Genomic DNA, 57,671 nt, shown 5'->3' with positions numbered 1-57,671 from the left:
TTCTCTCTGGGTGATGAACGGGTAGGTGTCTGTTTGGTGGATGTATTGATCACGGGCAATGCGTATCTGCGTGCGACGACCGAGAAAGAGCGCATCGACTACATCATGAGTGCCGGGTATGCAGGTACCGCGAACTCCGCAAGGACGTTGATGGCATTGGGGCGTAACGTGGGCAAGCACTTCGGTCTGCTGGATGAACAACATTTGCCGACGACTTTGTTTGGGCAATTTTTCTGCGAATGCTTGCTCGACGCCTGACTCCCACACGACATTGAACCAGCGTGACGCGATCCAGGTCGCTTCACCGGACCGGAAGCGACCATGCAAACCCGAAACGGAATTCAGCTGTACTCCGCCTCAGATATCTGCGGTTTTCTTGAATGTCAGCACCTGACGGCGCTAGACCTTCAGAACCTTGTCTTGCCCATGGCAAAAGCGGCGGCGAGCGATCAGAACCGATTGATACAGGACAAAGGCCTGGCCCATGAGGCGGCCTTTTTCGAGCGGCTCAAAAGTGAATATGCCAACGTAGTCGACATTGCTCAGGGCAATCCGAGTTTCGCGCGTCGGGTGGAACTGACTATCCAGGCCATGAAGGCCGGTGTCGACATCATCTTCCAGGCGTCGCTTCAGGAGGGCGCATTTATTGGTCATGCCGACTTTCTGCGTAAAGTGCCGCTGGCGTCGACACTGGGCGACCACAGCTATGAGGTGATCGACACCAAGCTGGCGAAAACGGCCAAGGCCAAGTTCCTTGTGCAGGTTGCGCTTTATTCACGAATGCTGATCTCGATCCAGGGTGTGCAGCCAGCGTTTATGTATGTCGTACTCGGTGATGCTGCGCGTACCGAACAGGCCTTTCGGGTCGCCGACTACGCCGATTATCTGGAGCATGTGCTGCAGCGTTTCGATGCGTTCGTGAACAGTGCCGAACCGCCAGTCACCTATCCCGAACCGTGCGGGCATTGTGGGTTCTGCGCCTGGCGTGATCGCTGCGAAGAACAACGACAGCAGGACGATCACCTCTCGGCGGTAGCGGGTATCAGTCGTTCGCAAATCAAGAAGTTACAGAGTGCCGGTGTGACCACATTGCACCAGCTGGCGGACAGTACCGACGACCTGCGCATCCCGAAATTGCAGGCAGAGTCGTTGAGCAAGTTGCGGCATCAAGCGCGTTTGCAGTTCCAGGGGCGTTCCAGTGATGTCCCGTTGTTCGAGCTTCTGTCTGTCTCCGGTGAGCGGCGCGGCTTCCATCGGATGCCCAAGGCGGTCGAAGGTGATCTGTTCTTCGACATGGAGGGCAATCCGCTGGAAGAGGGTGGTCTGGAATACCTTTTCGGTCTGTACATCGACGAGGGTGGGCAGCAAACCTTCAAACCCTTCTGGGCGCATACCCGAGAGGAAGAAAAGGTCGCCTTCGAGCAGTTCATCGAATGGGTCATCGGCCATCTCAAGCGTTACCCGGACGCGCATATTTACCACTACGCCAGTTACGAAGAGACGGCCATCAAGCGCCTGATGAGCCAGCACGGGACGCGTGAAGCACAAGTGGACTGGTTGCTGCGCAACGGCAAACTGATCGATCTGTACAAGGTCGTGCGCGAAGCGATCCGGGTGTCCGAGCCCAGTTACTCGATCAAGAATATCGAGCACTTTTACATGGGCCAGCGCGATGGCGATGTCACCAATGCTGGCGCGAGCATTGTGTTTTACGAGCGGTGGAAAGAGACCGGCGAATCGGTGTTGCTTGAGCAGATCGAGCGCTATAACGAAGACGACGTGCTATCCACGTACCTTTTGCGCAACTGGCTGCTGAAGATCAAACCGTCAAATTCCGGCGATTTTATCGGGGCTCAGGCCGAAAGCGAGAAGTCGGTCGTGGAGCAAAAGGAAATCGAGACGCTTCTGGAGAGTTATCGCGTTCGTCTGCTCGGTGGCCTGCCAGTCGAGGCAGAGGCCATGTGTGACGAGGATCAGGTCACCTTGCTCACTTTCCAGTTACTCGACTTCCACCGCCGCGCAGATAAACCGACGTGGTGGCAGATGTTCAGCCGTCTGGACATGACGACCGAGGAGCTGCTGGAGGATATCGAGAGTCTGGCCGGATTGCAGCGTACAAAAACACCTGCGGAACCGATCAATCGGTCTTATCTGTATGAGTACAGTTTCGAGCCTCAAGAAACCAAAATGCGTACTGGCTCTCAAGGTATCATCACCGAGTCCTTGGCCAGCGCACAGTTGGTTGATCTGGACCATGACAACGGTCTGGCGACATTCAAGGCAACCGAGAGAAATGCACCGCCTGATTACTTCGACATGATCCCCGGCAAGCCAATCCCGTCCACTTCGCTGCGCAAGGCGTTGTTCCGTTATGCCGACAGCCTGCTGGCCGGCGAACAGCGCTTTCAGGCGGTTACAGACTTTCTGCATCGACGTGCTCCGCGGGTGAAAGACGTTGAGCTTGGTGCGCCACTGCTTGATCCCGGTCTGCCGTCGATTGATGCCATCAAGCAAGTGGTACGCAACCTCGATAACAGCGTGCTGTTTATTCAAGGACCGCCGGGTGCGGGTAAGACCTATACCGGTTCCCATGTCATCGTGGACTTGCTCAAGGCAGGCAAGCGCATAGGCGTGACATCCAATTCGCACCACGCCATCAATAACCTACTGGCGGCTGTCGAGTCTCGTGCGCAAGAGGAGGGATTCACTTTCAAGGGTTTGAAAAAATCCTCGGAGGGAGAGGGTACGGAATTCACTGGCCGCTGCATTCGTTCGATCGAGGACAAAACCGAATTTCTCGATGCTTGGGGGCCGAACATTGATTTGACGGCCGGCACTGCGTGGCTGTTTGCCGATCCCGCCTTCACCGAGCAACTGGACTATCTGTTCATCGACGAGGCTGGCCAGGTGAGCGTGGCGAACCTGGTCACGATGGGTATGGTTGCAAGCAACATCGTACTGATGGGCGACCAGATGCAATTGTCACAGCCGGTGCAAGGCGTGCATCCGGGCCGCTCGGGCGATTCCATCCTCGACTATCTACTGGATGGCACACCCACTATTGCACCTGATCGCGGAGTGTTCCTGGCGCAAACCTGGCGCATGCACCCCAGCGTGTGCTCGTTCATTTCGCAGGCTGTGTACGAAGGTCAGCTTTCTTCGGCGCCCGGCACCGAACAGCGGGTGTTGGTGCTGGATGGCCAGCGACCGGAAGTGCCGACTAGCGGGCTGATGTTTTGCCCTGTGGAGCACGATGGCAACAGTCAGAGTTCGGACGAAGAGGCGGCACAGGTCAAAGACCTTTACGCATACTTCTTGCGCCAGCGTTATGTGGATAACAAGGGCGTCGAGCACGAGATCTGCATCGAAAACATCCTGGTAGTAGCCCCCTATAACCTGCAAGTGCAATTGTTGAAAAAAGTGCTGCCAGCGGGCGCTCGAGTCGGTACTGTGGATAAGTTTCAGGGGCAGGAAGCAGAGATCGTCATCGTGTCGATGGCGACCTCGAATGAAGATTATCTGCCCCGAGACATTGGTTTTCTGTACTCGAAGAACCGCTTGAATGTGGCCGTCAGTCGGGCGAAGTCACTGGCATGTATTGTCGCCAGCCCTGATCTGACAGCCATTCGTTGTCTGACTCCGCACGACATGAGCCTGGTAAACGGATTGTGCATGGCTGTCAGGTATGGAGCGGTTACCAGCGCCCCTGTTCGTCGTGCATAGTAATCCCAAGGGGCTTTATATCTATCAGGCAAACCTGGCTCGAAGTGTGCTCCTGGCCTGGCCGAATGTGGACTGACCGCAATGACCGCTAGCCCACACTCGACCATGAGCGAAACACCTTGGAAAAGGGGATGCGCGCGCGTCAGTCATTCATGAGCCAGGGGCGCAACTCCTTGAGGTTGGTTGCCACGATTTGCTGTGCCTCGGGGTAAGTGGCCTGGTTCCTCGGGTCGATCTGATAGCGTTGCAATACATACTTCACCAGCGCTCTACGACTGGGCACCACCAGCTGGCCATCTGTCATACCAAAGTCGGTTTCGATGATTGACTTCTGCGCTGCGTTCAGCCGTCCATCGGCGGCAAAAATGACGGGAATCTCGGTATTCCAGTCTTCATCCAGCTCGCGAGTGTTCTGCGATTCATCGAGCAAATCCGGCTGGCCCCGCAGGCGGCTGAGTACAAAGTCGCGGTACTGGCCGTTCTTCTCGCAGTAAGCCCGCACATGCCAGCGCATACCGGTGTAGACCAGTGTGTGAGGGGCGATCAGTCGAATTTCCACGTTTGGTGTGTTGAGCGATACGTACTCGGTTTCCAGGCGCAGGCCATCGCGACAGGCCTTGAGCAATGGGCGCAGGACTTCCGGCCGGATCGGGCGATCCGGGACTTCCAGCACCTTGGTATGGGCATAAGCCAGAGCAAGCCCATCAATGTGAGGAGCGCGTTCGTTGTTCTGGTAGAGCAGGTGCAAATAGGCGCTTGCGCTGTCGTCGATGAACAGCGGCGTGAACGCCTTGCCGGGCACGTAGCCTTTTATTTTTTTGTCATATGTAAGGTTTTTAGGCGCATGTTCCGTGATGTAGGTGTTGATGTCCTTGGACGCCTGCTGGCGACTGATGCCGAAGCTCTGCATCAAGTGTCCCGTGGTTAACCGGCCCTCCCACCAGGCAACGGTCTCAATCAAACGATAGCGAAGTGCCAGGTCCCAGCGGACCTGCTCGATGGACTGCTTGCGTTTCATACCCTCTCCATCTGCGCGAATACTTTACCTGTATAAGTCTACATTATAGACCTGTCGCTTAACACTACATATCGTGTGTCTGTCTTCAAAATGAATTGAAGTCACGAAAGGAAGTGGACATGAGTATGTCGGAAGCGGTTTCGACGGGTGCATTGCTGATGATGGGAGCAATCCTACTGGTGTTACTGCATCAGTGTCTGAGATTGCGTGAGCTCTGGCAGATGGCTATGGGCTGCCAAAAAAATGCGCGCTGGGCGCGGATTTGGGAGGCAGAGAACCGCGAGTTGCGTTCGGCACTGCGCGCTGAAAAAGCACACATCGAGCAGTTGCAAAGAAAGCTGGTGATTTTGCAGGAATTGATCCCGGCTGAGGGGTAAGGGAATGGACATGAACAGACTTGAACGGATTAAAGGCTGCCTGCTGGGAGGCGCTGTTGGCGACGCGTTAGGCGCCCCAGTGGAGTTTCTCGAGTGGTCGGTAATCGAAGCCAGGTTCGGTCCACAGGGAGTCATCGATTTTGTTCCGGCGTACGGTATCACTGGCGCCATCACCGATGACACTCAGATGATGCTTTTTACCGCGGAAGGCTTGTTGCGGGCCTACGTGCGCGGTAGCTCACGAGGGGTTTGCCACGTCCCTGGCGTCATTCATCATTCATTACTGCGCTGGCTGATAACCCAGGGCCATGCTGCTGCGATACCGGTTGATCGGGACGGATGGTTGATCGACCAACCGGCGCTCTGGTCTCGCCGCGCGCCTGGTACTACCTGTCTCGCTGCACTCGAGGCCAGTCCGCGGCTGGGCGCTGTGGCCGAGAACAACAGCAAAGGCTGTGGTGCCCTGATGCGTGCCGCACCTTGCGCCTTCTTTGCAAACGCCTTTGACTACGCTGCCCAGTCAGGGCGCCTGACTCACGGAAATCCTACAGGCTATCTGGCGGCCGGGATGTTTGCCGATATTCTCCAGCGCATTGTCGATAGACAAGATAGCCTGGAACACGCGATCAATCAGAGCCTGGTCCAATACGGTCAAGTTCCCGGTATGGAAGAAACACGAGCCCTAATTGAGCGTGTTCTCTTCTTCTTTTACGAGGGCTACCAGCCTACCGCGCAACGAATAGGCGAGCTCGGTGGTGGCTGGGTCGCCGAAGAAACGCTGGCTATCGGATTGTGGTGTGCCCTGGCAGCCTCCTCGTTTGAAGAGGGCGTGATCAGAGCGGTGAATCACGGCGGTGATAGTGACAGTACCGGGCTCATCGCCGGGCACTTGTTAGGTGCTCAGTATGGTGCGGCGGCGATTCCTGCTCGCTGGTTAGAGCAACTGGAATTGCGTGAGGTGATTGTGCAGGTAGCTGAGGATCTTGAGCGCGTGCCGCGTGAGTACTGTGGGGTTGGCGGCGTGTTCGATCAGCAGATCGAATTGGCATATCCCGGGAGTTGAGCGCACGTAACGCAGGGTAGCTCAAAGGGCCGCTCGCGGAGCTACTGGCGGGGCGACGATTCTGAAGAATAGGTGGGTGATAGTGTTGCCCGTTGTATCGAGCCGCGAACAGGACGGGGCTTTGAGCCTTGAGACTTCACATCAGCTTTGTTCAGCACGATGTACAGCGACTCTGCATGGAACGGCGTGGGCTCGATGAATTCAATGTCGGAGTATCGATGATGCACAGGTTGCCGAATAGGTCCGGATCCATGGGAGCCTTGACGCTGGTGAGAGGGCAGAATGCGCTGGTCAAGTACGTGGTGCAACGCTTTCAGATCAATTCCAATGTCAACGACCCCAAGCCCGAGGCCCAACAACTGGTGCTGGCGAACCGGGTTCATTTGCGGCCGTGGCTTTGCATCGATTGAAACGCGGCAGGAGCATGCGCGTTGTGACGTTCACGCCCCTGTCTGCTGGCTACCCTGGCTACCCTTGATCAGATCGCCCGCTCGAGCAGTTGCGCCTCGGCGATTTGGCCATCTTGATAACGCAGCAACACCTGGTGTTCACCTTGATTGAATAGCGATTGGTGCAGCTGGCGGGTGTCGAATGGACCTTGTGCCAGCGAACCGGCAATGCTGTCCAATTGCGCCGTGAAGCTTTGGCTTAGCGTGCTATCGAGGCTGAAGACTCGTGAGCTGGTCAGTTCCATCTGCGAGCTGTACACACTGCGACTCTGGGTGGCGATAGCGTCGAGCTGCCCCAGACTTGCAAGTACCTTGGCTGCAGCGCTGCAGTGACGTTGCTGCGGATCAGCTATATAGCGCAAGGCGCTGCTCACAACCTGCAACTGAGTAGCTTGCAAGTATCCGCTCACCCAGCCTTCCATCTTCGCCAGGCTGCCTTTCAGCGCTTGGCGGGCACTGTCTGCCCCGAACAGCTTGTCGGCCTCGACAGCCTGGGCGACGTCCAGCTCTTCTTTCATTTTGCGGTCGAAGAATTGCCTCAGAGCCGTGATCTGGCTGTGCTGGCTTTCGAGGGTCTGCACAGCGTAGTGACTAATGCCGTCTTGCGCGTAGTGGTCGAGCAGGTCCTGGGTATAGTCGACCATTCCGGCGAGCGATTCCCAGCGGGCTTCGTCCAGTTCGCGCAGCACGCTGTCGAGCTGGCGTTTAATGGCGTTCAGCTTCTCGTTGATATCGTGCAAGTGCTTCTGGCCCACGGCTGAGGACACCGCGTTCCACACCGCACCGCTGAGTAGCACGTTCTGCAGGTCTTCAGGCAATGACAGGCTGGCCTGCTCGCTGATCTTGCCACCGGTACGGACGAAAGCTCTGACGCTGCCATCATTGTTGGCGTTTTTGGTCAGTGTCTCGAAGGGCAGGCTACACACTACATAGTTGCCCCTGGACATCTCTCCTAGCGCGGCAAGCCCCGGCACATTGGCCAGCAACGGGCTGAGCGCGCTGATCTGGTCGGTGGGTAGCGCACGATGTACGCCTGCAGGTGGTCGCTGCAGCACGTTGAGTTTCAGCAGTGTTTCGCCCTGGCCGTTCTGCACGACCAGCTCCGAAGCGCCCGGCGTGGAGGCGGGAGCGACAGTGTTCGGCGCCGGTGAGCGTGTCGCAGGCGCTTCGTGTCGCAGGCGAATCCAGCCCATCTGGGCCACAAATGGCACGGTCACCCGGTAGGCTTCGGCAATGCTGCTATGCAGGCCGAAGCCTAACGTTGCGACGGCGCCTATGGGGTTCAGGCGAAACCCCGTGGTTGCCACAGTGAACAACGCCGCGCTGCTTGCTGCCGACAGACCGACTGCAGTGCCAGAACTGACTGAGAGCGCGTCCTTGAGGTTGAACAGCCCGGCCAACACCATGGTACTGGTGGTGCGCTCAAAGCGATCTTCGGGTGCCAACTCACGCCAACCGGCACCGAACAGCGCCAAGGCGATCTGACGTTCCTTGTCGGCGACGGACCGGCTCGCTGCGTCGCTGCCATTGAGCTTCTGATAAACGTCGTTGACGATTTCGGCATAGGGCACAGCGGACTTTTTCAGGAAACGGCGCGTCAGGTTCATCGCAGAGTGCCCGCCGAATTGCTGCAGTTCGTGTCCCAGCAGCTCGAGCTGCTGTTGTTCGTAGCCGGCAGGTCGGGAGCTGTGCTTGGCTTGTACCAGCCGCTTCTTGATGTCCGCGTCCAGACCGGCGCGGCCTCTTGAGAAGTCGGTGATGATGTCCACCAACATGTCCACCTCATCGGCCTTGGCGCTGAGCAGGCTGGCGAAGAGTTCGTCGTCGCAATCGATTCCTGTAGTTGCCATCGTGTTCTTGCCTCTCGGTGTCTAAATCAGGTTCAGGGGAGCCGCCGGCCAATATGGAGCGTGGGCTGCATCGCGCTAATTTGCCGTCGGCGGCTGCGTGGCCACTACCAGTTGAACCTCCACTCGACGGTTGAGGGCACTGGCGGGGTCTACGCCCGGTTTGGGGCGTGAGTCACCGTAGCCTGCCACCACCACGCGCCGTGCCTGCTGTGGCTCAATCGCCTGAATCAGCAGCTTGCGAGCCTCGCGTGCCCGTGCGGCAGACAAGGTGTAGTTGTCGTCATACACCGTGCAAAAACGCTCATAGTCGGTGACCGGGCGGGAAACTGGCAGGTTGTCGGTATGCCCCTCTACCAGCACTTGCCCCTGGCCGTAATCCTGGATGAAGGTGGCCACCCGTGCGCTGAGCAGGGTCAGTGCGCCTTTGGCTGCGGGGGTAATGCAGGCGCTCCCTCGGGCGAAGGCATTATCGGGGAGGGTCAGGCGGCGGTTCTGAATGTCGATGTCCACCAGATCCGTTTCGCCGGTGCGCTGCAGGTCTGACTGCATAGCGGCCAGCAGCTTGCTCAAGCTTGCCCGCTGGGCCGCGTCGCCTTTGCTGCGCTCTTCTTGACGAGCGGCCTCCATCTGCTGCTTCTCAACTGCCATAGCTGCCTCGGCCGCTTTATTCTGCAGCACCGACACCACAAGCATCAGCATCACTACGGCCATTACCCCAGCCATAAGGTCGGAGATCGAGACCCATTCATTGGGTTTTTCTTTCATGGCCGTCTCACGCTGTCAGAGGCTCGTCGGAAGGCTTGCGTGCCAGCGGCTGCTGGGCTTGATCGGCCATCTGCTGGAGCAGGGCAACCGTAGAGCCCGCCGCTTGCTGCAGGGGTTGCAGGTGATTGGAGAACTGCTGCCCGACCTTTTCCGCCAGCGCTTGGGGCAGGTTGGCGACCTGCTGCGTGCCTTGCTGCGTGCTGGTTGTCAGCGTCTTGAGTTGGGAGGACAGCTGCGCCAGGTTTTTCACCGCTTCGCTGAGCAGTTGGCCGCGCTGGTGCGGGTCGCTGCGCAGCTCACCTGCCAGTTTTTCGAGCACTAGCAAGGTTTGCGTGCCTTGGGCGAGCAGTTCCTGGAAATGCCCATGCAGCTTGTCAAAGCTATCGGGCAGCTCTTTCAACTGTTCGAGCTTCTTGCCCGTGGCTCGCATGTTCCTATTACTCTCAGAGATATCAGTCAGCCCTTGAGTGATCTGTTCTCCCAGCGTTCTCATGTTTTTTTCCATCTGACTGATGGCGCCGTTGAGCTCGTCGTTGGTCGTCGTGAACATCGCGCTGGCGTTGGTCTGAGCCCTGTTGGCCCCTTCGATGTTGCGGCTCACGCTCGCCATCACCTCATTGACCTCGCCAGAGAGCCGGATTACGGCCTCGGAAATATTGTCGGTAGCCGATCGCAGGTTCTCCGACATCGTCGTGGTGTTGTGAGTGAAGTCCTGGCTCATCCGGTTGACGTTATCCATCATCCCGGTCTGCAGCTCGTTCATTACGTCACTCAGGCGTGAGATGTTGGCATCGAGACTGCCCTGCATCGTCTGCAGGTGGGCATGGAAGTCATCGTTGAGCTTGTCGATGGCCGCACCGACGCTCTTCTCCATGGTTAATACGCTGCCTTCCAAGGCACTTGCAGATTGGGCCAGCTGCTTCGCGGCTTTACCCATGGTAATGCCGGCTTGCTCGAGCGTATTGAGGTTGTTGGTACTGGTGGTGACGAACAACTCCAGGCTCTGCTGGCTGGCTTGTGTATGCGCGCCAACTGCCTGTGTCGCTTCGATACCTTTAGTCGAAAGTGTGGCCAACTCATCAAACCGCTCTTGCAGATGAGTCGCCTGCGCGCGGTCTGCGTCGAGTTGCGCGCCATGCTGCTCAGTCAGGGTCGCCAGCAAGGTTTGGCTCTGGCGCTCACGGCGCTCACTTTCATCTCGCGCGTGCTCCCATTGCAGGGTAGCGGTCTGTTGTAGGCGCTCCGTCAACTGGTGGCCGTGTTCGAGTGTCTGCCCCAGCCCGGTGAGCTGCTGGCTCGACTGTTCCAGTTGCGCCTGTAGGCGGCCGAGGCCAGCGTCGAGGCCCAGCAGGGTTTCTCCTTGGCCCTCGAGCAGGTCCAGGCGCGGCAGGTGGGCGGCGTAGCGAGCCAGTGCCGCGAGATAGCCTTCCGCTCCGCTGAGTTGTTGCAGCTGCTGCAGTTGCCCGTCCAGATTGGCGGCGGTCCGCGCGAACTGCTCATCGCAAGTTTGTCCGCGTTTCAACTCGATCAGCTTAAGCTGCTTGAGTTCATTGCCCAGCAATTGGCTCTGACCGGCAATGGCCTGCACCAGTTGCTCACCGACGGCGGCCAGGGCCTGCCGGGTGAGTTGGTCACGGAGCTCGGTTGCGTTCTTGTGCTGATCCCGGCGATTGTCGATGTCGCGCTTCATGCGGTCGACGCACCAGCCGGTCCGGCGGCTTTCAGCGGACCAGCGGGCAGAGTCCCACAGTTTCAGCGCGATAAAAGCGATGATCCCCCAGGTCGAGGTTTTGAACTTGGTACCCAAGTCTTTCATCATGCCCGTGAGCTGGCCCAACGAGTCGCTCATTGCGTTCAGAGAATCGGCGTTGCCCTGCAGGATTCCAGAGGCTTTGTCCAAGGCCATGCCCAGGCCCAGGAAGGTTCCCAGCAAGCCGACGATTAACAGCAGCCCCGGCATATTGGCTACGATGCGTTCGGGTAGAGTGGCCACTGCCTGGTTCAACTCACCGAGTGCCCCGTGCTCGATGTCCAGCGCGCCCTTGTGCGTGCCGCCTTGCCAGTTGCGCTCCCAAGCTGGAGCGCGGCCGAACACCTCGGCGGTGATCAGCGAAACCAGCATGCCACCTATGATCACCGTGCAGAATACCAACTCCAACGGGTTCCCCAACGATGGCGATAGGAACTCCAGAACTGTGCCACTCACGCTGCCACCTCAACCTGGGTGAATTGTTCGGCACGCTTGCGGCAGTCGGCTTCGAAGATGTTGGCGAAGCTGATGATCAGCGATTGTTCCTCGCGCTTGAGATTCTCCCACTTCTCGCCGTTTTGGGCGCAGCGAATCAGCAGTTCACCCACCTCAAAACCGTCGTCGATAAGGTATTCACGGTCCTGGTCGATCAGGCGCTGCTCGTCATTTTCCAGTAATTGCAGGAAGCCCTCGGCTGCATAGACATAGTTGCGCTTGGCGAGGACATCGCTGGCAAGTTTGTCCAAACGGGCCTCGTCGGTAGGCAACAATTTTTCGAGGTCGGTGAGCACCTTGGCCTCCTCGACCGGCAGTGTTTCCAGCTTCGCTAAATTGTTCAGGCGCTTGACGATCACCTGGTCGCGGGACACGCGCTTGCCCAACTCCTCCCAGGTGTCTTGATGCTGCTTTAGGTCCAAGCCCCACACGTTGATCATCTCTTCGAACACGAACGGGATCACCGGCTTGCCGAATCGAGCGGTGGTCAAGCTGTCGAGGCGCTCCATGGCATCGTCATCGAGTTCGGCGTGGCCTTCTATCAACTGGCTGGCGATCTGAATGATGAACAGCGGCTCATCCAGCACATTGTGAATTTCTTTGACGTGCTCCATCTGCTCTTCGTACAGGGGCAGCAGTTTCTGCACGGCTCGAATGCGTAGGTAGTGCTCGAAGTTGACGAACGCTTCATCCTCGACCAGTCGGCTGATCCGAGCACGAACCAGCTCGTAGCGGTTGCTCATGGCCAGGCCTTCGAGCGCTTGGCGGCCCGACTCATCAACGTGCTCCATCGCGGCTTCGAGGTCGGCGGCACGCTGTTCGGCCTCTTTGACTTCCTGATCGTTAAGCAGATGGCGCTTGATGTCGCGGGCGCGGGCGATAACCCATTTGATCGCCGCATCGACCTTGGCTACAAGCGGATGGTTATCCAGATGCTCCAAGACAGCCAGTGCCTTGTCGAGCGCCATGCTGATGCCCTGAACCCAAGGGATTGGCACATTCGCGGCGATGGTCCTCAGCACCATACGGGCTTTGGAGATATAGGGCTTGGCGGCCTTGTATAGACGCTTGACTTCACCAACGAAGGTTTCGGCCTTGTCAGCCAGCCAGTTGACCGCCTCTACGACCTTCTCCTTGACCACCTGAACCGCTTTGCTGACAAAACCTTTGATCTTGCTCAACCAGCCCATTTACCCGTCACTCCTTGAGTTCACGCCCAACAATTTGCGTGCGATATCGGTACGCCCGGTCTGTTCGCCAGGTGTGGAAACTTTTATGTCATTGCGTGCCAGGAGCAATTGCTCGATGGCGCCGAGCACATGCTCAGGCGTCAGCCGTCCACCGCCGCCTTCCAGCAAGGGTTTGGGCAACGCCAGGCGCAGGCAGGTGCGGATTTCCCGGCCAGAGAGACCGGCAGAGGGCTGCACTAGCGCCTCAATCAGATCTTCGCGCACCAGGCTCAGAGGGATGCCTTGGACCAGCAGCTTGGCCCAGATCGCTCGACGTTCGTCATCACCTGGAAGCTCGAAATGAATATGCTGAGAGATGCGGCTGACGAACGCCGAGTCGTAATTGCGAGCGAAGTTACTGGCGAAAATCACGATCCCGGGGTGTTTCTCCAACTCGATCAGCAGGGTCGAGCGCATCGCGTTGACTTCATTGTCGATGCCCTGGGTCACTGAGGATAGGCGACGACCGAGCAGCGTATCGGCCTCATCGAGAAACAGCACCGCGTCCTCGTTGCGCGCTGCGGCAAACAGGCTGACGATGTTCTTCGAGGTGTCACCCATGAACTTGCTTTCCAGGTCAGCGATGCTGGCATTGATCAGCCGCTTGCCGATACTGCCGGCGAATGCTTCGGCGGTGAGGGTCTTGCCGGTCCCTGGGGCTCCATGAAAATTGAGCAGCGTGCCTCTGCCGTTTGGGTCGACCTGCGCGAAACCCCAGGTCTCATAGATGACGTCGTGATAGCGAATCTTGACTAAAGCCTCATCCAGTTGCTGACGATTACTGGCCGAGAGCACCACGTCCCGCTCAAGGGTGAAGCGCGGTTCGCTGCTGCGTTGCGGTGCACAGGCGTCAGCTAGGGCGGGTGCGTCGGGAGCGACGAGTTCAGGACGAAGGTTTTTGTACAGGTATTCTCTGGAAGACATGCTCAGCTCTGCCTCAGGTTATGGGGCAGGCAGATGACCAGGCCGGAGGGCGAATGGCTGAGCAGAGCAAATGTGCGGCGCAGGGGAATGTTCACACGAGAATTCCATTTGTCGAGGTGATGGGTGCGAAATGAATTGTGGCCATTTGCTTGTATCGACCGGCTGCGACGGTACTTGAGGTGGATGTAAAAGAAAAGCGCGTCGGATTTATTCTCGTAAGCCGGTTGGGGCTGGGCTTGCTGCTTCCACTGCGAACTGGCATTTTGCGCGAAGATATCAATGCGGCATCATGCCGAATGAGCGTGAGCAACCCTCACGACGACCGTCCTGAAAGCGTCGCGACGACCGAAGAGGAAAAACGATGTCGATCCCGGATTTTCAAAGTGTCATGCGCCCCGTGTTGGAGGCTGTTCGGGACGGTGTTGCGATACCGCTTAGCGCACTTCGCGAGTGCATCGCTGATGTACTCCAGCTAACTGAAGATGAGCGCAAGGAGCGGCTGCCATCTGGGCATCAAACGGTGATCAACAACCGCGTGGGCTGGTCTAGGACGTATCTCAACAAAGCAGGTTTGTTGACTATCCCGAGCAAGGGCATGGTGCAAATCACCGACCGTGGTCGGCAAGCGCTGGCCAACGGCCCTGCGCGCATCACCGTGACTTGGCTGAAGCAGTTTCCTGAGTTCGCCGATTTCCACACCGCCAAACCCCAGACCACCGAGGTGCTGAGCGTGATGGGGGGTGTGGCTGTGGAGCGCGCCGAGACGACCCCGGATGAGCAACTGGCTGATGCTCACCAGGCACTTATTCAGTCGCTCGCCGAAGACCTTCTGGCACAGGTGAGGGCTGCCAGTCCGATTTTCTTTGAGCAGCTGGTGGTCGATTTGATGTTGGCCATGGGCTATGGCGGCTCGCGTAAAGAAGCCGGCAAGGCAACCCAGGCTACTAATGATGATGGCATCGACGGGATTATCAATGAGGATAAGCTCGGGCTGGACGTGATCTACCTGCAGGCCAAGCGCTGGAGCAATACGGTGCATCGGCCGGAGATTGATAAGTTTATCGGTGCGCTGACTCGGCAGCGGGCGCGTAAGGGGGTGTTTATCACCACCTCGGATTTTTCCGTGGGGGCCCGGGAGGCGGCGCTTGGGCTGGATATCAAAGTGGTGCTGATCGATGGGGTTGAGATGGCTCGGTTGATGGTTGAGAACAATTTGGGGGTTAGTGTTAAGCAGGTTTATGAAGTGAAGCAGCTGGATAGTGACTACTTTTCTGGGGAGTGAAGGTGGGGGAGGTGGGTTGATTGCTTCACCGGGGTGATTTTAATATGCTCAGTAAGCTATTGATTTATAAAACTAATATCGACTTTTGTTTTTGGTTGGAATACCAATTGGAATACAGCACTCCACTTGACTACTTGTTTGCATTCGATCTGACCAGCACGCTTCGTAACCATGATTGGCAGTGAACTGCCCATAGCTGCAGATGGCGACAGGTAGAAGTCGGTCAACGATCGGATCGGGGTGCTGAGCATCTTTCTACTCGGCCTGCGCAGTTCATGCGTTTCTGTCCTGCATCAGCATCCGATCATGTATCGTGATGTAACGCTAAAATTTGGCCATGCCTCGCGGTCAGAAAGGACTCTGGATGTATGAGTGAATCAGCAATTCCGAACGCTTTGATTTTTGATTTGGAGGTGGTACCTCCGACTGAGTTAAAGCCGGCCAAAATAATAATGGTCGGGGCGTTGCGGCCCACTACAGGCCAAGAGTTAGAGCTCAAGATTTCCAAAGATCCAACGGCGGCGCTTGCTCAGTTGGATGCACTGGGGCAGGGGGCAGACTGTGTACTTGGGCACAACCTGATCGACCACGACCTGCCATTGCTCAAGTCCCAGGCACCTCAACTGGCGCTGCATGACCTATCTGTAGTCGATACCCTGCGCTTGTCGCCGCTGGCTTTTCCAAAAAATCCGTATCACCGACTGATCAAAGATTACAAGCTCATCCGCGAAAGTTTGAATTCCCCGCTCGGAGACTGCCGCTCAACGCTTACGCTTTTCCAGGACCAGCAGGCCGCGTTTGCCGATCTGAAGTTGATGAATGTAAGAGAGCTACTGTGCTACCAAACATTGATCGCTGCAAAAGGTAGTGACCTTGAGTCCATATTCCAGTCGATTACACAGACCCCTGAGCTTTCTCTCGAAGGGCTGCGGGCGGCAATCATGCAGCTTCTGGTCGAGACTGATCCGGCGTTCAAACGGAAATACAAAGTTTGCCAGACCCGGCTCTTCAGCTTGTTGGAAAATGATCTGGAGCGGGATGAGTTGCGCTGGCCACATGCCTATGCGCTTGCCTGGCTTCGCGTCTCTGGCGGTAACTCGGTGCTCGCACCTTGGGTGAGGCACCAGTTTCCCGAGGTCGGCCGAATCATTGGAGAGTTGCGCGATACCCCCTGTGGGAAAAAGGAGTGCGAGTACTGCAGCTCCGAGCATGACCCGGTCCAGGAGCTGAAACGCTACTTCGGTCACGACGAATTCCGTCGTGATAGCGATGGTCGGTCTCGCCAGCATGATGTGGCGCTTGCTGGTATGCGCGGTGAAAACGTTCTTGCCGTATTGGCCACAGGGGGCGGTAAGTCAATCGGCTATCAACTGCCGGCCCTGAACCGCTATCACCGAAATGGCAGCCTGACGATCATTGTCTCGCCGCTCCAATCGCTGATGAAAGATCAAGTAGATGGGCTGATCGCATCCAACGTCCAATGTGCTGCCGCCCTGAGCGGTCTGCTGACTCTCCCTGAGCGAGCCGATGTCCTGGAAAAAATCCAGATGGGTGACATCGGCGTGCTGCTCGTCTCGCCTGAGCAGTTTCGCAACAACACTTTTCGCCGGGCCCTCAGGCAGCGACAGGTTGGCGCCTGGATCTTCGACGAGGCCCACTGCCTGTCGAAGTGGGGTAATGATTTTCGCCCTGACTACTTGTATGCCTCGCGCTTCATTAGTGAATACCACAGAGACCAACCGCTCGCTCCGATTGGATGCTTCACTGCGACAGCCAAGCCGGACGTACTGGCGGACATCCGCGCGCATTTCCAAGACACCCTTGGCATTACTTTCAAGGAGTTCATTGGCTCGCACGAACGCGTCAACCTGCGCTTTGAAGTTGTCCCGTGTCAGAAGTCGGAAAAACGCCAGCGTACACAGCAGTTGCTGGAAGACAATCTGGTCACCCAAGAGGGAGGGGCCGTGGTCTTTGTCTCCAGCCGTAAAGGTGCGGAGGAGCTTTCGGAGTTTCTGGTTGGGAAGGGTTGGGCTTGCAAGTATTTCCACGCAGGGCTCCCGCCTGGCGAGAAGACCGACATTCAGAACGATTTCATCAAAGGGGTGCTTCGAGTCATCGTTGCCACCAACGCCTTCGGCATGGGGGTCGACAAGAAGGATGTCCGCCTGGTCATCCACGCGGATATCCCCGGCTCACTTGAAAACTACCTGCAGGAGGCTGGCCGCGCCGGTCGAGATCAGGAAAGCGCCCGCTGCGTGCTGCTCTACGATCCACAGGATATTGAAGCGCAGTTTGGGATAAGCGAGCGCTCCAAGCTCAGTCTTCGTGATATCCAGCAAATTCTGAAAAAGCTGCGCGGGGAAACTTCAAAGCGCAAAGGACGAGAGTTGGTTATTACGGCCGGCGAGATTCTGCTGGATGCAACTGTCGAAACGACTTTCGCGGCAGAAGATCGTGATGCCGAAACCAAGGTGGTGACGGCCATCGCTTGGCTGGAACGTAGTGATTTTCTGCGCCGTGAAGAAAACCAGACGCGTATCTTTCCCGCCCGCGCTGCGCTCACCCTTGAAGAATCGCAGGCGCGTCTCGTGGAGGCGAAACTCCCCCAACGCAGGTTTGCCGAATTCAAGGCAATCCTCAACTACCTTTTTCAGGCCAAGGCCGACCAACGCATCAACACCGATGAACTCATGACGCTTACCGGCCAGTCGCTGGAGGAGGTTGCCGGGGCCTTGAAGCAGATGGAGCAGATGGGAATCCTGATCAATGATTCTCAGCTGACGGTGTTTGTCCGGCATGGCATCGTCGGCTCATCCAATCAGCGGCTCATGCAATCGCTGGAACTTGAAAAGGCATTGTTCGAGTTGCTGCCTGAACTCTCGCCAGATGCAGAAAATGGTGAATGGCAAGACATCAACCTTTCCCAGCTCAACACCGCATTGAAGGCCAGGTTGGAGCGCGACGATGTGAATCCCATTCAGGTACTCAGGCTGCTCAAGAGTCTGGCCCAGGATCGCGACGGTGAAAGCCAACAGCGCAGCACCTTCGAAATTCGCCCGATCAATCGTGATCATTTGAAGCTGCGCTTTACCGGCCGTCATAGTTGGAAGCGTATCAGGGCGTTTGGTGAGAAACGCCGCACCATTGCAACGCTGCTGCTTAATTACCTCATCTCCCAACTTCCACCGGGTACCCGAGCCCGCGACCTGATGGTCGATACCACCTTTGGCAAGCTGGTCGCCACGCTTGAGGGCGATCTGGTCTTGAAATCCACGATGCCGGCAGGTCAGTTTCGCAGAGCGGTGGAGCACGTGCTGTTGTATATGCACCAGCAGGAAATCCTGACTCTGAACCACGGTATGACCGTCATGCGGCGTGCGATGACAATCAAAGTGGACGGCGAAAAGGCTGAAAAGAAGGTGGGGTTTTACAAGGACGATTACGCGAAGCTCGATGAGCATTACCGGGAAAAATGTGTTCAGGTGCATGTCATGCGTGAATATGCCGAGCGCGGAATCCATGACATGGAACCGGCGCTCAGGCTGGTACTGGCGTACTTTGGCAACCCCAAGCGCGACTTCATCAAAGAATATTTCAATGAGCGCGAAGAAGTTCTGAAACTCGCAACCAGCGAGCAGTCTTGGAAGGCCATCACCCACTGCTTGAGTACCGTCCAGAGATTGGTCGTTGCCGACAACGATGACGTCAACCGATTAGTTCTGGCCGGTCCTGGGTCTGGCAAGACACGTGTCATCGTCCATCGGATTGCTTACTTGTTGCGCGTGCGCCGAGTACCCGCCAGCAGCATCATTGCCTTGGCATTCAACCGGCATGCGGCCAATGAAATCCGCAAGCGCTTGTTAGCATTGGTTGGAGCCGATGCTTACGGTGTCAGCGTACTGACCTACCACGCGATGTCGATGCGATTGACCGGCACCCGCTTCGAGCGCGGTGAGCCCGTCGATGAGAAGCGGTTGACTCAGGTAATCACCGATGCGGTGCACTTGCTGGAGGAGGGTGGTCGGGCGACCGGTGAGGACAACTTATGCGAGCAACTGCTGCGTGGCTACCGTTACATCATGGTTGACGAGTACCAGGACATTGATGAGATGCAGTACCGACTAGTCAGTGCGTTGGCTGGGCGCAATGCCGAAGAGGACGGGCGCTTATGCATTTTGGCGGTTGGTGATGACGATCAGAATATTTACGACTGGCGCCATACCAGCAATCAGTACATCGAGCAGTTCCGCGACAACTACGATGCCAGCGTCACCTACTTGGTGGATAACTATCGTTCGTCCGCCAATATTATCAATTCGTCGAACCGGGTGATCGGGGAAACTGAAGGCCGGATGAAGGCAGATCATCCCATCACCATCGACAAGGCTCGCCGGGAGCTACCCGCAGGAGTGCAATGGGAGGCGAGAGATCCGTCCCGGGCGGGTAAGGTGCTGCGAATCCAGCTTCCTTTTACTGACCGGTCCAATGGCAACCTACAGGCTCAAGCTATGGCGGCTGAGCTGGCGCGGCTTATTTCACTGGAGGAAAACGGCACCTGGAACGGATGCGCGATACTGGGCCGAACTCATGCCTACCTCAAACCGGTCCAAGCCTGGTGCGAACTCAACGAGGTGCCTTATTTTCTCGCCTCCGAGAATGAGGACTCAATCCCTTTGACGCGCCAGCGGGGCTTCCTAAAAGGGATAGGCTGTCTACGCTTGATCGAGCAGCCTCAGACGGCGACGGAGGTCCTCTCTACGCTTCGGCCGAGCCTGGATGATCCGCACTGGCAAGAGTTCTTTGAAACAGCCCTCCTGTGCCTTGTTCAGGAAATGGGCGAATGCCAGCTGTCTTCACAGTCAATCATCGACTGGTTATACGAGTACCCACGGGCACTTCGCAAACAAGGAAGGCAGGGCTTGTACCTTGGCACCGTACATTCCGCCAAAGGCCTGGAGTTTCGCCATGTCGGATTGCTGGACGGCGCCTGGAGCAGCACATCTCAAAACTTGAATGCCGATCGCCGCCTCTACTACGTTGGCATGACGCGGGCGGAACAAACATTGACCTTGGGAGAGTTCGAGTCCGGAAATCCTTTCAGTCCCAAGCTTTCACACGGTGCCTTAGTACAAAGCTTTGCCGGCGATTTCGATCCACGACTGTCTCGCACCTACATTCAGCTTTCGCTGGCTGACGTAGACATCGGCTTTGCCGGCAGAAGCACTGCGACGCATCAGATACACCGGGCGATCGCCGAACTACAAACGGGCCACCCCCTTCTGCTCACGCGCGATGGCGAGCGGTACTTGCTTCAGGACGCCCAAGGGCGAGTCGTTGGTCGTACTGCGAAAAACTTCAAAGCGAACGTAGAGATAGACCAGTGTCATGTGGAAGGGATAATCGCCCGGTATGCCGATGAGGCTGATCTGCAGTTTCGACCTGCTCTGAAAATGGACATGTGGGAGGTGGTGATTCCTAGAATCAGCGGGACGCCGAGGTAATGTTCTGGCACTTCGGCGCCTACATATGTGCGAATACTTTACCTGTACAGGACCACACTATGGACGTGTCTTGTGAGATTACATATCGTCTCTCTGCCGGCGCTTGCCGGGAACAGCTACTTCTGCTGGAGGGTATGCAAATAGCGCCGCCGCGCGAGGCGTCATGGAGTTGCATCGATGCATACCTCTGGCCGCAGCCGACTTGTGTGCTGCTCAAGCTGCTTGATTCCATGCCGATACGCGTTCTCGACGATGTATCGAAGCTGTAGACGTTTGTAGCTGGATTGCTTAGGGTGTGGCCATTCGATATTGCCCTTTCAGGGAACGAAAATGAGTACGTCATTGCAAGATGTTGTCAAAAAATTCGAGTGCAGCTCACCCTTTTCAATTCTTGCCGCAGACTGGCCTACGGCCGTCCGTGATGATTTCGCCGAGTTTGTACTGGCGGTGCATGACTCAGGTCTCGACCTATGGATCATCGCAGATGGCCAGATACGCTTGGGCAACAAGAGCGGTACCCGTGATCGCGCAGAAGCCTGTCTCGCCTGGATAATTGCGCAGAAAAACGGGCCCATCATCAGCTTCTCACGCCTCGTTGCTGGCGCTGACACCCCTTGGGAGGCAGTCGGAAAACCCGCGCTGGCGCGTTTGCAAGCGCCAGGCTTTTTGAAGACATATCCAATTAAGAACCGTGTTGTCAAATGGCCCAACGAGTACTCGCTTGATCAATCCGCGAATGGAGAGCTGTTCTCAACGGCCTCACCTGTGCCTGGCCAGTTCAACGGGCATGCGCTAACCGTTGAACAGATCGTAAGCGGTCTTGAACAAGCGGGATTTGTTTTGACACCCTTGCCGGGAAACAAAGTATTCCGCCTGATGCATCCAGCGTTGGATGAGCCGATTTATGTCAAGAGGGGGGCAGGTCAATCGACACGTGCACCGTTGGTGCTGCATCCCATGCATGCTTCAAAGCTTGTCGAATGGTCCGAGATAACCGGCGTCGAGCGTCCAGCGGAGCCTTACTACCACAACAGCAACCTGCGTGGTTTTCCCAAGCGCCTCCATAGCGGCACTACGCCCATAAACTATGGGATTGCTTTTGGCTTTCATGACACTGCAGCAATGGATGCTCTTGTCCAATCTCTGCTTGGTCACGAGTCCCTTCCTGACGAAGTGCAAGCTATGCCGGCTGCGATGACTATCGATCTGGGTGAGGTAGCTCTGACTGACACAGAGCGAGACGCTTTGATCAAAGCTCGTATCGGTCAAAGCCGTTATCGCGATTCCCTTGTGGCTTATTGGGGCGGTTGCTCAGTAACCGAGTGCTCCATTCCCCAATTGCTGCGTGCCTCGCATATCAAGCCTTGGCGGTCAGCGAACCATGCCGAGCGACTTGATCAGTTCAATGGACTACTTCTGACCCCTAACCTCGACTTGGCCTTTGATCAAGGCTTGATCAGCTTTGATGACGATGGCGACATTTTGCTGAGCCCTGAAGTAGATGCAGCGACAGCGGCGGCGCTCCATTTGAGCCCTGCATTGAGGTTACGGCAGATCGAGCCGCGCCATCGCTCCTATCTGACATGGCACCGTGAAAACCTATTCCGGAATTGATCCGCTCTAACCCGATGTGTGACCACCTCCTAAATTTTCTGCCCTGAACGAATCACCGGATGGCTGGCCATGAACGAACTACTGCATTACCGTGACTCGCTCTGCGCTTAGCCCAAACGTGCTATCCCCACTAAACTCCAGAATTCAGTTAAGTTTTCTTCTGTCACTCCTGTGATCCGGTGGCTGCAATGCGGTCATCGCCGCTCCAGTAGCTCCGCTGTCGCCACACGCGATACGACCTTGTTCGAGGCTATCGGGGTTATCATGTCAGGCCGTGGCCGGCACGAAGGTTGAAGTCCTCAAGTGGTCTAGCCATTATCCGCAAAATTAACGGCTTAATTCGCCGTACTCGTTCATACACGATCTGGACAGTGGTAAATCATGAATGCAGTAGAAATTGAGTCCGCTATTTCGGACCTGGCCCTTGAGCCCTTTGACGCGGCGGAGTTTCCGTTTGTCTTCCTGGCCGCTTTTGGCAATAAGGAAACAGCCCTCAAACGCTTGCGTGCCGGCAACAACAACGCTTCCGACGTGCCTGGCGGCGTGCTACTGCGCAGCAACATTCATATCGCCGCATGCGAATCTGGTGGCGTGGGCGAAACGCTCAAGGCATTGCGCGCCAGTCCAGCCACCACAAAAGCCAAAGCCAAGTTCATCCTTGCCACCGACGGGCAAACGCTGGAGGCCGAGGAACTAATCACGGGTGAAACCATCACCTGCGATTACCCAGACCTCCCCAACCACTTCGGCTTCCTGCTGCCGCTGGCCGGCATCTCCACCATCAAGGAGATCAAGGATAACCCCATCGACGTGCGCGCCACCAGTCGCCTGAACAAGCTGTATGTCGAGCTGCTGAACGAGAATCCGGACTGGGCCAAGGACGAACGCCGCGCCGACATGAACCATTTTATGGCGCGACTGGTGTTCTGCTTTTTTGCTGAAGATACCGACATTTTTAATGGCGATGGTCTGTTTACCAAGACGGTTGAGCAGTACAGCGAACGCGATGGCTCCAATACGCATCAGGTGCTGTCTGAAGTTTTCCGGGCCATGAATGTCAAGCTGGCCGAGCGCGTCACTGTTCAGTCTCGCTTGCCCAGCTGGGCCAACAGCTTTCCCTACGTGAATGGCGGTTTGTTCTCCGGCAGCACAGAAGTGCCGCGCTTCACGCGGATGGCGCGCACTTACCTGCTGCACGCCGGCAACCTGAACTGGAAAAAGATCAACCCAGACATCTTTGGCAGCATGATCCAGGCCGTAGCCGATGATGAAGAGCGCGGCGCATTGGGCATGCACTACACCAGCGTGCCCAACATCCTGAAGGTGTTGAACCCACTGTTCCTGGATGATCTGCATGCGCAACTGGACGCGGCGGGCGACAACAAAGCTAAGCTGCTGAACCTACGCAAACGGATGGCGCGCATTCGGGTGTTCGATCCGGCCTGCGGGTCGGGCAATTTTCTGGTTATCGCCTACAAGCAGATGCGCGAGATCGAGGCGCAGATCAATCGGCACCGCGGCGAAGCCAACAATAAATCGGAAATACCACTGACCAACTTCCGCGGCATCGAGCTGCGTGATTTTCCGTCAGAGATTGCTCGCCTGGCGCTGATCATTGCCGAGTTTCAGTGTGATGTGTTGTATCGCGGACAGCAGGATGCACTGGCTGAATTTCTGCCGCTGGATGCGCAAAACTGGATTGTATGCGGCAATGCGCTTCGGCTGGACTGGTTGAGTATCTGCCCGCCCACGGGAACGGGTGTGAAAGTGGTGGCCGATGATTTATTCGGTACGCCGCTCAACCAGACAGAAATCGACTTCGTGAATGAAGGGGGGGAGACCTATATCTGCGGTAACCCACCGTATCTTGGCTCCACTTGGCAGACGGATGAGCAAAAGGAGGACCTAAAGGCCATTTTTGCCAAACGCACCAAAAACTGGAAGTCGCTTGACTATGTAGCGGGCTGGTTTATGAAGGCTGCCGACTATGGCACCAAGACAAAAGCCACCGCTGCGTTTGTATCCACCAACTCAATTTGCCAAGGGCAGCAAGTGCCAATCCTCTGGCCCCTGATCTTTGCTACAGAGCATGAGATTGCTTTTGCGCATACCTCATTTAAATGGGCAAATCTTGCCAGTCACAATGCTGGTGTGACCGTTGTAATTGTCGCAACTACCAACCAGACAGGAAAGGCGTGTCGGTTATTTTCAGTTACAGACGATGGCGCTACTCTTGAAAAGCAGGCGGACTTCATCAACGCCTATCTGGTGCCCGGTGCCAATGTGATGGTGGAAAAGGCCTCCCGACCGCTGAGTGGACAGGCCGAGATGGATTTTGGATCTAAACCAGTGGATGGCGGTCATCTATTTCTCGATTTCCAAGACAAAGAGCAATTGCTTCAAAAGTCACCGGAGGCGCAAATTTTCGTCAGAAATTTTTCTAACTCCGAAGAGTTTATCAATGGTAAACAGCGTTTCTGCTTCTGGTTAAATGACGAAGACGTGGAGCGAGCGGTTAAGATTCCTGAAATCCACAGACGGCTTGAGAGTGTTCGACAGATGCGCTTGGCGAGCACCAAAAAGCAAACGCAAAACGAAGCCAACGCGCCACATCGGTTTTCTGAGAATCGACATCGCTCCAGTAAGAGCATCATTGTTGTGCCACGGGTAAGTTCCGAAAATCGTCCTTACTTGCCAGTTGGTTTGATCGAAGGCGGAACGATTATCGGTGACCGAAACTTCGCGCTCTACGATGCCCCTCTCTGGAACATGGCGCTAATCGCCTCACGTCTGCACTGGGTTTGGATTGGCACAGTTTGCGTTCGCCTTGAGATGCGCTTTTCATATTCCAACACCCTCGGCTGGAACACCTTTCCCCTGCCGGTGCTTACCGAGCAGAACAAGGCCGACCTGACCGCCTGCGCCGAAGACATCCTGCTGGCCCGCGAAGCCCATTTTCCGGACACCATCGCCGACCTGTACGACCCGGTCACCATGCCGGAAAACCTGCGCCGCGCCCACGAACGCAACGATGAAGTGCTGGAGCGCATCTATATTGGTCGCCGTTTCAAGAACGACACTGAGCGGTTGGAAAACCTGTTTGACCTCTACACCAAGATGACGGCAAACGTGGCGAAGGCCGCGTCGAAAATGCCACGAGGGACAAAGGCATGAGCGACACCCCTGTTGGCCTGAGTATGCCACCCGAGGGCTACGGCGACTGGCTGGCCGACCTCAAAGGCCGCATCCATAATGCTCAGCAGCGCGCCACGCTGGCGGTGAACCGTGAACTGGTGCTGCTCTACTGGCAGATCGGTCACGATATTTTGACCCGGCAAGCACAACAGGGCTGGGGTGCCAAGGTAATCGAGCGCTTGGCGCAGGATTTGCGCGCAGCCTTTCCCGATATGAAAGGGTTTTCTCCACGCAACCTCAAGTACATGCGCGCCTTTGCCGAGGCGTGGCCGGACGCGGAATTTGTGCAGCAGGCTGCTGCACAATTACCTTGGGGTCACAATTTGGTGCTGCTTGATAAACTGCCAGGCCCCGAAACCCGCCGCTGGTATGCCGCCAAGGCAATCGAGCACAACTGGTCGCGCAACATTCTGGTGATGCAGATCGAGACTCGTCTGCTGGAGCGCAGTGGCAAGGCAGTCAGTAACTTCGAGAGCCACCTGCCTAAACCGCAGTCTGACCTGGCCCGCGAGTCGCTGAAAGATCCTTACCGCTTCGACTTCCTCGGCCTGACTTTTGATGCACAGGAGCGTGAGATTGAAAACGCTCTGGTCAGGCATGTCACCGAGTTCCTGTTGGAACTGGGCGCAGGATTTGCCTTCGTCGGCCAGCAAGTGCTGCTGGATGTGGGCGGTGACGAGTTCTTCATCGACCTACTGTTCTATCACCTCAAACTGCGCTGCTATGTAGTGATCGAACTCAAGGCCGGCAAGTTCAAGCCCGAGCACCTGGGCCAGTTGAGCTTTTACCTTACCGCAGTGGATGCCCAGCTCAAGCATCCACAGGACGGCCCCACCATCGGGCTGCTGCTGTGCAAGAGCAAGAACAAGGTAGTAGCCGAATACGCCCTGCGTGATAACGCCCGCCCCATCGGTGTGGCCGAATACCAATTGGTGGAGTCCCTGCCGGCAGAGCTGCAAACCAGCCTGCCCAGCATCGAACAGATCGAGCGCGAGCTGGCAAGTAATGACGCATCCATGGAAGACGACTCGCAATGACCGAACAAACCCACAACCCCACCAACACTTACACGGTGCCATCGGTATCCATCACGACGGCGCATACAGGGGCTTCCAGCAAAGCCAATGAGTTGGGCATGCGTACCATGCAGGAGCGCGCCTATACCAAGCGGGGAGAACAGTACCTCCTGATTAAGTCGCCCCCCGCATCAGGCAAGTCCCGCGCCTTGATGTTTATCGCGCTGGATAAGCTGCATAATCAGGGCTTGCAACAGGCAATTGTCGTGGTGCCGGAGCGCTCCATTGGCGGCAGCTTCGCCGATGAGCCGCTGAGCAAGTTTGGTTTTTACTGGGACTGGCAAGTGGCTCCGCAATGGAATTTATGCAATGCCCCTGGCATTGATGAGCCGCGTATAGCCAAATCCAAGGTGGAAGCCGTACGCACTTTCCTGAAAAGCACTGACAAGACACTGGTCTGCACCCATGCCACCTTCCGCTTTGCCGTGGAGGAGCTAGGTATCGAAGCCTTCGACAACCGCCTGATAGCCATCGACGAGTTCCACCACGTTTCCTCCAATCCGGACAACAAGTTGGGCGGCCAACTAAGCGCGTTTATCGGTCGCGATAAAGTGCATTTAGTGGCGATGACAGGCTCTTATTTCCGTGGCGACAGCGAGGCCGTGTTGGCCCCGGCGGAAGAAGCCAAGTTTGAAACGGTGACTTACACCTACTACGAACAGCTCAATGGCTACCGCTGGCTCAAGTCACTGGACATCGGGTACTTCTTCTATACCGGCAAGTATGTGGATGCCGTCGCGAAGGTACTGGACCCAACTCTGAAAACCATCGTCCATATTCCCCATCCTGCTGCGCGCGAAAGCCTTAGAGACAAAGAACGCGAGGTCAACGAAATCATGAGTGCGCTGGGCGAATGGCATAGTGTCGACCCGGCCACCGGCTTCCACCTCATCAAAGCTAAGGACGGTCGCACGCTGAAAGTGGCAGACCTAGTAGATGACAGCGACGCGACCAGACGCTCCAAAGTGCTCGGCGCGCTGAAAGACCCGGTGCAGAAGAACAACCGCGACAACGTGGATGTGATCATTGCGCTGGGCATGGCGAAGGAAGGCTTTGACTGGATCTGGTGTGAACATGCACTGACCATTGGTTACCGCAGCAGCCTGACTGAAATCGTACAGATCATTGGCCGCGCAACGCGTGATGCCGAGGGTAAGGAACGCTCACGCTTCACCAACCTGATCGCCGAACCCTCAGCCGATCAGGCCTCTGTTGCTGAGGCGGTGAACGATATGCTCAAGGCCATTTCCGCCAGTTTGCTGATGGAACAGGTGCTGGCCCCTCGCTACGAGTTCACCCCGAAAGATATCGGGCCGAAAGAAGGTTTCACTTATGGGCCTGATGGTTATCAACCAGGCGGCACCAACTTAGGCGTGAATGAAACCACAGGCCAATACCATGTCGAGATCAAGGGCCTGACCACGCCGCAAAGTGCAGAAGCTACGCGTATCTGCAAAGAAGACTTGAACGAAGTGGTGACCAACTTCCTGCAGGACAAAACTGTGCTGGAGCGGGGCCTGTTCGACAAGGAAAACACTCTGCCCGAAGAGCTGACCCAACTGCGCATGGGCAAGATCGTACGCGAGCGTTACCCGGACTTGAGCGACGTCGATCAGGAAGCCATCCGCCAGCACGCCATCGCGGCCATGAACATTACCCAGCAGGCCAAGTTGGCCTTGGGGCGGTCCGATACAAGCGGTGGTGACACAGTACAAGGCAGTACCGCGCTGCTGGATGGTGTGCGCAAGTTTGTTAACGTACGCGAACTGGACATTGACCTGATCGACCGCATCAACCCATTCGATGCCGCCTATGCGGTGCTGGCGAAAGCGATGGATGAAAAATCCTTGCGCCAGGTGCAGGCCAGCATTGCCGCCAAGAAGGTAAGTATTCCCGAAGACGAAGCTCGTGAGTTGGCAAAGCGTGCTCTGCAGTTCAAAAACGAACGTGGTCGCCTACCTGACATCAACTCCGCAGATGCTTGGGAAAAACGCATGGCTGAAGGCGTTACCGCGCTGGCACGCTACCGCGCTCAGGCCAAAGCGACGCAGGGAGAATCCGCCAATGGCTGATATGAACGATGACGATCTGCTGGACGCGCTGGGGGTAGAAGTCCCCTCGCTCAAGACAGCCAATCGAACCCCACGCGAAGAGCGTATCATCGCTGGCTTCGAGGACATTCTGCGCTTTTATCAGGTTCACGGTCGCGCGCCACTGCATGGTGAAGACCGCGATGTTTTCGAGCGTTTGTACGCCGTACGCCTGGATCAGCTACGCAAATTGCCGGAAGCGCAAACCCTACTGGCTGAGCTGGATGGCCCCGACCTGCTGTCCGGCACCGTAGCTCTGGATGTGGAAGACCTAGACGAGGACGCCTTGCTGGCCGAGCTGGGTGTTGGCGGTGAATCCCCAGACCAGGACGACATCACCGTGCTGCGGCATGTACGCTCTAGCATTGAAAAACGTGCTGCTGAGGAAATCGCCGACCGTACGCCGTGTACGGATTTTGATAGGTTTCAACCGCTGTTCGAGCTGGCTGAGAGGGATCTGAAGTCTGACGTTCGCAAAACACTGCGCTTTGGTCGTGATGCCAGCATTGAAGCCGGGAACTACTTCATCGTCGGTGGGCAGTTGGCCTACGTGGCAGAAATCGGCGAAACCATCAAGGCACCTAATGGCGAAAGCGATGCGCGCCTGCGCGTCATCTACGCCAATGGTACGGAAAGCAACTTGTTGCGTCGTTCGCTCCAACGGGCGCTTTACAAGGATGACACCGGTCGGCGAGTAACCGATCCGGACATGGGACCGTTGTTTGGCAATGCTCCAGAGCCCGACGACATTGAGAGCGGGACTATCTATGTACTGCGGAGCCTGTCTAGCCACCCATTCGTCGCCGAGCACCGCGAGTTGATCCACAAAATCGGCGTGACCGGCGGCAAAGTGGAGGCGCGCATTGCTGGTGCGGAAAAAGATGCCACCTATCTGCTGGCTGACGTAGAGGTAGTTGCCACCTACAAGCTGCATAACCTGAACCGTACAAGGCTAGAAAATATCTTCCACCGCCTGTTCGGCGCGGCGCAGCTGGACTTGACCATCGAAGATCGCTTTGGCCATCCGGTCAAGCCAAGGGAGTGGTTCTTGGTGCCGCTTAATGTAATTGACGAAGCGGTCGAGCGTATTCGAGATGGGTCGATTATCGATGTCGCCTACGACCCCCAAACGGCTCGTTTGGTCAGCTAAAGACATTGAAGGAGGCATCGTGCGATGGCTAGACCGACTGAACGCGCTTGTGCGTCATATCGGTCTAGCCCGGTGCGCTCAAACGTCCCCCCCGTCTCAATCGAACATCAACGTCTGTGTCAGGCTGGGATCGTAATCCGTATTGCCCAGATAACTCGCCATGCACATCAGACGAGCTCCGTCGGGGTCGGTAGCCACAGATGTGTTAAAGCTACGTCAATGCACGGCGCTGAGAGTGACTGGCGCGAATGCAGAGTAGAGCAGCTATCTGTGGTTTGTCCCGGAGTGACTGTGGCAGCACCGTGTAGTGGTAACAAGGCATTCAGGCTTGTGGTTGGTAGCTTGTTACCTCGCACAAACGCTAGCATCATCCCTGATGGCATCCGGGCTGCATACTCACCAATAGCAAATCGCCGAATTCCTTCATTGCTATAGGATGCGACAGTGCGAGAAGCGTGACCATCCTCGATGAGCTTACACTCAACAAAGTATCCCCATACGGCTGTGTTCGTGACACGAGGGTAACGATAGATAGGAGGCCTAAAGGTTAGGTCTGGTTGCTTCTCAATTCGCCCATCTGCAGTCTGCTGTTTTGCACCACGCACCGGGTGATCGAAGTCCTTGAGGCCCGGGGCAACGCGACGCCCGTTTTCAATCCGGCCAAGTTGGACCTCGATTGCCGTTGTAATAGCTTCTTCCGAGCCCTGGTTGAGAACAGCTTCGTTGGCAGCGACGAGTTGCTGCCACGCCCACCTCAAAGCTCCCTCAATGGCTTTCTTATGGACTGGTGACAGGTCAGGTTCAGCTGAGAGCAGCGTCTGCGGTTCAGCAAGAGAGCGACGTCTAGCCATTGGCAAGCACCCCTCCTAGCAGGTCATGGGCGAGAAGTACTGCTTGTGTTCGCGTCCAAAAACGATACCGATCCGGTAAGCCTACAAAAACATGTGATTGACTTAAGGGCACAACAACGAGACTTGACCCGGACTCATCAGCCTCTTTAAGTATTTCATCCATAGGAACAGAAATCGCTGGACCAAGTTTTGTTGCGATGGACAATACCCGCCATGGGATTTGGCCTGCTGATTCTTCCACGAGCGTCGCCGATACGTTCGACGCTTGAAGTACATCATCTAGCGACTCCTTCAGCGAGGTGAAGAAGCTGGTGCGCTCCTGCTTGGTAGGGGGCATCGTCGCCCGCTTCACCGAGGCGGGTGTCGGCCCCCGAGTATCAAGCGTGTCCTTGATCGCAGTCCGCATCACAGCATCTAATCCGTAGAGGTCGAATACGAAAGTATTCAACTCGTCGAACAAGACTGGATTTAGGCCGTCTTCCATGCCCTCTGAAATTTTTTGCATTTCCGCAAGTTGCTTTTCACTCAGGCTTGTCAGTGGAACGATTGGGAACTGAGAAAGACTTGCTTGTTCAATACGTTCCCGTTCAACCCCGAACGTCTTATCGACGAGCAGAAGAAAAAACTCAAACACATGTGACTGGAACAAAATCTGAAGAAGGCGGGCTTCTTCGGTCTGGCGGGCAACACCGGCAAAGGATATAGCGTGCAACGATTGGTTATAGGCGACATCACCCATTAAGCGCACAGATCTTGGATGGTGTGGATTGACCAAAATAGATTCGCGAACGAGAAGGAGAGGGCCGCGGTAGATACTTGGGTCACGCGGACGCTCAAGCACCATTGTAGGATCGAACATTTCCAAAGTTGATAAGTCGACCGAAAACTCCTGATCAGGAAAGTTTTCTAGATGGCGCAGTCCGCAGAGAGTAGTCGCCGGTTTCTGCTTTCCAGTTCCTCCCCCTTTCGTGTAGCCGCGCTGAATTTGGAGGCCGTTCTTTAACTCGCTTAGATATTTATTGAAAGCAATACCCTCTAGGCGCAAAGTGTCGAACGCCCGACGCGCTAGTGAATCTCCGCGAAAACGTGACTTCAAAGCCCACGGGCTGGTCCGGACCTCCTCATGAGAAATGGCTTCAGAATCGGACCAGTCCACTCGAAGAACAGTCTGCTCTGTTGTCTCTCGGGCCTCTACAAACGCACTAACAAATTGCAGTGCTCCGTTCTCTGGAGGCACCTCGTTACGAGCGAACATGATGCAGAAGGGCGCAGAAATATTCGGCCATACTTTCGTCTTGCGCAGCGCTGCTCCATTCAATATCCCTGTAACGTTAAATGCAGTAAAAACTTGGCTACGTGTTTTGAACGACTGGCCAGAGAGACCGAACATCCAGCGCGCATGAATGACCAGTGCGATCTGTCCTCCAGGCTTCGCCCAATCGGCAGCCCGCCACAGAAACGCCAAATCTGGATTTGCATCTGGCAGATCGAACGAACCGGACTCGTTCCCCAGCCTAGCCCGGACCGCGTCGCTTGTATTTGCGACCCAACGCTTCTTGGCGGCGGTATCATGACCGGTCCATGGCGGGTTTCCGACCACAACATCAAATTGGCCCGCGTCGTCATTCGATACGGGTTCGAGGCTGCCGTCGGTCTCGCTGCGCAGACGTAGCACGGCCTCAAAGCTGTCAAATTTTAAGTCCTCGACAGGCGTTGGGTCCGGGTCGAGTTCGAGAGCTGTAAGGTAGAGTCCAAGCTGCGCAAGGCGCAGTGCGCGCTTATCAACGTCGAATGCAGTCAGCTGAGTTGAAAGGATCCGACGAATCTCTTGGCGCGTAGGCCGCGCCTTATTACGCTCCCACTCTCGTTGCACCAAATGACGGAACGCGGCAATTAGAAACACGCCTGCACCGACCGCTGGATCGAGCACTCGGGGGTGTTCGACATGATGGATAGCGTCCAGCGCTTCACCTACAACAAATTCAGCAATATGCCGAGGCGTGTAATGAATACTTTGTTTCTTTGCCTCAGTTGCATTGAGAGACGTTGCAAACGCTTCATAGACCTCACTTAGCAGGCCTACAGGGACGTGGGAAAAATTGATCTCATCCCAGTCAGTGGGCAGCCGAAGCTGGCCTTGGGGGGTGGCACCGGCGGCGATGTTGCCCAGTACCCTCGAGAACACTTCATGCGCGTACTCTTTGGGCATCGTCTCAAACGGCAATAAGCCGCCATCGAAATTGGCGTTCAACCATTCGAAAGTTTTGAGTGCGCGGTTCTTTGTGCTGAGGCAGTCTGTCCATGAGTCAGCCCCTTCAGCGATATCTCTCGGATGCTTGCCGACAAGAAGATCGCGATCAACAAGGAAGCGCCAAAAGAGTCCCCACCCTACGAGCGACACAGCATCGGTGGCTGGAACACCCAAGGCAACAGCTTGCGCCATGGATTCAGAGAGAAGATCCTTAAGGTATGCACGCCGGGGTAAATCAGCAGCACCGCTGCGCACATCCAGAATAAATCGAGCTAGCCCACCTGTACCCGGTTCGATCGTCTCAGTTGATACCGTAACCTCTCTGCCGTGAATCACGAACGAAAGAACGTCAAGCCGGCCAGGCCGAAGTATCGCGACCCAAGCTGGATCTCCGCGCAGAAGGATTCGTCGACACCACTGGTCTTCAATGGGTTGTGCGGCCTCGCCGGAGGTTTGACGGCCATCGAAAATGAACAGCCTAGGAATGCGCTCATGCTCCGCAACAACTGGCTCGGACCAAGTTGTATCTCCCTTTTTCAGGTCGGCATAGCGCAACGTCCGTGGCGAATTGTCGGCTAGGTCAACTAATTGATCTGGCTGCGCCCCATAAGAGAGCAGTGCTTGAGCTAGGGAGGGAGGCATCGTAAAGTTTGAGTTCAGGGTGAGTCATCACAGAGTGACTAACTATACGCTATTGATTAATAGCCTTGAATCGCCTTGGCTTGTCAGTGGCGGCATCCTGGTGCGGGCCGGTGTATCGACTGTGATGAGAATCAGTGGACCGGGCTGGTGGGCAGCTTTGGCGGGCAATTGATGTTGGTCGAGCAGCCGATCAGCCGATCAGCAATTCTCGGTCATTCCCTAATCGCTTCCAGACCAATAGGGCGGTGAGTCGATAGTAATACCGGGAGGCGTCGGAATGGTCTTTCAGGTGCTGAGTGAGAAACCAGCGCACATGTTTGAGCTGCCAGGTCCAGGGATTATCTCGCTCCCATCGTTGTTGAATGGCTGCTTGCATGGCTCGGGCTTGGCGTAGGTGTCGTTGCTGCGTGACCTTCGAGCCGGTCAGTACGCCGCTCAGGAACAGCGCCATATCGAACGGCTTGGTCATGCTCGACCTCCAATATAGGCCGAAACCACATCGATCCGGTTATGCCCGAGCTCAAGGCTGATTTGTTGGCGCGCCTGTTGATCAAGGTCGCGGTCAATGCGATAGCAGTGGCCACCATTGACTGGTGCCGCGTGCCCAGTGAGCTGTTCGTAGCGCTCGCAGGCGTAGGCCGCTCGCAGTTCATGAAAACCCTTCAGCCCGTGTTCATGCAGCGTTTCTCGGGCGGGGAGCACGGTCTGTTGCAGGAACGCGGCGTAGCTTTCGTCTCGGGCCAGCAAGTTGCGGCTGCGGGGCGGCGACGCATGACGAGCCAGCTGCAACGCCGCTTTCACCTCTTCAGTTGCCACAACCCATCGCGGCGCTGAAGCGCCTGAGCGGCCGCCTTTGGTGCCGTCTTGGATGTTGATGCGGCCTAAGTGTTCGGCTTCGCGGTGCAAGCGTGGCAGGTCAGCCAGGATCGCTTCGCGCAGACGCATACCGGTTGTTCGGGCCAACAGGACAATCGCGGCCACCCGCTCGTGTTGCTGTTTGCCAAGCACCTCGAGTACTCGCCGCACCTGTTGGTGGTCTTGGCCATCCGGCGCGCGGGTGCGTACGGTCGAGCGCTTCTGTCCTAACACCTTACTCGGGCTGGCGATCCTCACGTTCTGATCACCGCGCAGCGCGGCGAGGGTACGGTTGACGCTGCTCAGGCGGTTCTGCGCGGTAGCGATGCAGAGTTCACCTTGCTGGATCTGCTGGCGCAGGTAAGCGGCGTAGTCCTGCAGCGTCCGGCGATCGATCTGGCGCGCATCGTTGTAACCGGGACCGTCCCCTGACCGACACCAGCGCACGAACGCTTGCCAGCGATCAGTATGCGCTTTGACTGTGGCGAAGTGGCCGCCGGCAAACAGATCCTTGAGCGCTTGTGGGCCGGCGTAGCTCAGCTGGCGGCCATAGCCAAAGTTGCGACCATCACGCCGACTGACCAAGGCCATCGTCATCACCGTTTTCGTTTGTTTGCAGAAAGAGCAGCAGGGCTTTCCAGTGAGGGCTGAGCCTGTCCACCTGCTGCCAGTTTGTCGGGCGGATCAGGAGGGCGTTCTCGAGGTGTTGCAGCAGTGCCCCTTCCACACGTAGTTGCTCGATCAGCAGGGCGAGGTTGGTAGGCTCCAGGGGTGGTGTGGCGACAGCGGCAACAGTGGCGACAACCCGCGTCGTTTCTGGCCTGAGGCGTGGCGACAGGGTGGCGACAGAAGCGGCGACACGTCGCGATTCTGGCGGCGCTTGATGTTGCGCTTGGTAACGGCGTACCGCGTCATTGAGGCGGAACATGGCGAACCTCGAAAGTTTTTCCGTCGCGGCTGGTCAGCCAGCGATGAGTGATCAGCACGACCAATAAAGAGGCGGTATGGTCAGCGCTCTTACGGGCAAAACGAGGGCCGTTGCGATTGACGTCGCGAATGGTGAAGTGAGTCCAGCCTTTCTGTACCAGCCAGCGCAGCAGTCGATCCGCCTCTTCGCATCGGCTATTGACCGGCTCCTGTTCGGTCAGGCGCTGGATCTCGGCCAGGTAGTAATCCATCAGCGTGGAGGCGCGCTGTATGTGTGCTTCTTCCAACGCACTGGCCTCTTCCACCATGGCCAGCACACCTGCGATGCGCAGTACATTCGCCGCGGCTTTGCCTGCGACAGGCTGGACGCCGGCTAGCTCACCGAACTCGCCAGACTGGCACTCGATAGTGTCGTGAATATCAATCCAGGCACGCCGGGCACGGGCAGTCAGCTCCAGCGTGGCGGGATTGAGTGAGCCATCCTGGTGAAGCGACCAGGGCTGTTGCAGCAGGGCGGTGATCCGCTGTTGGTAGCGCTGGACCTTGGCATCTCGGGTCAGGTCGATCGCCTTGTAAAGTCGTTGGCCGGCCAGGCGCTCGGGCCAACTGATCAGGCAACGCCCGAGGATGCCTTGGCCATTGATCACCGGGTCTTTGAACAGTTGGTTGGCCAGGTAGGGCTGCAACATCAGATGCAGGCTAAGACGGCGGTCATAGGCGCGCAGGCTTTCTCCGGCCATGGAGCGCGCCCGGTCGATGGGGCTGCCATCCCACAGTGTCGACAAGGTGGTGATCGCCTTGAGCAGGTTTTCTTTGCTCATGGTGGTGCTGCCCAAGAACTGGCCACCTTCATCATTGAATAAGCCCATGCTGGGCAAGCCCTGGCATAGACTTTTGACCAGGGCCTCAATGGTGGGCTCGGCAATGATCAGTCTCGGTGGTACCGGCTCGGACAGCTCACCGCCTTTTGCCTCAGCACGCTTTGTTGAGGTTTTGGGTTTGGCCATGATGGTGGTAGCGGCGCGATAGGTTTTGAGCTTTTCCGCATACAGGGCCCACTGCTGCCGTTCCCAGTCGCGCGCCGCCTTCAGTGCCAGATGGTCCACCGCGCTTTTGCGATCACCCGAGGACGCCACCGTCAGTAGGTAGAGGGACAGCGGATAGGTTCGGCCGTCGAGTTGTACATTGGCATGACCCTGGCTCACTAGGGCAGCAGTAGCCAGCACCGATTGTGCAGCCATGGCGCAGGGTACGCCGATCACCTCGGCCAGTCGTTCGACCGCAGGGCCCAACAGATTCCCGAGTGCTTCGACCGGGTACGGCAGTGGCGTCTGCTGGTATTCCAGCAATGGTTGTGGTGGCTCGAACGCTTCGCACAGTTGCATCGCAATTCTCCTGAGATTATCGACTTCGCCCTCGCTCATCCCGCCACGGTTGTTGAGTGTTATCAGGGATCAAGGCCCCTGCGACCTGTGAGGGTTGTCCACTAACGCGGGACTGGCGGCTCTTTACGACCGGGAGCTTGGGCATCTCATGATCTGGCCTCCTGAACACCGATAGCGGTGGGCGGGTGGAGGCGGCACTGGCTGACGAGACCAGCGCCGCGAGATCCTGAGTCGGGTGAAGGCAGTGATGCGATGACCGGGGCATGCCTGACTGTCAGTCAGGTGCAGTCCATTCCCTGGGCTGCGGCACCATCATCTGCATCGCTATTGCTGGTGACTTCGGTATTTGTCACGCCGATTGTCACGAGGGGAAATGCCGCAAAGCCTTGTACGAGTTGGGCTGCAGAAGCGGTAGGAGCGCCCGTCTCTTTAGGGGGCAAAGAGACGGGCAAAAGGTTGGCGCAAGAAATGGCCACGCGGATAAGTTGCTGCAGAGCAGCCAAGAGGGGGCATGAGTTGCCGCAGTGGGCATTCTGGAAGAAGTGGCATCCATCACATCGCTGTGACCGTGCGAGCCGCCGGACGCTAATCGCACTTAGGGGGAACCACCACGATGTGGCGTAGCCTCAAAGGTTCTGGCTACCTGGGTGCTGTCGAGGACAGCGCTTGTACGGTTCTGGTTTAGCGCTCGTTCTGCTTGCGGTCAACAGCATTTTGGGGGTCACTTTTGCGCCAATCGGTAGCGCTGGAAGACCTTGGAGCCCGGTGGTTTTCCATGGGCGGGTGGTCGTTCGTCGGTTTTTAATGTGAGCCCATGCGAGTGGGAATGCGGAGCCTTCCCGCTCGCGTGGGCTTAGCCGAGAAAGTCCCAAGAGAGAGGCTTACAGCGGCGACAGTCGCCACCTCTGTCGCCATGCTGCAGACCAGGTATTACACGGGTTGTCGCCAGTGTCGCCGCTGTCGCCAAATCAACCATCACTCCCTCTGGGGAGTCATTTTCGGTTACCAGCGGCGTTCGGTGAGCGCTCACCGTATCGGCACGACATTGCAGTTCCTGGTGTCATTGATGGCAGCTGCCGACAGACTACCCGTTGCTGCTTTTTGGATGTGCTCACTCCACCAAGCCATCATCGGACGCCGACGCTCAATGTAGTCAGCTCGGTTGTAAGCGCTTCGGACTTCGTCCTTGTCGACATGCGCCAGCGCGACTTCGATCAGCTCCGGATCCCACCCATGCTCGTTCAGGATGGTGCTGGCCATGGAGCGCATGCCGTGGCTGACCAATCGGTCCTGGAAGCCCATGCGTTTCAACGCCATGTTGGCAGTCTGACTGTTGGCGTGGGTGCGCGGGTTTCTATCTGCCGGGAACACGTATTCCCTGTGGCCGCTGTGGGGCTTGAGCGTCTCTAGTAAGGCGAGTGCCTGTTCGGTCAGCGGGATGGTGTGCGGACGACGCTTTTTCATGCGCTCCGGCGGGATGGTCCAGATGCGTTTGTCGAAGTCGATGTCTGCCCACCGGGTGGTAGCCGCTTCGGCAGGACGGGTCATGGTGTGCAGTTGCCATTCGATCAGGCAGCGGGTGATCCGCTTGATGCTGGCGTTCGCGATTTCGATCATGAGCTCGGAAAGCTCATCGGGTCGTAGCGCGGCCATGTTCTGTTTCTTGGGTTTCTTGAACACTGCGCGAATGCCGCTGAGAGGGTTCGCAAAGATCAGTCCTGAATTGACCCCGTAGGTCATGATCTCGTTGAGCCGTTGGCTCAATCGCTTCACTGTCTCGAGGCTGCCTTTGGCCTCGATTGGGCGAAGCAGTTCGATGACCATCGGTGCGCTGATTTTTGAGAGCGGCGTTGTTTTCAGGTCTGGAAATACATGCAGCGTGAGCGAGCGCCAAATGTCTTCGGCGTACGCCGGCGTGACGGAGTCCTTCTTCAGCTCGAACCAGGCGGTGGCCACGTTCTCGAACGTATGTTCCGTCTCTGCTCGTTTGGCTTCGTCCTGTGCATTGCGTTGCACCTTGGGATCAATGCCTTGTGCAAGCAGCTCGCGCGCTTCCACCACTTTTTTCCTGGCGTTCGCTAGTGAGAGCTCTGGGTACGTGCCCAGCCCCATATTGATGCGATTTTTGGTTACCGGCTCGCGGTAGTTGAAGTTCCACAGCATCGAGCCGTTGCTCCTGACTCGGAGCTGGAGGCCGTCACCATCGCTGAGGACGTAATCCTTGTCTTTTGCCTTGACTGCCTTGAGCTGGCGGTCGGAAAGGCGAAGGGCTGGAGCAGGCATGAGAGCTACCTCTGACACCGTTTTGGTATTCCAAAAAATAGCACCGGCTGGCTTGGAATACCATTTGGAATACCCAAACGGCTGGAACTCAAAAACCCTCTGCGGAGCCAAGTAGCGCTTAAACCCTTGATTTTTCTGGATTTCAGGCACAAAAAAAGACGTCCGTGGACGTCTTTAGATGATGAAGTGGTGGAGCCGGGGGGATTTGAACCCCCGTCCGCCAGTACTCTGCTGTCGGTACTACATGCGTAGCCGTTTCTATTAAGTTAACCCTCAGCGACCCGAAGGGCAGGGTGCTTTGGGCGAGTTGTGTAAGTTTTAGCCGCTTCGTCCACAACGTACTGCACGGCGATTCTGTTCTATATGACAATCACTTTGGGTTTACAGACATCCCCTGGTGATTGCTGGACCCGAAGGTACCAGGAGGGAAGGGCTAAGGCTGCTTACGCAGCGAGAGCGTATTCCCCGTAGGTTTCGTCATTGGCAACTATAGAAAGTTGCAACAGTGGATTTACGAGTTCTGTTACCAACTCGGCATGCACCTAAAGGTTCGCAACCGGCGTCGAATCCTAAACGGCCCCGTGCTTGTTGCTCGATGTGATCGTGAGCGACAAGCCTGCGCAGTGTACGTCAATCGGTCACAGAAGGCCAACCCGAAAGGTTGGCCTTGAGCGGTTGGCGGGTTATGGGTTGCCGCCTTTGTCCAGGTTCTGCAGGTCTTGCAGGGCTTTGGAGGTGATCTCGATACACTTCTTCTCATCACCGGCCGCGTGGGCTGCTTTGGCTTGGGAGACGGCCGTGTCGATCTCGCCGCTTTTGCCACTGGTGTCCGTGGCGAGCAGTGCTTTGCCGTTGTTGATTTTATCCAGGTTGATCTGGCACAGATCTGCTTCGTTGCCTGCGGCAAACACGGGGGAGGCCAGCATCGCAGCGGTAACGAATACACCAGCCAGTACGGAACGCTTCATGGGTATCTCCTTGTGCAAAGAGGTCTCGATGCTGCGCGGTACGTGCGGGCAGCCGGCGAGGTCATGGGTCGGCCCCGGTTGCCCGGGGCTTAAGCAAGTGACTACGCCAGTTCGCAGGGGTTCGTTTTTATTGCGCGGGCCTGGGTTACCCGGTCAACCAGGTAGACCAGGCCGTGGTAATCAATCCCACCGTGCTGGGTCAGACCGATCTCACAGGTGCGGCTGGTGGAGATGCCTTCGCTGCAGTACTGCACGGCGTCCTTGAGGGAGCGCAGGGAGTGGGCGTTGAGTTCCGGGGTGGTGAAGCCTTTATCGCCGGCAAACCCGCAGCAGTGGATGCCTTCGGGGATTACCACGTTGTTGCTGCAACGCCGCGCCAGGTCGATCAGGGCCTGGCTTTCGCCCAGGTGCTGGGTGCTGCAGGTCACATGCACGGCAATCGGTGCATCCTGGGGGGTGAAGTCCAGGCGGTCCATCAGGTGGGTGCGGATAAACCGGACCGGGTCGTAGAGGTCCAGGCGCGTTTGCCCCAGGTCCTGGACCAGGCGCAGGGTGCAGGGGCTGGTGTCGCAGTAGATCGGGTCGAGACCGCCACGGCTGGCGTGGAGCAGGGCGCCGATGAGTTCCTGGCGTTTGTGTTCGGCCTGTTCGGCGTAGCCTTTGGAGGCGAAGGGCTGGCCGCAGCAGAGGCTGTCCGGGTTGTCTGGGATGACCACCTGGTAACCGGCTTTTTCCAGCAGGCCGCGGGTTTTGTCGTACAGCGACATTTGCTCTTTGTCCCCGGCCGCCGGGCCCATTGCCCGCGATACACAGGCCGCGAGGTAGACCACCCGTGGGCGTTCATCGTTGACGGCGGGGCTGAAGCGGATGGCTTTTTCCGGCTGTGGCATGGCGCTGGTCCACTGCGGGATTTGCCCCTTGGACAGCTTGGTCATGGAGGCCGAGAGTTTCGCCAGGCGTGGCGCGCCCAGTAGCATGCGGGCGCCGTCGGCCACATGCAGGGTGAAGCGTGCGCCTTGCAGTGCGGTGGAGAAGTGGCTGGCCAGCCACTCGGCGGTTTTCGTACTGCCTGCTTCACGGCTGCGCAGTTTTTTCACCAGGTCGCCGGTATTGATGCCTACCGGGCAGCGCTGGGCGCACAGCCCGGTGGCGGCACAGGTGTCGATGCCCTGATAGTGATACGCCGCTTCCAGCTCGGTGGTGTCGATGCCGGCGCGTTTGCGCGCCTGGATATCACGCCAGATCACGATGCGTTGGCGCGGGCTCAGGGTCAGGCCCTTGGAGGGGCATACCGGCTCACAGAAACCGCACTCGATGCACTTATCCACAATCTCATCGGCGGCGGGCAGGGGCTTGAGGTTTTTAAGGTGGATTTGCGGATCTTCGCTGAGCACCACGTCTGGGTTGAGAATGCCGTTGGGATCGAGCAGGCGCTTGAGTTGCCACATCAACTGATAGGCATCGCTGCCCCACTCCAGTTCGACGAAGGGCGCCATGTTACGACCGGTGCCGTGTTCGGCTTTCAGCGAACCGCCGAACTCCACGGCCACCAGTTGTGCCACGTCATCCATGAACGCTTGATAGCGTGTGACTTCTTCGGCGCTGTTGAAGCCTTGGGTGAACACAAAGTGCAGATTGCCTTCCAGGGCGTGTCCGAAAAGGATGGCTTCGTCGTAGTGATGTTTGTCGAACAGCTCGATCAAGCGGTTCACACCAATGGCCAGTTGCTCCACCGGGAAGGTCACGTCTTCGATGATTACCGTGGTGCCGGTCTTGCGTACGGCGCCTACGGCGGGGAAGGTGTCCTTGCGGATCGCCCACAGGCGCGCGTTTTCCAGCGGGTCTTCGGTGAAGTCGACTTGCTTCTCGACCGGGAAGTCGGCCAGCGAGGCCATGATCAGCGCCAGTTGCTCATGCAGCAATGTGGATGAGGCGGCGCGGGATTCGATTAATAGCGCGCAGGCACTTTCCGATAGTTGTTGTACGAAAGCGGGCATACCGGGTTTGTCCTGCACCGAGCGCATGCTGCGTCGGTCCAGTAGCTCAACCGCTGACACCGGCTGGGTTTTCAGCACGGTTACGGCGTTGCAGCAGGTTTCTACATCCGGGAATACGATCAGGGCCGAAGCTTTGTTCGGGTGATCAATGACGGTGTCGTAGGTCACTGCGCTGATAAAGCCCAGAGTGCCTTCGGAACCCACCAGCAGATGGCTGAGGATATCCAGTGGCTCGTCGAAGTCCACCAGGGCATTGAGTGACAGCCCGGTGGTGTTTTTCAGGCGGTATTTATGGCGAATTTTTGCCGCCAATTCAGGATTGGCCCGGGTCTCGCGGCCCAGGGTGGCCAGGCGCTCAAGCAACTGGCTGTGTTGTTGGCGGAACGCCGCGACGCTGGTGGCGTCCTCGGTATCGAGGCGGCTGCCGTCGGCCAGCACCAGGCGAATCCCGGCCAGGGTGTGGTAGGTGTTCTGGGCGGTGCCGCAGCACATGCCGCTGGCATTGTTGGCGACAATCCCACCGATCTTGCAGGCGTTGATTGACGCCGGATCCGGACCGATCTTGCGCCCGAACGGCGCAAGCCAGGCATTGGCCTGGGCCCCAATGACGCCGGGCTGCAGGCGGATTTGCGTACCTTGGCCACGAATCTCACGCCCGTTCCAGTTATCGCCGAGCACGATCAGCACCGAATCGCTGATGGCCTGGCCGGAGAGGCTGGTGCCGGCTGCGCGAAAGGTCACTGGCACGCGGTCACGTTGCGCCAGTTGCAGCAACTCGACCACTTCATCTTCCGATTCGACGCGCACCACCAGTTGTGGGATCAGTCGGTAAAAACTGGCGTCGGTGCCGAAAGCCAGGGTGGAAAGAGGATCGTCGAAGCGTCGATCTTTCGGGATCAGTCGTGCGACGGCATCCAGGAACGCGATGGGCAGACTCATGGGGCCTCCAGGATCAGCAGCACCCAGTCTGGGGAGCCTTGGCGCCACGGTCCTGCAGACTGGGTTGTGAATAGCTGACGCCGCAAAGCGGTTGCGGCGTCGGTTCTTACGGTATTGCCTGTGGTCTTAATGCACCAGCATGCCGGTGAACCAGTACGCCTGGGCGTAGGTGATCAGGCCGACAATCGTGGCGAAAAACAGGCTGTGCTTGAGGGTAAAGCGGAACAGGTCGGATTCCTTGCCGACCAGGCCGGTCGCGGCGCAGGCCACGGCGATCGACTGTGGCGAGATCATCTTGCCGGTCACGCCGCCACTGGTGTTTGCCGCTACCAGCAGGGTGTCGCTGACGCCGATCTGGTGTGCGGTGGTGGCTTGCAGGGAGCTGAACAGGGCGTTGGACGAGGTATCGGAACCCGTGAGGAACACACCCAGCCAGCCGAGGAACGGCGAGAAGAACGGGAATGCCGCGCCGGTGCCGGCCAACACCAGAGCCATGGTCGAAGACATCCCGGAGTAGTTGGTCACGAATGCGAACGCCAGCACCATGCCGATGGACAGGATCGGCCAGCGCAACTCGTAGAAGGTCTCTTTCAAAGTGGTCAGACCAGTTTTGAAATTGATCTTCAGCACCAGCATGGAGATCAGTGCGGAGAAGAAAATCGCCGTGCCGGTGGCGGAAATCGGGTCCAGCTTGAACACCGCTGGAATGGCCGTCGCGTTGGTGACGATGGGTGCAACCTTGATCACCATCTGGTCCAGGTGCGGAATCGCAAAGTTGAACACCCAGCTGTACATCGAGCCGCCGGCGGCGAACATCGCCTTGAACGGCTTGAGGGTCCAGATGGTCACCAGCACGGTCAGGATCAGGAACGGCGACCAGGCTTTGAAAATCTCCATCAGGCTGTAAGGCGAAGCAACGGAAGTGCGCGGCTGGCCGAAACCGCCGACGCTGCCGGTAACCGAAACGCTGGAGGTGGCACCAGCAATCTGTGCGCCCGCTGTACGCTTGGGCTGCCAGACTTTCAGGAACAGGGTCAGGGAGATTAGGCTGGCCAGGGCCGAGGTGATATCCGGCAGTTCCGGGCCGATGAAGTTGGAGGTGAAGTACTGGGTGATGGCAAAGCTCAAGCCGGCCACCAGTGCCGCAGGCCAGGTTTCCTTGACGCCGCGCAGGCCGTCCATCATGAACACCAGCCAGAACGGCACGAACAGGGACAGCAGCGGCAACTGGCGGCCGGTCATGGCGCCGATCTTGAAGGCGTCGATGCCGGTGACCTGGCCGGCCACGATGATCGGGATCCCCAGGGCGCCGAACGCCACTGGCGCGGTGTTGGCAATCAGGCACAGGCCGGCGGCGTACAGTGGGTTGAACCCCAGGCCGACCAGCAGCGCGGCCGTAATCGCCACGGGTGCGCCGAAACCGGCGGCACCTTCCAGGAATGCGCCGAAGCAGAAGCCGATCAGCAGCACTTGCAGGCGCTGGTCATCGGTAATCGACAGCACCGAGCTGCGGATCACTTCGAACTGGCCACTCTTGACCGTCAGTTTGTAGAGGAATACCGCGGCGACGATGATCCAGGCGATTGGCCACAGGCCGTAGGCAAAGCCATAGCCGGCAGCGGCGAATGCCATATCGACCGGCATCTGGAAGGCAAATATCGCCACCAGGATCGACAGCGCCAGGGTGATGCTCCCGGCAACATGGCCTTTAAGGCGAAACACCGCCAGGGCCAGGAAGAAAAATATGATCGGGATAACGGCGGCCAGTGCGGACAGGCCAAGGCTGCCGAGTGGGCTGTAGAGCTGTTGCCAGGTTTGCATATGGGGTGGCCCCTAATTGTTGTTGGTCATGCATGCTCAGCTGATTTGGATAATTGGTAAGACCAATTTACAATCGCTGTTGGCTAGGTTAAGAGCCTTCGGGGTGGCGTGTCAATTTGCCGCTTGAGAAACTTTGGTCGTATGTCGGCGGGGCGGGGTCTGATCGGTGCAATCAAAGGGGTTCTGATAGGTGCCGACGCCGCCGCAATAGGCCAGAATAGAGGGCCCGGCGAGTGGCCGGGATCGTGGAGAGTCAGTTATGGCGTTTGATCAGGTGCGTCAGCGCCGTTTGTCCGACGATATTGTCGAGCAGCTTGAGGGGATGATCCTTGAGGGCACGTTGAAGTCGGGTGAGCGATTGCCAGCCGAGCGCGCACTGGCTGAACAGTTCGGTGTGTCGCGTCCGTCATTGCGCGAGGCGATCCAGAAGCTGGCGGCCAAGGGGCTGTTGGTCAGTCGCCAGGGCGGCGGCAATTATGTGGTGGAGACGCTGGGTTCAACCTTCAGCGATCCATTGTTGCATCTGCTGGAAAGCAACCCCGAAGCCCAGCGTGATCTGTTGGAATTTCGTCAGACGCTTGAAGCGTCTTGCGCTTATTACGCCGCCTTGCGTGCCACGGAAGTGGATCGCGAACGGCTGACTGCCGCCTTTGACGCCTTGCAGGATTGCTATGCGCGGGATGATGAGGTGAGTCGCATTGAAGAAGGCGCGGCCGACGCCAGGTTTCACTTGGCTATCGCCGAAGCCAGCCACAACGCGGTATTGCTGCACACCATCCGGGGCTTGTTTGATTTGCTCAAGCGTAACGTGGTGACCAATATCGGCGGCATGTACCAGCAACGCACCGAAACCCGGGATATGCTGATCAACCAGCATCGGGATTTGTATCTGGCGATTATCGAGGGGCGGGCGGAACAGGCGCGCGAGGTCTCAACACGTCACCTGCTGTATGTGCAGGAAGTGTTGGAAGAGGTGCGTCAGGAAGTGCAGCGTATGGCTCGGGCAGAGCGGCGCAAGGGGATATAGCCTGCAATTGCGGCGCAGGGAGCAGGCTCCCTGGCCACATCGGCTCGCTTCAAGAGGCGGGGAAGATCAGTCTTCCTTGCCCTTGTTGCGTACGGCGCGCTGCAATTCCCGATTGGAGTCGCGTTCGCGCTCGGTATCACGCTTGTCGTATTCCTTCTTGCCCTTGCCCAGTGCGATCTCGCACTTGACCAGGTGCTTGCTCCAGTACCACGACAGGCAGACGCAGGCATAACCCTTCTGCTGGACCGCAGCAGCGAGCTTTTCCAGTTCGCGGGCATTGAGCAGCAGCTTGCGTGTGCGCACCGGGTCGGCAATGACGTGGGTACTGGCGGTCATCAACGGCGTGATATGACTGCCGAGCAGCCAGGCCTCGCCATCCTTGAGCAGCACGTAACTGTCGACCAGTTGCAACTTGCTGGCGCGCAGACTTTTTACTTCCCAGCCGGCCAGGACCAGACCAGCCTCGAACCGATGTTCGATGAAGTAATCGTGTCGCGCCTTTTTGTTCTGCGCGATGGTCCCTGTTGGGTGTTTCTTTTGTTTAGCCATAGGGGCGGCATTATAGGCAGTTGCGAGCGTGTCGGCTACGGTCAACCTGCGTGCTTGAGCGTGTTGGATGAATCCCGGACAATACCGCCAGTTTTCTGGTTTTTTTCTCTCGCGAATCGGGCAGTCTTTTCGCGATGTTTGCCGCTCAGCTTCGGAAATAACGCTCCCATGACGACGCATATTCAACGCTCGGCCCTGCTGCCTTACCCGGCGCAAGCGCTCTATGACCTGGTCAATGACGTGGCGAGCTACCCGGATTTCCTGCCCTGGTGCTCCTCATCCACGGTGCTGGAGAGCAGCGATGAGCATATGCGCGCGAGCCTGGAGGTATCCAAGGGCGGGCTTGGTCAGAAGTTTGTGACGAGTAATGTGCTGGTTCCCGGTCAGTCGATTGAGATGAATCTGGAAGAAGGGCCGTTCACTCAACTGCACGGCGTCTGGGTGTTCAAGCCGCTGGGGGAGAAGGCGTGCAAGATCAGCCTGGACCTGACGTTTGATTACGCAGGCTCCATTGTGCGCGCGACCTTGGGGCCGCTGTTCAATCAGGCGGCGAATACCCTGGTGGATGCGTTTTGCCAGCGGGCCAAGCAACTGCATGGCTGAGCCGTTGATCGAAATTGAGGTGGTCTACGCTGCGGTAGACCGGCAACGGTTGTTGAGCCTGGCGGTTGCGCCGGGTACGAGCCTGAGGGCTGCGGTGCTGGCGTCGGGCATTGCGGCACAGTTTCCCGAGCTGGATATCGCCGCTTGCCCCTTGGGGATTTTCGGCAAGGTTGTGGCGGACGCTGAAACCCGTAATGTCCAGGTCGGCGATCGCATCGAGATTTATCGCCCCTTGCTCGCGGATCCCAAAGAGGTCAGGCGCTTGCGAGCAGCTAAAGCGGCTGAAGCCCGGCGGCAAAATCCATAACCTGTGAAATAGCAGGCAACAAAAAGCCCGGCATGCCGGGCTTTTTGTTGAGCGATACAAATTATTGCGGGGCTGTATCCAGAGGTTCTGGCGTTGGCACCGGAACGGTTTCCACGCTGTCGATGTCTTTCTGGATGGTATCCAGCAAGGAGCCAGGCTTGGCCGGCACCTCGGACTTGGGTTTTTCAGCATTCTGCGCTGGCGCAGTGACGCTGGTCCCGCTGTCCTTGCCCAACAGGGCTTCATCACGGCTTACGCCGGGCATGAAGTCACCGGAAAGGCTGACCAGTTGGTCGTTGCCATTAAAGATGACACTGACGCGCTCCTGTTGGCGCTCTCCGCCTCCAGGCTGCAGGCTATAGAGATAATCCCAGCGATCGGCATGGAATGTGTCGGTCAGCAGGGGATTGCCCATGATAAACCGTACTTGCCGTCGGGTCATTCCCGGGCGTAACTGGTCTATCATGTCCTGCGTGACGACATTGCCCTGCTGGATGTCGATTTTGTAAACCCCGGGGAATGAACAACCGGCGAGTGCGAGCAGTCCCACAAGGGTGAAACTGGTTAGCAAGAGCTTGGTGTTTTGCATCGGTGGGCGACTTCCACTATCTTGGCTGGGACAACGTAAACGCCGATCATACCCGTATTAAGAGAAGCTGCGAAGCAGCATCCGCGAGAAAGCTAACCATGGTTGAAAATAGCGAACTACGCAAAGCCGGTCTTAAAGTGACTCTGCCACGAGTCAAGATTCTACAAATGCTCGATTCCGCCGAGCAGCGCCACATGAGTGCCGAGGATGTTTACAAGGCGCTGATGGAGTCTAACGAGGACGTCGGCCTGGCCACGGTTTACCGTGTACTGACCCAGTTCGAAGCCGCAGGGCTGGTGGTTCGTCATAATTTCGACGGCGGTCATGCGGTGTTTGAATTGGCTGACGGTGGTCATCACGACCACATGGTTGACCTGGATACCAATGAGGTTATTGAGTTCACCAGCCCGGCAATCGAAAAGCTTCAGCACGAAATCGCTGAGGAGCATGGATTCGATTTGGTTGACCACAATCTTGTGTTGTACATCCGTAAGAAAAAGTAAAAAAGCGCTGCAGATTCGCTCTGCGCAACGATCGAAGGCGACCCTAGGGTCGCCTTCATGCTATCTGCCGCCAGAGAAAATCCGATAAAAAAGGATTCAAGCCTTCGCCGTTACCACCATTTTCTTCGCGTGGGCCAGGGACTCCTTGGTCAGGTCGATGCCGCCAAGCATGCGCGCGACTTCTTCCACCCGTTCGGTCTTGTTCAGCTTGGACACGGCGGTATGTGTCGCGTCGCTGCCCCGTACCTTGTGCACAAATAGATGTTGATGCCCTTGGGCTGCAACTTGGGGCAAGTGGGTAACGGTCAGCACTTGTCCGCGTTCACCCAGGCGGCGCAACAATTGGCCGACAATTTCAGCGGTCGGCCCGCCAATCCCCACGTCCACTTCGTCGAAGACCAGGGTCGGTACGCGCGAGGTCTGGGCGGTAATAACCTGGATTGCCAGGCTGATCCGTGACAGTTCGCCGCCGGAGGCGACTTTGGCCAGAGCCTTCAGGGGTTGGCCCGGGTTGGCGCTTACCAGCAATTCGACCTGTTCCAGGCCATTGGGCTGTAGTTCGTTGCCACTGTTGGCGTGCAACTCGATGGTGAAGCGTCCACCTGGCATGCCCAGGCGTTGGATCTCCTGCTCAACGGCGCAGGCCAGTCCGGTTGCGGCCTGGTGCCGCAGGTCGCTCAGTTCTCGGGCCTTTTCCTGGTAATGACGGGCAAAGGAAGCCAGTTCATCGCCCAGGCGCTCGATGGATTCATCATTGGCATTCAGGGTTTCGATCTCGTCCAGCAGCTTTTGCTGCATGGCCGCCACTTCGGTCGGCTGGATCCGATGTTTGCGCGCCAGGGTATAAATAGTGTCGAGGCGCTCTTCGATCTCTTGCAGGCGGGCCGGGTCAGCATCGAAGTGGTCAAGGAAGCGGTTCAGTTCACCAACGGCCTCTTCGACCTGGATCTGCGCACTGGTCAGCAGGGTGGTGGCTTCATTCAGGGAGCCAGAGCCACTGTTTACGCTCGACAGGCGGTTAAGGCTTGCCGTCAGTGCGTTCAGTACATTGCCTGAGTCACTTTCGCTGCATTGCTCGACAACCTGGCGGCAGATGCCCAGCAGGGTTTCGGCATTGGTCAGGTTCTTGTGCTCCTGCTCCAGCTGTTCCAGCTCGGTTTCGCCCAGGCCCAGGCTTTCCAGTTCTTCCAGCTGATAGCTGAGGAGTTGGTGGCGGGCGCGTTGCTCGTCGCCGGAATTGGACAGGCGCTCCAGTTCCAGGCGGGTCTGGCGCCAGCGTTGTGCGGCCAATTGCACCTGGCGGGCGAGGTCGGTGGCGCCGGCGTATTCATCCAGCAGTCGGCGATGGGTATCGGTTTTCAGCAGGGATTGATGTTCGTGCTGGCTGTGGATGTCGATCAGCAGCTCGCCGAGGGCCTTCAGGTCGCCGAGGGGGCAGGGCGTGCCATTGATGTAGCCCCGCGAGCGGCCTTCGGCGGTAATCACCCGGCGCAGAATGCACGGGCTATCGCTGTCAAGGTCGCGCTCGGCCAGCCAGGCGCTGGCTTCCGGAATATCTGCCAGGTCAAAGGTCGCCAGAATATCGGCCTTGTCTGCACCGGGGCGAACCACGCCGCTGTCGGCGCGATCACCCAGGGTCAGGCCCAGGGCGTCGAGCATGATCGACTTGCCGGCGCCGGTTTCGCCTGTGATTACGCTCATCCCGCGATCCAGTTCAAGATCCAGATGCTCAACGATGGCGTAGTTATGTACGGACAGGTGAACCAGCATAGTGGCCGCTCCCAGGCTTTAGGTCTGGTTATTTATACAGTGTTTTGTTCGGCGCTGACAATCCTGCGACTTAGCTCAATTTGCTTGGATAAAGGGTTTTTTTAGCTCTATGTGGAATGTGCGGGAAAGTGTGAGTCGGGGTATGTCCGCCCTTGAACCTGGAAATTGTGGCCCCATATACCGGAACAGAAGCGCGAGTTGAGTTCGCGCAGGATTTCGAAAGGAGAAAACTATGGCTGACGAACAGACGCTGGATACGCAAAACCCAGACGCCAACCAGGCCTCGCAGGCAGCGGGTGAAGACCTGGCGGCTCGTGTGCAAGTGCTCGAAGAGCAACTGGCAGGCGCTCAGGATCAGGCTTTGCGTGTTGCTGCCGATCTGCAGAACGTCCGCCGCCGCGCCGAGCAGGATGTAGAGAAAGCCCACAAGTTTGCGCTGGAGAAGTTTGCCGGTGATCTGTTGCCGATCATCGACAGCCTGGAGCGTGGCCTGGAGCTGTCCAGTCCGGACGACGAAAACATCCGTGCCATGCGCGAAGGGATCGAACTGACCCTGAAAATGTTCCAGGACACCCTGAAGCGTTATCAGTTGGAAGCAATCGATCCGCAAGGCGGCGAGCCGTTCAACGCGGAGCATCACCAGGCCATGGCCATGCAGGAAAATGCAGACCTTGAGCCTAATAGCGTGTTGAAGGTGTTCCAGAAGGGCTACCAGCTCAATGGTCGCCTGTTGCGCCCGGCGATGGTGGTGGTGAGCAAGGCTCCCGCACCGGTTTCGCCGTCGATTGACGAGCAGGCTTGAAATCGTTCGTAACGACCCCATTTATAAGTCAAGCGTTTAAGTGCTACCGCAGTTAGCCACCACTGCTGCGGCAACCAAATCCAAAGTTTCGGGAGAGTGAATCATGGGCAAAATTATCGGTATCGACCTGGGGACTACCAACTCCTGCGTCTCCGTGCTGGAAAACGGCGTATCCAAGGTTATTGAAAACGCAGAAGGCGCGCGTACCACTCCGTCCATCGTGGCTTACGCCAACGACGGCGAGATCCTGGTAGGCCAGTCCGCCAAGCGTCAGGCTGTGACCAATCCGCATAACACCCTGTACGCGGTGAAGCGTTTGATCGGTCGTAAGTTCGACGAAGAAGTCGTACAGAAAGACATCAAGATGGTGCCGTACAAAATCGCCAAGGCTGACAACGGTGACGCCTGGGTTGAAGTGAACGGCCAGAAAATGTCGCCACCGCAAATCTCGGCTGAAATCTTGAAAAAGATGAAGAAGACTGCCGAAGACTACCTCGGTGAAGCAGTGACTGAAGCGGTGATCACCGTTCCGGCCTACTTCAACGACAGCCAGCGCCAGGCGACCAAAGACGCCGGCCGCATCGCGGGCCTGGACGTAAAACGTATCATCAACGAACCTACCGCGGCCGCTCTGGCTTACGGCATGGACAAGGCCAAGGGCGACCACACCGTGATCGTTTATGACCTGGGTGGCGGTACTTTCGACGTTTCCGTGATCGAAATCGCTGAAGTCGATGGCGAGCACCAGTTCGAAGTGTTGGCGACCAACGGTGACACGTTCCTGGGTGGTGAAGACTTTGACATTCGTCTGATCGACTACCTCGTTGACGAATTCAAGAAAGAAAGCGGCATGAACCTCAAAGGTGACCCGCTGGCGATGCAGCGCCTGAAAGAAGCTGCTGAAAAAGCCAAGATCGAACTGTCTTCGAGCAATTCGACCGACGTGAACCTGCCGTACATCACTGCAGACGCCACCGGTCCTAAGCACTTGAACGTGAAGATCTCGCGCGCCAAGCTGGAATCGCTGGTTGAAGACCTGGTTCAGCGCACTATCGAACCTTGCCGCATCGCCCTGAAAGATTCGGGTATCGACGTTGGCTCGATCAACGACGTGATCCTGGTTGGCGGTCAGACCCGTATGCCACTGGTACAGCAGAAGGTCACCGAGTTCTTCGGTAAAGAAGCACGTAAAGACGTGAACCCGGACGAAGCCGTTGCCATGGGTGCTGCCATCCAGGGTGCGGTACTGGCCGGCGACGTGAAAGACGTGCTGCTGCTGGACGTCAGCCCGCTGACTCTGGGTATCGAAACCATGGGTGGCGTGATGACCGCGCTGATCGAGAAAAACACCACGATTCCTACCAAGAAATCGCAAGTGTTCTCGACTGCCGATGACAACCAGGGCGCTGTGACCATTCACGTGCTGCAAGGTGAGCGTAAGCAGGCTGCGCAGAACAAGTCCCTGGGTAAGTTCGACCTGGCCGAGATTCCACCCGCTCCACGTGGCGTGCCACAAATTGAAGTGACCTTCGACATCGACGCCAACGGCATTCTGCACGTAGGCGCCAAGGACAAGGCTACTGGCAAGACTCAGTCGATCGTGATCAAGGCCAACTCCGGTCTGTCCGAGGAAGAAATTCAGCAGATGATCAACGATGCTGAAAAGAACGCCGAGGAAGATCGCAAGTTCGAAGAACTGGCCGCTGCCCGCAACCAGGGTGATGCACTGGTTCACTCGACTCGCAAAATGATCGCGGATGCTGGCGACAAAGTGACTGCTGAAGAGAAGACCGCAATCGAAGCCGCCGTGGTTGCCCTGGAAGCCGCTGTTAAAGGCGACGACAAGGCCACCATCGAGGCCAAGGTTGAGGAGTTGTCGAAAGTCTCCGCGCCGGTCGCTCAGAAGATGTACGCCGAGCAGGCTCCGCAAGGTGACGGTGCTGCGCAACAGGCAGAACCTGAAGCCAAGCACGACGACGTTGTCGATGCCGAGTTCGAAGAAGTAAAAGAAGACCAGAAGAAGTAACTTGGTCGCCCGGTTGACCGCTATCAAGCGGTGACTGGTAGGATGTCGCCGCGCGGGAGCTTGCTCCCGCGTTGGCGTGTCTGGGGTACGCGAATTTTTACAGCATGCGACAAGGTTCGGATGTTGGCGGTGTGATCGGGAATGCTCCTGCTTTGCGATCGACAGGCACCGCGTTTTTGGCTGGGTCTCGGCTGAAAGCAGTAAAGACCAGGATCGTTGAATTTGACGTGAGTTGGGTCCGGGCCTGTATTGGGGCTCAACGAGTTTGGCAGGCTCAGGAGGGTTTTGCCGGACGTCCTTAAGAGTGCAAAGACTTATGGCAAAGCGTGACTATTACGAAGTATTGGGTGTGGAGCGCGGTTCCAGCGAGGCGGACCTGAAGAAGGCTTACCGTCGCCTGGCGATGAAGCACCACCCGGACCGTAATCCGGATAACAAAGAATCCGAAGAAATGTTTAAAGAGGCCAATGAGGCCTACGAATGCCTGTGTGATCCGAACAAGCGTGCAGCCTACGACCAGTATGGCCATGCCGGTGTCGATCCAAGCATGGGCGGCGGCGGGGCTGGCTTTGGCGGGCAGAACTTCTCCGATATCTTCGGCGATGTATTCAGCGACTTCTTCGGCGGCGGTCGTGGTGGTCAGCGCGGCGGTGCCCAGCGTGGCAGCGACTTGCGCTACACCCTGGAACTGAACCTGGAAGAAGCCGTGCGCGGCACCAGCGTCAATATCCGCGTGCCGACGCTGGTCAACTGCAAGCCGTGTGACGGTTCGGGCGCCAAGAAAGGCTCCTCGCCGATCACCTGCCCGACCTGTGGCGGTATTGGCCAGGTGCGCATGCAGCAGGGTTTCTTCTCGGTGCAGCAAACCTGCCCGCGCTGCCATGGCCAGGGCAAGATCATTTCCGATCCGTGCGATTCTTGCCACGGCGAAGGGCGCGTCGAAGAGTACAAGACCCTGTCGGTGAAAGTGCCGGCCGGTGTTGATACTGGCGACCGTATCCGGTTGTCGGGCGAGGGCGAGGCGGGCGCGCAGGGTGGTCCGACGGGCGATCTGTACGTGGTGATCAATGTGCGCGAGCACGCTATCTTCCAGCGTGACGGCAAGCACCTGTTCTGCGAAGTGCCGATCAGTTTTGTCGACGCGGCCCTGGGTGGCGAGCTGGAGATTCCGACCCTCGAAGGGCGGGTCAAGCTGAAGATCCCCGAGGGGACTCAGACCGGCAAGCAGTTCCGGATCCGTGGCAAAGGTGTAGCGCCGGTGCGCGGCGGTGGTGCGGGCGACTTGATGTGCCGTGTGGCTGTCGAGACGCCGGTCAACCTGGATCGTCGTCAGCGTGAGTTGCTCGAAGAGCTGCGCGGTTCGCTGGCCGGTGATGGCTCCCATTCGCCCAAGACCGCTGGCTGGTTCGAAGGCGTGAAGCGCTTCTTCGGCGACCTGTAAGGACGTGGATATGCGACGTATAGCAGTGATGGGCGCCGCCGGGCGCATGGGCAAGAATCTGGTGGAGGCGGTGCAGCAGCGCTCGCCTCTGTCGGGGCTGACTGCGGCGATCGTACGCCCCGGCAGTACGCTGATAGGCGCCGATGTTGGCGAGCTGGCCTCCCTGGGGCGGATCGGTGTGTCATTGTCCGGCAGCCTGGAGCAGGTGGCTGATGAGTTCGATGTATTGATCGACTTCACCCTGCCCGAAGTGATGCTGAAAAACCTGGCGTTCTGCCGCAAGGCGGGCAAAGCCATGGTTATCGGTACCACGGGCCTGAATGCCGAGCAAAAGCAATTGCTCGTCGCGGCAGGCAAGGACATTCCTATCGTGTTTGCCGCCAACTTCAGTGTGGGCGTCAACCTGTCGCTGAAGTTGCTCGACATGGCGGCAAGGGTGTTGGGTGATGACGCGGATATCGAGATCATCGAGGCGCATCACCGGCACAAGGTCGATGCGCCATCGGGCACTGCCATGCGCATGGGCGAAGTGATTGCCGATGCCTTGGGGCGTGATCTGTCGAAGGTTGCGGTATATGGTCGCGAAGGTCATACCGGGGCGCGCGAGCGTGAAACCATTGGCTTTGCCACCGTGCGCGGTGGTGATGTGGTGGGTGACCATACGGTGCTGTTTGCTGCCGAAGGTGAACGCCTGGAGATTACCCATAAGGCTTCCAGTCGCATGACCTTCGCCAAGGGCGCGGTGCGTGCCGCATTGTGGCTGGAGGGCCGCGAAGCGGGTCTCTACGACATGCAAGACGTGCTGGATCTGCGTTAATCAGTAGCAAAAACGGGCCCGGAGGATTACTCTAGGGCCCCGTTTTTACCCGCTAAGCGACGTCCTGTCGCATTCTCCTGCCTTTTCGGCTCATTAGCGGTGGACCCAAAAAGCCTTTTTCTGTAAGCTACAGCTTTAGTGTGTCCACTAAAAGCGCGCAGAATAATTCAGTGAAGAAGCGGGGTGACGTGTCCATACGTCACTCCGCTTTTTTGCAACCTGCGATCGCCCTTTCAGGCTTTATTTACGGGAGGTCTTCTTGACTAAGCCAGCCATACTCGCCCTTGCTGATGGCAGCATTTTTCGCGGCGAAGCCATTGGAGCCGACGGTCAGACCGTTGGAGAGGTGGTGTTCAACACCGCCATGACCGGCTATCAGGAAATCCTTACCGATCCTTCCTACGCCCAACAGATCGTTACCCTGACTTATCCGCATATCGGCAACACCGGTACTACACCGGAAGACGTCGAGTCTGATCGTGTCTGGTCGGCCGGTCTGGTGATTCGTGACCTGCCACTGGTTGCGAGCAACTGGCGTAACACGATGTCGCTGTCCGATTACCTGAAAGCCAACAATGTTGTGGCGATCGCCGGTATCGATACGCGCCGCCTGACACGCATCCTGCGTGAAAAAGGCTCGCAGAACGGCTGCATCATGGCCGGTGACAATATTTCCGAAGAAGCGGCAATTGCTGCAGCGCAGGGCTTCCCTGGCCTTAAAGGCATGGACCTGGCGAAAGTCGTCAGCACCAAAGAGAAGTACGAGTGGCGCTCCACTGTCTGGGACTTGAAGACCGACAGTCACGCGACCATCGAAGCGACTGAGCTGCCGTATCACGTCGTGGCCTACGACTACGGCATCAAGTACAACATTCTGCGCATGCTGGTCGAGCGCGGTTGCCGTGTGACCGTGGTCCCGGCCCAGACCCCGGCCAGCGATGTGTTGGCCCTGCAACCGGATGGCGTGTTCCTGTCCAACGGCCCGGGTGACCCTGAGCCATGCGACTACGCGATCAAGGCCATCAAGGAAGTGCTGGACACCGAGATCCCGGTATTCGGTATCTGCCTCGGCCACCAGTTGCTGGCCCTGGCCTCCGGCGCCAAGACCCTGAAAATGGGCCACGGCCATCACGGTGCCAACCACCCGGTACAAGACCTGGACACCGGTGTCGTGATGATCACCAGCCAGAACCACGGTTTTGCGGTGGATGAAGCCACCTTGCCGGCCAACGTGCGTGCCATTCACAAGTCGCTGTTCGACGGTTCCCTGCAGGGTATCGAGCGCACCGATAAGAGCGCGTTCAGCTTCCAGGGCCACCCTGAAGCGAGCCCGGGCCCGAACGACGTAGCGCCGCTGTTCGACCGTTTCATCAATGAGATGGCCAAGCGACGCTGACTGAGTGGCTTGCGGGCGGCCCCGACTCTCGGTGGCCCCCGCAGGCTCTTCAAAGATTGTTCAAGACGGCTTGCCGACTGACCTGCGGATTTGAGTGACAAACCCATGCCAAAACGTACAGACATAAAAAGCATCCTGATTCTCGGCGCTGGCCCGATCGTGATCGGCCAGGCCTGCGAATTCGACTACTCCGGCGCCCAGGCCTGCAAGGCCCTGCGCGAAGAGGGTTACCGCGTCATCCTGGTGAACTCCAACCCGGCCACCATCATGACCGACCCGGACATGGCCGACGCCACCTACATCGAACCGATCAAGTGGCAGACCGTTGCCAAGATCATCGAGAAAGAGCGTCCGGACGCACTGCTGCCGACCATGGGTGGCCAGACTGCACTGAACTGCGCCCTGGACCTGGAGCGCGAAGGCGTCCTGGAAAAGTTCGGCGTAGAGATGATCGGCGCCAATGCCGACACCATCGACAAGGCTGAAGACCGTTCGCGTTTCGACAAGGCCATGAAGTCTATCGGTCTTGATTGCCCGCGCTCGGGTATCGCCCACAGCATGGAAGAGGCCAACGCGGTTCTCGAAAAGCTCGGCTTCCCGTGCATTATCCGGCCGTCCTTCACCATGGGCGGCACCGGCGGCGGTATCGCTTACAACCGTGAAGAGTTCGAAGAAATCTGCGCCCGCGGCCTGGATCTGTCGCCGACCAAAGAGCTGCTGATCGACGAATCCCTGATCGGCTGGAAAGAGTACGAGATGGAAGTTGTCCGCGATAAAAAGGACAACTGCATCATCGTCTGCTCGATCGAAAACTTCGACCCGATGGGTGTGCACACCGGTGACTCGATCACCGTTGCTCCTGCGCAAACCCTGACGGACAAGGAATACCAGATCATGCGTAACGCCTCGTTGGCGGTACTGCGTGAGATCGGCGTTGAAACCGGTGGTTCCAACGTTCAGTTCGGTATTTGCCCGAACACAGGCCGTATGGTCGTGATCGAGATGAACCCGCGTGTGTCGCGTTCTTCGGCGCTGGCATCAAAAGCTACCGGCTTCCCGATTGCGCGCATCGCTGCCAAGCTGGCGATCGGTTACACCTTGGACGAGCTGCAAAACGAAATCACTGGCGGCGCTACGCCGGCGTCCTTCGAGCCGTCGATCGACTACGTAGTTACTAAGCTGCCACGCTTCGCTTTCGAGAAGTTCCCGAAAGCCGACGCCCGCCTGACCACCCAGATGAAGTCGGTCGGTGAAGTCATGGCCATTGGCCGGACATTCCAGGAGTCCCTGCAGAAAGCTCTGCGTGGCCTGGAAGTTGGCGTTTGCGGTCTGGACGAGAAGCTCGACCTGAGCAACCCGGAAAGCATGAGC

40 protein-coding genes and 1 other RNA gene (2 of these 41 running past the window's edge) are annotated in these 57,671 nt (G+C 57.5%); 22 read left to right on the top strand and 19 right to left on the bottom strand.

Annotated features, from left to right (window positions below):
- Positions 1 to 258, top strand: partial view of a hypothetical protein gene (locus HBO24_RS20085; protein ID WP_170060161.1) — the end only. 1,224 nt of this gene lie to the left of the window's left edge; only the last 258 of its 1,482 coding nucleotides appear in the window; the start codon falls outside the window, past its left edge; the stop codon is at positions 256 to 258.
- A 63-nt stretch (positions 259 to 321) separates the two neighbouring features.
- A complete protein-coding gene (locus tag HBO24_RS20080; RefSeq protein WP_170060160.1) occupies positions 322 to 3,723 on the top strand; it encodes a TM0106 family RecB-like putative nuclease in 3,402 nt (1,133 codons plus the stop codon).
- Between the two features lie 142 nt (positions 3,724 to 3,865).
- On the opposite strand, the gene HBO24_RS20075 is transcribed toward HBO24_RS20080, so the two are convergent.
- On the bottom strand, positions 3,866 to 4,741 hold the full coding sequence (locus tag HBO24_RS20075; RefSeq protein ID WP_170060159.1) for a WYL domain-containing protein: 876 nt from the start codon (positions 4,739 to 4,741) through the stop codon (positions 3,866 to 3,868).
- Between the two features lie 119 nt (positions 4,742 to 4,860).
- Here HBO24_RS20075 and HBO24_RS20070 point away from each other — a divergent pair, with 119 nt between their 5' ends.
- The 3 genes from HBO24_RS20070 to HBO24_RS20060 all read left to right on the top strand — a co-directional run bounded on the left by HBO24_RS20070 (position 4,861) and on the right by HBO24_RS20060 (position 6,591).
- Positions 4,861 to 5,118, top strand: a complete 258-nt coding sequence (locus HBO24_RS20070) for a hypothetical protein (RefSeq protein WP_069673146.1) — start codon at positions 4,861 to 4,863, stop codon at positions 5,116 to 5,118.
- A 10-nt stretch (positions 5,119 to 5,128) separates the two neighbouring features.
- Positions 5,129 to 6,181, top strand: coding sequence for an ADP-ribosylglycohydrolase family protein (locus tag HBO24_RS20065; RefSeq protein WP_170060158.1), 1,053 nt, complete (start codon positions 5,129 to 5,131; stop codon positions 6,179 to 6,181).
- Positions 6,182 to 6,432: 251 nt separating this feature from the next.
- Complete coding sequence (locus HBO24_RS20060) at positions 6,433 to 6,591, top strand: hypothetical protein (protein WP_170060157.1); 159 nt, start codon at positions 6,433 to 6,435, stop codon at positions 6,589 to 6,591.
- Between the two features lie 68 nt (positions 6,592 to 6,659).
- Here HBO24_RS20060 and HBO24_RS20055 read toward each other — a convergent pair whose 3' ends face one another.
- The 5 genes from HBO24_RS20055 to HBO24_RS20035 form a co-directional block, all read right to left on the bottom strand.
- Entirely contained in the window at positions 6,660 to 8,480 is a 1,821-nt protein-coding gene (locus HBO24_RS20055; protein WP_170060156.1) for a hypothetical protein, read from the bottom strand.
- Positions 8,481 to 8,555: 75 nt separating this feature from the next.
- Complete coding sequence (locus HBO24_RS20050; protein WP_170060155.1) at positions 8,556 to 9,245, bottom strand: OmpA family protein; 690 nt, start codon at positions 9,243 to 9,245, stop codon at positions 8,556 to 8,558.
- A 7-nt stretch (positions 9,246 to 9,252) separates the two neighbouring features.
- Entirely contained in the window at positions 9,253 to 11,367 is a 2,115-nt protein-coding gene (locus HBO24_RS20045) for a hypothetical protein (protein WP_262381541.1), read from the bottom strand.
- Between the two features lie 80 nt (positions 11,368 to 11,447).
- Positions 11,448 to 12,680: a hypothetical protein gene (locus HBO24_RS20040; protein ID WP_170060153.1), complete on the bottom strand. Its 1,233-nt coding sequence runs from the start codon at positions 12,678 to 12,680 to the stop codon at positions 11,448 to 11,450.
- Positions 12,681 to 13,643, bottom strand: coding sequence for an ATP-binding protein (locus HBO24_RS20035; protein ID WP_069673152.1), 963 nt, complete (start codon positions 13,641 to 13,643; stop codon positions 12,681 to 12,683).
- A gap of 361 nt (positions 13,644 to 14,004) precedes the next feature.
- Between HBO24_RS20035 and HBO24_RS20030 the strand changes: the two genes are divergently transcribed.
- From HBO24_RS20030 to HBO24_RS20000, 7 genes are all read left to right on the top strand, one after another.
- Positions 14,005 to 14,925: a restriction endonuclease gene (locus HBO24_RS20030; protein WP_069673153.1), complete on the top strand. Its 921-nt coding sequence runs from the start codon at positions 14,005 to 14,007 to the stop codon at positions 14,923 to 14,925.
- A gap of 368 nt (positions 14,926 to 15,293) precedes the next feature.
- Positions 15,294 to 20,426: a RecQ family ATP-dependent DNA helicase gene (locus HBO24_RS20025; protein WP_170060152.1), complete on the top strand. Its 5,133-nt coding sequence runs from the start codon at positions 15,294 to 15,296 to the stop codon at positions 20,424 to 20,426.
- A gap of 330 nt (positions 20,427 to 20,756) precedes the next feature.
- Entirely contained in the window at positions 20,757 to 22,040 is a 1,284-nt protein-coding gene (locus tag HBO24_RS20020) for an HNH endonuclease (RefSeq protein ID WP_170060151.1), read from the top strand.
- Between the two features lie 381 nt (positions 22,041 to 22,421).
- A complete protein-coding gene (locus tag HBO24_RS20015) occupies positions 22,422 to 25,214 on the top strand; it encodes a DNA methyltransferase (RefSeq protein ID WP_170060150.1) in 2,793 nt (930 codons plus the stop codon).
- Positions 25,211 to 26,272, top strand: a complete 1,062-nt coding sequence (locus tag HBO24_RS20010; protein ID WP_170060149.1) for a PDDEXK nuclease domain-containing protein — start codon at positions 25,211 to 25,213, stop codon at positions 26,270 to 26,272. The genes HBO24_RS20015 and HBO24_RS20010 overlap by 4 nt, the downstream gene beginning before the upstream one ends.
- Positions 26,269 to 28,383, top strand: a complete 2,115-nt coding sequence (locus HBO24_RS20005) for a DEAD/DEAH box helicase (protein WP_170060148.1) — start codon at positions 26,269 to 26,271, stop codon at positions 28,381 to 28,383. The genes HBO24_RS20010 and HBO24_RS20005 overlap by 4 nt, the downstream gene beginning before the upstream one ends.
- The gene (locus HBO24_RS20000) at positions 28,376 to 29,551 is read left to right on the top strand and encodes a GIY-YIG nuclease family protein (protein ID WP_170060147.1); all 1,176 of its coding nucleotides are present in this window, start codon (positions 28,376 to 28,378) and stop codon (positions 29,549 to 29,551) included. Before HBO24_RS20005 ends, HBO24_RS20000 begins: the two co-directional genes overlap by 8 nt.
- Before the next feature lie 843 nt (positions 29,552 to 30,394).
- Here the strand turns inward: HBO24_RS20000 and HBO24_RS19995 are convergent.
- The 10 genes from HBO24_RS19995 to HBO24_RS19950 all read right to left on the bottom strand — a co-directional run bounded on the left by HBO24_RS19995 (position 30,395) and on the right by HBO24_RS19950 (position 44,470).
- Positions 30,395 to 33,295, bottom strand: coding sequence for an N-6 DNA methylase (locus HBO24_RS19995; protein ID WP_170060146.1), 2,901 nt, complete (start codon positions 33,293 to 33,295; stop codon positions 30,395 to 30,397).
- A 190-nt stretch (positions 33,296 to 33,485) separates the two neighbouring features.
- Complete coding sequence (locus HBO24_RS19990) at positions 33,486 to 33,764, bottom strand: hypothetical protein (RefSeq protein WP_170060145.1); 279 nt, start codon at positions 33,762 to 33,764, stop codon at positions 33,486 to 33,488.
- Positions 33,761 to 34,741, bottom strand: coding sequence for an integrase domain-containing protein (locus HBO24_RS19985; RefSeq protein ID WP_170060192.1), 981 nt, complete (start codon positions 34,739 to 34,741; stop codon positions 33,761 to 33,763). The genes HBO24_RS19990 and HBO24_RS19985 overlap by 4 nt, the downstream gene beginning before the upstream one ends.
- Positions 34,719 to 35,078, bottom strand: a complete 360-nt coding sequence (locus HBO24_RS19980) for a hypothetical protein (RefSeq protein ID WP_170060144.1) — start codon at positions 35,076 to 35,078, stop codon at positions 34,719 to 34,721. Before HBO24_RS19980 ends, HBO24_RS19985 begins: the two co-directional genes overlap by 23 nt.
- Entirely contained in the window at positions 35,062 to 36,462 is a 1,401-nt protein-coding gene (locus tag HBO24_RS19975) for a YfjI family protein (RefSeq protein WP_170060143.1), read from the bottom strand. The genes HBO24_RS19980 and HBO24_RS19975 overlap by 17 nt, the downstream gene beginning before the upstream one ends.
- Before the next feature lie 1,026 nt (positions 36,463 to 37,488).
- On the bottom strand, positions 37,489 to 38,745 hold the full coding sequence (locus HBO24_RS19970) for an integrase domain-containing protein (RefSeq protein WP_046031904.1): 1,257 nt from the start codon (positions 38,743 to 38,745) through the stop codon (positions 37,489 to 37,491).
- Between the two features lie 187 nt (positions 38,746 to 38,932).
- Positions 38,933 to 39,326, bottom strand: a transfer-messenger RNA (tmRNA) gene (gene ssrA, locus HBO24_RS19965).
- Positions 39,327 to 39,428: 102 nt separating this feature from the next.
- The gene (locus HBO24_RS19960) at positions 39,429 to 39,713 is read right to left on the bottom strand and encodes a hypothetical protein (protein WP_057440183.1); all 285 of its coding nucleotides are present in this window, start codon (positions 39,711 to 39,713) and stop codon (positions 39,429 to 39,431) included.
- 101 nt (positions 39,714 to 39,814) lie between these two features.
- Positions 39,815 to 42,649, bottom strand: a complete 2,835-nt coding sequence (locus tag HBO24_RS19955; protein ID WP_170060142.1) for an FAD-binding and (Fe-S)-binding domain-containing protein — start codon at positions 42,647 to 42,649, stop codon at positions 39,815 to 39,817.
- A gap of 126 nt (positions 42,650 to 42,775) precedes the next feature.
- The gene (locus tag HBO24_RS19950) at positions 42,776 to 44,470 is read right to left on the bottom strand and encodes a lactate permease LctP family transporter (RefSeq protein WP_057440181.1); all 1,695 of its coding nucleotides are present in this window, start codon (positions 44,468 to 44,470) and stop codon (positions 42,776 to 42,778) included.
- 259 nt (positions 44,471 to 44,729) lie between these two features.
- Between HBO24_RS19950 and HBO24_RS19945 the strand changes: the two genes are divergently transcribed.
- Positions 44,730 to 45,497, top strand: a complete 768-nt coding sequence (locus HBO24_RS19945; protein ID WP_057440180.1) for an FCD domain-containing protein — start codon at positions 44,730 to 44,732, stop codon at positions 45,495 to 45,497.
- A gap of 66 nt (positions 45,498 to 45,563) precedes the next feature.
- On the opposite strand, the gene smpB is transcribed toward HBO24_RS19945, so the two are convergent.
- Entirely contained in the window at positions 45,564 to 46,046 is a 483-nt protein-coding gene (gene smpB, locus HBO24_RS19940; RefSeq protein WP_029299012.1) for an SsrA-binding protein SmpB, read from the bottom strand.
- 168 nt (positions 46,047 to 46,214) lie between these two features.
- On the opposite strand from smpB, the gene HBO24_RS19935 reads away from it, so the two are divergent.
- Positions 46,215 to 46,649 carry a type II toxin-antitoxin system RatA family toxin gene (locus tag HBO24_RS19935; protein WP_057440179.1) on the top strand — a complete coding sequence of 145 codons (435 nt, stop codon included), beginning with the start codon at positions 46,215 to 46,217 and terminating at the stop codon, positions 46,647 to 46,649.
- Complete coding sequence (locus HBO24_RS19930; protein ID WP_170060141.1) at positions 46,642 to 46,956, top strand: RnfH family protein; 315 nt, start codon at positions 46,642 to 46,644, stop codon at positions 46,954 to 46,956. The genes HBO24_RS19935 and HBO24_RS19930 overlap by 8 nt, the downstream gene beginning before the upstream one ends.
- Before the next feature lie 61 nt (positions 46,957 to 47,017).
- On the opposite strand, the gene HBO24_RS19925 is transcribed toward HBO24_RS19930, so the two are convergent.
- Positions 47,018 to 47,545 carry an outer membrane protein assembly factor BamE gene (locus HBO24_RS19925; protein ID WP_057960664.1) on the bottom strand — a complete coding sequence of 176 codons (528 nt, stop codon included), beginning with the start codon at positions 47,543 to 47,545 and terminating at the stop codon, positions 47,018 to 47,020.
- A gap of 98 nt (positions 47,546 to 47,643) precedes the next feature.
- Between HBO24_RS19925 and fur the strand changes: the two genes are divergently transcribed.
- The gene (fur, locus tag HBO24_RS19920) at positions 47,644 to 48,048 is read left to right on the top strand and encodes a ferric iron uptake transcriptional regulator (protein WP_010562662.1); all 405 of its coding nucleotides are present in this window, start codon (positions 47,644 to 47,646) and stop codon (positions 48,046 to 48,048) included.
- Between the two features lie 96 nt (positions 48,049 to 48,144).
- Here the strand turns inward: fur and recN are convergent, their stop codons facing one another.
- Positions 48,145 to 49,818, bottom strand: coding sequence for a DNA repair protein RecN (gene recN, locus HBO24_RS19915; protein ID WP_057440176.1), 1,674 nt, complete (start codon positions 49,816 to 49,818; stop codon positions 48,145 to 48,147).
- Between the two features lie 232 nt (positions 49,819 to 50,050).
- Between recN and grpE the strand changes: the two genes are divergently transcribed.
- The 6 genes from grpE to carB all read left to right on the top strand — a co-directional run.
- Positions 50,051 to 50,620 (top strand): nucleotide exchange factor GrpE, encoded by a 570-nt coding sequence (grpE, locus tag HBO24_RS19910; protein WP_038445951.1) that lies wholly within the window; start codon positions 50,051 to 50,053, stop codon positions 50,618 to 50,620.
- Between the two features lie 103 nt (positions 50,621 to 50,723).
- Complete coding sequence (gene dnaK / locus HBO24_RS19905) at positions 50,724 to 52,646, top strand: molecular chaperone DnaK (RefSeq protein ID WP_057960662.1); 1,923 nt, start codon at positions 50,724 to 50,726, stop codon at positions 52,644 to 52,646.
- Between the two features lie 316 nt (positions 52,647 to 52,962).
- On the top strand, positions 52,963 to 54,087 hold the full coding sequence (gene dnaJ, locus HBO24_RS19900; RefSeq protein ID WP_057960661.1) for a molecular chaperone DnaJ: 1,125 nt from the start codon (positions 52,963 to 52,965) through the stop codon (positions 54,085 to 54,087).
- Between the two features lie 10 nt (positions 54,088 to 54,097).
- On the top strand, positions 54,098 to 54,904 hold the full coding sequence (gene dapB, locus HBO24_RS19895; RefSeq protein ID WP_057440174.1) for a 4-hydroxy-tetrahydrodipicolinate reductase: 807 nt from the start codon (positions 54,098 to 54,100) through the stop codon (positions 54,902 to 54,904).
- Between the two features lie 259 nt (positions 54,905 to 55,163).
- Complete coding sequence (gene carA / locus HBO24_RS19890; RefSeq protein WP_170060140.1) at positions 55,164 to 56,300, top strand: glutamine-hydrolyzing carbamoyl-phosphate synthase small subunit; 1,137 nt, start codon at positions 55,164 to 55,166, stop codon at positions 56,298 to 56,300.
- A 105-nt stretch (positions 56,301 to 56,405) separates the two neighbouring features.
- Positions 56,406 to 57,671 carry the 5' portion of a carbamoyl-phosphate synthase large subunit gene (gene carB / locus HBO24_RS19885; RefSeq protein ID WP_057960660.1) on the top strand. 1,956 nt of this gene lie beyond the right edge of the window, so only the first 1,266 of its 3,222 coding nucleotides appear in the window; its start codon is at positions 56,406 to 56,408; the stop codon falls past the right edge of the window.

This window comes from Pseudomonas sp. WS 5410, assembly GCF_012985645.1.
GTDB lineage: Bacteria > Pseudomonadota > Gammaproteobacteria > Pseudomonadales > Pseudomonadaceae > Aquipseudomonas > Aquipseudomonas shahriarae.
This window is presented reverse-complemented; position numbering and strand designations above follow the sequence as displayed.

Bases quoted from the DNA above. Each gene is read 5' to 3' on its own strand.
- HBO24_RS20080 (WP_170060160.1), top strand. From the start codon at position 322: ATGCAAACCCGAAACGGAATTCAGCTGTACTCCGCCTCAGATATCTGC.
- HBO24_RS20075 (WP_170060159.1), bottom strand. From the start codon at position 4,741: ATGAAACGCAAGCAGTCCATCGAGCAGGTCCGCTGGGACCTGGCACTT.
- HBO24_RS20070 (WP_069673146.1), top strand. From the start codon at position 4,861: ATGAGTATGTCGGAAGCGGTTTCGACGGGTGCATTGCTGATGATGGGA.
- HBO24_RS20065 (WP_170060158.1), top strand. From the start codon at position 5,129: ATGAACAGACTTGAACGGATTAAAGGCTGCCTGCTGGGAGGCGCTGTT.
- HBO24_RS20060 (WP_170060157.1), top strand. From the start codon at position 6,433: ATGGGAGCCTTGACGCTGGTGAGAGGGCAGAATGCGCTGGTCAAGTAC.
- HBO24_RS20055 (WP_170060156.1), bottom strand. From the start codon at position 8,480: ATGGCAACTACAGGAATCGATTGCGACGACGAACTCTTCGCCAGCCTG.
- HBO24_RS20050 (WP_170060155.1), bottom strand. From the start codon at position 9,245: ATGAAAGAAAAACCCAATGAATGGGTCTCGATCTCCGACCTTATGGCT.
- HBO24_RS20045 (WP_262381541.1), bottom strand. From the start codon at position 11,367: ATGCTGGTTTCGCTGATCACCGCCGAGGTGTTCGGCCGCGCTCCAGCT.
- HBO24_RS20040 (WP_170060153.1), bottom strand. From the start codon at position 12,680: ATGGGCTGGTTGAGCAAGATCAAAGGTTTTGTCAGCAAAGCGGTTCAG.
- HBO24_RS20035 (WP_069673152.1), bottom strand. From the start codon at position 13,643: ATGTCTTCCAGAGAATACCTGTACAAAAACCTTCGTCCTGAACTCGTC.
- HBO24_RS20030 (WP_069673153.1), top strand. From the start codon at position 14,005: ATGTCGATCCCGGATTTTCAAAGTGTCATGCGCCCCGTGTTGGAGGCT.
- HBO24_RS20025 (WP_170060152.1), top strand. From the start codon at position 15,294: ATGAGTGAATCAGCAATTCCGAACGCTTTGATTTTTGATTTGGAGGTG.
- HBO24_RS20020 (WP_170060151.1), top strand. From the start codon at position 20,757: ATGAGTACGTCATTGCAAGATGTTGTCAAAAAATTCGAGTGCAGCTCA.
- HBO24_RS20015 (WP_170060150.1), top strand. From the start codon at position 22,422: ATGAATGCAGTAGAAATTGAGTCCGCTATTTCGGACCTGGCCCTTGAG.
- HBO24_RS20010 (WP_170060149.1), top strand. From the start codon at position 25,211: ATGAGCGACACCCCTGTTGGCCTGAGTATGCCACCCGAGGGCTACGGC.
- HBO24_RS20005 (WP_170060148.1), top strand. From the start codon at position 26,269: ATGACCGAACAAACCCACAACCCCACCAACACTTACACGGTGCCATCG.
- HBO24_RS20000 (WP_170060147.1), top strand. From the start codon at position 28,376: ATGGCTGATATGAACGATGACGATCTGCTGGACGCGCTGGGGGTAGAA.
- HBO24_RS19995 (WP_170060146.1), bottom strand. From the start codon at position 33,295: ATGCCTCCCTCCCTAGCTCAAGCACTGCTCTCTTATGGGGCGCAGCCA.
- HBO24_RS19990 (WP_170060145.1), bottom strand. From the start codon at position 33,764: ATGACCAAGCCGTTCGATATGGCGCTGTTCCTGAGCGGCGTACTGACC.
- HBO24_RS19985 (WP_170060192.1), bottom strand. From the start codon at position 34,741: ATGGCCTTGGTCAGTCGGCGTGATGGTCGCAACTTTGGCTATGGCCGC.
- HBO24_RS19980 (WP_170060144.1), bottom strand. From the start codon at position 35,078: ATGTTCCGCCTCAATGACGCGGTACGCCGTTACCAAGCGCAACATCAA.
- HBO24_RS19975 (WP_170060143.1), bottom strand. From the start codon at position 36,462: ATGCAACTGTGCGAAGCGTTCGAGCCACCACAACCATTGCTGGAATAC.
- HBO24_RS19970 (WP_046031904.1), bottom strand. From the start codon at position 38,745: ATGCCTGCTCCAGCCCTTCGCCTTTCCGACCGCCAGCTCAAGGCAGTC.
- HBO24_RS19960 (WP_057440183.1), bottom strand. From the start codon at position 39,713: ATGAAGCGTTCCGTACTGGCTGGTGTATTCGTTACCGCTGCGATGCTG.
- HBO24_RS19955 (WP_170060142.1), bottom strand. From the start codon at position 42,649: ATGAGTCTGCCCATCGCGTTCCTGGATGCCGTCGCACGACTGATCCCG.
- HBO24_RS19950 (WP_057440181.1), bottom strand. From the start codon at position 44,470: ATGCAAACCTGGCAACAGCTCTACAGCCCACTCGGCAGCCTTGGCCTG.
- HBO24_RS19945 (WP_057440180.1), top strand. From the start codon at position 44,730: ATGGCGTTTGATCAGGTGCGTCAGCGCCGTTTGTCCGACGATATTGTC.
- smpB (WP_029299012.1), bottom strand. From the start codon at position 46,046: ATGGCTAAACAAAAGAAACACCCAACAGGGACCATCGCGCAGAACAAA.
- HBO24_RS19935 (WP_057440179.1), top strand. From the start codon at position 46,215: ATGACGACGCATATTCAACGCTCGGCCCTGCTGCCTTACCCGGCGCAA.
- HBO24_RS19930 (WP_170060141.1), top strand. From the start codon at position 46,642: ATGGCTGAGCCGTTGATCGAAATTGAGGTGGTCTACGCTGCGGTAGAC.
- HBO24_RS19925 (WP_057960664.1), bottom strand. From the start codon at position 47,545: ATGCAAAACACCAAGCTCTTGCTAACCAGTTTCACCCTTGTGGGACTG.
- fur (WP_010562662.1), top strand. From the start codon at position 47,644: ATGGTTGAAAATAGCGAACTACGCAAAGCCGGTCTTAAAGTGACTCTG.
- recN (WP_057440176.1), bottom strand. From the start codon at position 49,818: ATGCTGGTTCACCTGTCCGTACATAACTACGCCATCGTTGAGCATCTG.
- grpE (WP_038445951.1), top strand. From the start codon at position 50,051: ATGGCTGACGAACAGACGCTGGATACGCAAAACCCAGACGCCAACCAG.
- dnaK (WP_057960662.1), top strand. From the start codon at position 50,724: ATGGGCAAAATTATCGGTATCGACCTGGGGACTACCAACTCCTGCGTC.
- dnaJ (WP_057960661.1), top strand. From the start codon at position 52,963: ATGGCAAAGCGTGACTATTACGAAGTATTGGGTGTGGAGCGCGGTTCC.
- dapB (WP_057440174.1), top strand. From the start codon at position 54,098: ATGCGACGTATAGCAGTGATGGGCGCCGCCGGGCGCATGGGCAAGAAT.